The sequence below is a fragment of the Actinomadura sediminis genome, assembly GCF_042675525.1.
Taxonomy (GTDB): Bacteria; Actinomycetota; Actinomycetes; order Streptosporangiales; family Streptosporangiaceae; genus Spirillospora; species Spirillospora sediminis.
On sequence record NZ_JBHTJA010000002.1, the window covers coordinates 165115 to 222050 of the forward strand.

The window sequence follows — 56936 nt, forward strand, 5'->3', positions numbered from 1 at the left end:
TCCGCGCCAGGTCGGCGATCACCAGGCGGCCCCCCGGCCGCAGCACCCGGTACGCCTCGGCGATCGCCCGGGCGCGGGCGTCCGCGCCGAAGATCGTGTGCACCGTCAGGCTGGACACGACCAGGTCGAAGCTCGCCTCCGCGTACGGGAGCCTGCGCAGGTCGCCCCCTTGCACGTGGACGCGGTCGGCGACGCCTTCGGCGCGGGCGTTGCGCAGGGTCGCCGCCGGGGTGTTGCCGGACTGGTCCCGTCCGCGCCACAGGTCCACGCCGACCGCCCGGCCCCGCGGGAGGCGCCGGGCGGCGGCCAGCAGGACGGCGCCGCGTCCGCAGCCGAGGTCGAGCAGCCGTTCGTCGCCACGCAGGTCCAGCTCGTCCAGCACGTCCCGCCAGACCAGGAACTTGCCGCGCAGCGTGGCGTGCAGGCTCAGGGCCAGGCATCCCGCCAGCAGGGTGCCGGAGACCAGTGCGGGCAGCGCGGCGGCCGGATCGGCGGTGACCGCCATGACCAGCCCGGTCACCCAGAACCCCAGCACGACCAGGCCCATGAAGCCGAACCCGTATGGCGAATCGATCCCGTACCGCGCGCCAGGCATTCCGCCACTCTGCCACGAACCAGCCGCCGGGGGGCCGGCAACGACGCACTGGTCCACCGCCGAACGGCTCTCCGCCGAGTACCCGACTGGAAGCGAGGTCTCTGTGCCGGCGAGGTCCGGGCATGTGGCACCAGCCGTGGAGGATCGCTGAAGAAGTCCTGCGAGGGTCGTGCGGGCGTGGGCCGGGCGGCCGGGGCGATCGCTCCCGGGCCTCGGTTCAGGTGCCGTGGGTCCGGGCGAGTCCGGGGTCGTCCCCCTCTTTCTTGATTTCCGTCGCCATCTCGACGGCCAATTCCAGTGCTGTGGCCCGTACCTTGTTCTCGTCCATGCCTTCGAGGTCGCTACGATCCTCAACGTAGGAGACCACCGCGACGAGATTGTTGACTCTGAACGTGAATGTATGGCTGCCTGATATTTCGTAGTCTGTATTGGAGTCTGGGTCGCCCGCGTACGGATTCTGCCGCAGGGAATAATAAGCGCCGGGCCCTAGGCGCGGCTCATCGACGTTATCGCTGAGAAAGTTCTGGTTCTGTAGGTAGGCTGCGGCCACGTCCGGTCCCGACAGCCACTCCCACGGCTTGGGGGAGTGGAGGGTCATGATGACTCTGAGGTCCCAGATGAGTTTGTATTCGTATTCCCTGTGACTTCCATCGTCCACGACGCCCGTTTTCTTCTGCTCCTTGTACCAGTGGCAGTCGATGCCGTCCTGATCCTCGGTGGCGGCGTTGGGGAAGGCGGCGGGCCGCAACGCGCCGCAGGGTGGTTCGGCGTGGAAGTCGCCGCCGTCTTGCAGAGGGCCGCCGGGGTTGAGGCAGAAGGCGCCAAGGGCCATCGCCGGCAGGAGAACGAGCGTCGCGGCGGGCCACCGCAGGACGCCCGAGCGCTTCCTCCGTGAGCCGGAGGTGGGAAACCTCACCGTGGGCTTGGTGACCGGCCCGGCCGGGGGCGCGCCGGATGTCCGCGCGCCCGCCACGGGGGCGGGCGCCGCCCGGCGATCGACGGCTCGCAGGCGCGCGGCGACGCTCCGGGCGTTGCGGGGCCGGTCGTCCGGGTCTTTGGCCAGCAGTTCGGCGATCAGATCGTTCAACGCCGGGGGGACGTGCGGGTGCGTGTCGCGGACCGCCGGGGCAGGAGTGAACAGGACGTCGTGAAGGAGCCGACGGACGGTGTCGGCGGTGAAGGGCCGCCTGCCGGTGAGGAGTTCGTAGGCCAGGGCGCCCAGGGCGTACAGGTCGGTGCGGTGGTCGACGCCCTCGTTGCGGTCGAACTGCTCGGGCGCCATGAACGCGGGAGTGCCGATGAGGGCGCTGCCGGTCAGGTCGGTGGTCTGTTCGGTGTAACGGGCGATGCCGAAGTCCAGGATCTTGACGCGGCCGTCCTCGAGCAGCATGACGTTGGCGGGTTTGATGTCGCGATGGACGATGCCCTTGGCGTGGGCCTCGGCCAGCGCGTCGGCGATCTGCGTCAGCAGCGTGACCGCCCGCGCGGCCGGCAGGCCGTCGGAATGGCGCCGGATCACCTCGGCCAGGTCGGTGCCGTCCAGCAGTTCCATCACCAGATACAGCACGTCGCCGTCGGTGCCGGTGTCGAACACCACGGCAATACCCGGATGCTGCAGGCCGCCGGCGATCTCGGCCTCGCGGCGGAACCGCGCCACGGCTTGGCCGGGCATGCCGTTCAGCGACAGGATCTTGACCGCCACGGTGCGTTTCAGGCGCAGATCGGCTGCTCTCCAGACCTCGCCCATGCCGCCACGGCCCAGCGGCGTCTCCAAGCGATAGCGCCCTGCCAAGGTCCGCCCCTGCATTCCCGCTCCCATCCCGCCCGCACGCCTGAATGATCTCCAACGCATGCAGCGGGGTCCAGGGGACCGCTCGAATCGCCATGGCCGACCGCGCAGGGCGCCTCGGGCGGAGGTGGCCCGGCTTGGGCCGAGTATGGAGACCCGAAACCGGGCGCCGCGAGTCGGGCCAGGGGCCCGATGGATTTGGTCCGGCTGATGAGCGGCCCGTCCCTGGGGGAGCCGGCGAGGGGCCGAGGAGCGGTCTTCCGGATCGCCGTGCGCGGTTGAGCGGCTCGACCGGTATCGCCACGCTGCTCGTCGCGGTGCATCGAGTCACTCGGTGGCGGTCTGGCGGGACAGGGCGCCGGTGCGCAGGGCGAGCAGCCAGGCGGCGCCCGGTGCGGCCATGAGCGTGCCGAGCAGGACGAGCAGGACGCGGTGGCCGAGCGTCTCGATGAGGGCGCCCGTGGTGAAGGCGGACAGTGCCAGGCTGGTGGTGGCGACCGCGCTCCACAGCGACATGATCCGGCCCCGGACCTCGTCGCCCGCCGCGGATACGAGGGCGGCGACGGCGGTGGGGTTGTACACGACGTCGGCGAAGGCCGCGCAGCCCCATACCGCCAGAGCGCCCCAGGCGGCGGTGGGCAGGCCGAGCAGGGCGGTGCACACGCCCTCGCCGAGGCAGGACAGCCCCACGATCGACAGGCGAGTTCTCGGGTCGTGGGCGGCTGGGCGTCCCCGCTCACCCACCGGCTGCAGCCGGAATGCGCGATCGACGTGCCCGCCGAACCCGACCCCGCCGAGCTCATGCTGAGCTGGCTCGCCACGGTCGCCGACGGCGGCGCGTGGACCGACGTCCACCGGTGCCTGGTGCTGGGAGCGGGATGGCGCGACCGCGATCCCCGCCCGCCCCGCCGTCCCCGCTACCGCGACGAACCGGTGGACGTCGCGCGGACCGCCCTCGTCCACGACCCCGCCGACCCGTTCCCCTCGCTGCCGCACTCGGCCGACCTCGCCGCCGTCGCCGACCGGGACGACGCCGTCCGGCTGACCGTCAAGGGGCCCCTGCGCTGGCACGGCTCGGCCCGGCTGGCCGTGACCGTGCGGGCCGACCGGCCCGTCGAGCTCGTGGCCACCCTCGTGCACGAGCGCGCCGACGGCGTCCGCGTCCGCCTGGGCGACGCCACCGCCCCCGTCCCGGCGGGCGGCGGCCGGGCGGAGCTGCGGCCGCCGCCGGTCGCCGCCGAACTGCCCGCCGCCGACCGGCTGCACGTCGAGCTGACCGCCGGACGCGTCCCGCGCCACCCGGCCCCGGACGAACCCGCCCGCTACGAGATCGAGCCCGGGCCGCTGCGGCTGCCCCTCCCCACCGTCGAGGAGCCGTGATGGACCCCGAAGCGCTGGTCGACCCGCGCACCGGAGTGATCACCCAGCTTGTGCACGTCGACCCCGAGCCCTGGTGGCCGCGGGGCCTGGACGTGTACGCCACCCATGTCGCCGACGTGGCGGCGCTGATGCCCTGGCCCGCCGACCGGGTCTCCACCGGCACCGCGTTCGGCGACCCCGCACGGGCCCGCATCGGCGCCATCGGCGAGGCGGTGGAACGGTACTGCGGCAACTTCGTGCCCGCCGACCTGCGCCGTGCCGCCCATGCCGAACTGGTCGCGGCGGGGGAGAACGCGCTCGACCCCGCCGATCTCGCACTGTACTCACCGGCCCAGTACGCCGAGCCCGGCTCCCCGTTCACGCCGTTCACCCGCGACCTGCCGGTGCTGTGGACGCGCGGGGTGACGTTGCCGTCGGAAGAACCGGTGTGGGTGCCCGCCTCACTGGTGTACGTCAACTACCACCAGCCGCCGCGGCTGGCCGAGCCCGTCACGAACTTCGTCATGCTCGCGGGCATCGCCGCCGGCGCCGACGATCGGATGGCCCGCACCGCCGCCCTCGAAGAGGTCATCGAGCGCGACGCCACCGTCATCTGGTGGGCCAACCGGCTGCCCGCCGCCCCCGTGCACGTCGATCATCCGCGGCTGGCGCCCGTCCTGACGCCCGATCCCGGCAGGGGGCCGGGCTGGGCGAGGGCGACCGGGGCGTACGGACCGTGCAGGTACCGGGTCGTCGCCCTGCCGACCGTGTTCGACGTCGCCGTTCTCGGCGTCCTGCTGGAAGACCCCGAGCACGAACTCGCGGTGTTCGGGGTGGCCGCGCGCCCGGACCCGGTCGCCGCCGCCCACAAGGCGCTGGCCGAGGCGGTGACGCTGCGCCGCTACGCCTTGGGCCTGCTCGACCCGGACGGCGCCATCTGGGCGTCCGCGCGCGAGGGCATCATCCCCATCGAGTCCTTCCGGCCCTACCGAGCCGACCGCCGGTACGCCGACTCCTACCGCGCCGACTACCGGGACGTGACCGACCTGGCCTGCCACAGCCAGATCTGGCTCGACCCCCGGATGCGGCCCCACCTGGAGCCCATCACCGGCGACCACCCGCCCGTCCGCCTGGACGAACTGCCCTCGCCCGCCGGCGACCCCCATGACGTGTACCTCGGCAGGCTGGCCGCCGCCGGCCTGACCGCCCACGCGGTGGACGTGACCACCTCCGACGTGGCCGCCGCCGGATTCCGCGCCGCCCGCGTCGTCGTCCCCGGGGCCTACTCCAACGCCCCCGCCGCGTTCCCCTTCCTCGGAGGCGCGCGGCTGCGCACCGACCCCGTCCGGCTCGGCCTCTCGCGGGTTCCGATCCGCGAGGACGAGGTCAACCTCGTCCCGCTGCCGCACACATGAGCACCGCCCTCCTGGATCCGCGCTGCGGGCCGGTGCGCGCCCTCGACACCGGACGCAGCCACGGCGTGCTGCACACGGCGACCGCCGAGCTGGCCGCGACGGACGCCTTCGCCCTGCCGCTGGGCAACCCCGTCGTCGGCGGCACCTCGTGGACCGACCCCGACGAGGCCGTCCGCCGCGCCCTGGGCGAGGCGGCCGAACGCTACGCCGGTCACCTGGTGCAGGCCGAACGGCTGGTGCACTCGACCTGGCGGCGGCTCGGGACCGGCGCCATCGACCCCGAGACGCTGGCGCTGTACTCGCCCGGCCAGCACCGGCGCCCCGGATTCCCCTTCACCGGCCTGGACCGCGACACCCCGACCACCTGGGTCGTCGGTGGAACGGCCGACGGGGCCGAGCTGTTCGTCCCGGCTTCGCTGGTGTGGCTGGCGCCCGGCGAACACGCTCAGATCGACGGCCGGCCGGCGCACCTGCCGGTCGCGGCCGGGATCGCCGCCGGCGCGACACCGTCCGCCGCGCGCTCCGCGGCCCTGGCCGAAGCGGTCGAACGCCACGCACTCGCGACCGCCTGGCACGCCGGACGGTCGTTCACCACCCTGGAGCCGCTGCCGTTGCCCGCGCCCGAGGGCGCGCGGTTCCGCTGGTTCGGCGTGCCGAACCTGCTGGGCGCGCCGGTCGTGCTGTGCGCCGCCCAAGGCGGCGGCGACCGGCTGGGGGTGGGCTGCGCCCTCGTCCCTCACGCCGCCGACCCGGTGACCGCCGCCGGAACGAAGGCCGCCGCCGAAGCCCTCGTTTCGCTCGACACCCTCGACGCGGTCATCGACGGACTCCCCGAATGGTCGTCCGTGCTCAAGCCGCACCGCGCCGACAGGCGGTACGCCGACGACTACCGCCCCGACTTCTCCGACGCCACCGACCTGGCCTGCACCCTGCAACTGCTGGCCGACCCCCGCATCCTGCGGCGGATCCTCGTCCGCCTGGCCGGCGGGCGGCGCGGCGGCCGGTGGCGCCCCGCCGGCATCGACCTCGACATCGCGCTGGCCGACCACGGCCTGACCGCCGTGACCGTCGACATCACCCCGCCGGATCTGGCCCGGCTCGGCACGACCGTCGCGCGCGTCATCGTGCCCGGCCTGCGCTCCGCCGGCCCGCCCGCCTTCCCCTTCCTGGGCGACGGAGCCGAGCCGCTGCCCCCCGACCCCGAACGGTTGCCGATGCCCCATGTCTGACGTCCCGCTGTCCGCCGTCCCGCCCTGGACCGCCGACCGCCCCGGCCCCAAGGCCCTGCGGTCCGGCACGCACCGCGCCGCCGCCCTGGACGACACCTGGGCCCGCATCCGGCCGCTGCTGCCGGTGTTCGGCGTCACCCGCCTCGCCGACATCACCGGACTCGACACCATCGGCGTCCCGGTCACCACCGCCTACCGGCCCAACTCCCGCAGCCTCGCCGTCAGCCAGGGCAAAGGCGTCACACGCCGGGCCAGCCGGGTATCGGCGGCGATGGAGGCCATCGAGCACGCCCACGGCGAGCGGATCGACCTGCCGCTGCGACTGGCCCGGTACGCGGAGCTGCCGTCGCCCGTCGAGCCCTGGCGGCTGCCCCGCACCCAGGCGCAGACGGTCGACGAGCACACCCCGCTGCTGTGGCTGGAGGGACGCAGCCTCTACGACGGCGCCCCGGTGGACGTGCCCTTCGAGGCCGTCAGCATCGACTTCACCCTGCCTCGAGGGCTCACCGCCGCCGGTCTCTGCCGGGACAGCAACGGCCTCGCCGGAGGCAACACCGCGCTGGAGGCCGTGGTCCACGCCCTGTGCGAGGCCATCGAACGCGACGCCTTCGCCCTGTGGGAGCTGCGCCCACCCGGACGGCAGGCGGCGGACGCGATCGCGCCGCGCTCCTTCGGCGACCCGGACGTCGACCGGCTGCTGGACCGGTTCGAAGCCGCCGGGGTCGAGACCGCGCTGTTCGACATCACCTCCGACATCGCCGTGCCCGCGATGCTCTGCCAGATCGTCGAGGCCGACCCCGATCCGTTCCGCCCGCTGCCGCCCGCCGCGGGGCTGGGCTGCCACCCCCACCCCGCCGTGGCGGCGGCCAGGGCGCTCACCGAGGCCGCGCAGAGCAGGCTGATCGCCGTCTCCGGCGCCCGCGACGACCTGACCCGCGACGCCTACCACGGCGCGGACGACCTCGCCGCCGGCACCGCGCTCCGCGACCTGCTGCGCACGCGGGACCCGGCCGCACGCCCCTACGGCGGTCCCGGCGCGGACCACGGCACCCTCGGCGCCGATCTGGACTGGCTGCTGGACCGCCTGGCGGCCGCGGGCCTGCCCGAGGTCGTGGCCGTGGACCTGACCCGGCCCGGCGCGGGGCTGCCCGTTCTCAAGGTGCTGGTTCCGGGCCTGGAAGGCGCCGCGGCCCTGAGCGGGGCGGCCGCGGTCCCGGGCCCCCGGGCGAGGGAGACCGCCGATGTCTGAGATCGTCGTCTTCACCGGGCCGACCTGCCACGACGGTGCGGCCGCCGCGCGCCTCGCCGAACTCGGCGCGACCGTGCTGCCTCCGGTCGCCCAGGGCGACGTCGCCCGCCTCGTCGCCCTTCCCGAGAAGGACCGGCCCCGCGTCATCGGCATCATCGACGGCGTCTACGAGCGGGTGCCCGCGGTCTGGCACAAGGAGATCCTCTGGGCGCTCGCCGAAGGGATCGCCGTCGCCGGCGCGGCGAGCATGGGGGCGCTGCGCGCGGCCGAGCTCGCCCCGTTCGGCATGGTCGGCGCGGGGCGCGTCCACGCGGCCGTCCGGTCCGGTGAGCTGGTCGACGACGACGAGGTCGCCGTCGCCCACCTCGGCCCGGACGACGGCCACCGCCCCGTGTCCGACGCCATGGTCGACATCCGCGCCACCCTCGACGCCGCACTGGCCGCCGCGGTGATCGACGCCCCGGCCGCCCGGACGATCGCCGATGCCGCCAAGGCGCTGCACTACACCGAGCGCCGCTGGCCCCATCTGCTGAGCCGCGACCCCACCGGGGCGCTGGCCCGCTGGCTGCCCACCGGCCGGGTCTCGGTCAAGGCCGCCGACGCCGTCGAGCTGCTCGACCTGCTGCCCGGCCTGCCGCCGCCCACGGTCCGCTTCCATCTGGAACCGACCGAGCAGTGGCTGGCCGCACGTCCCGCTCCCGGCACCGGCCTCCTCGACCCCGGCACCTTCGAGCGCCTGATCGAGGGGCTGCACCGGGACGGCGTGTACGAGGACCTGGAACGGGCCGCGACCCTGCGGCTGGTCGCCGTGCGGCACGCGGGCGGTCTGCGTCCGCACGGCGCCGCGCTGGACGAGTGGACCGACCGGGTCCGCGCGCGGATCGGCGCCGCCGATCTGGACGGGTTCGGACCCGCCGCGCTGGCCGGGTTCGCCGCCGACCAGGCGTGCCTGGTGGCGGCCTGCGACCACGGCGACGCCGAGATTCGCGCGGCGCTCCTGGACACCCTGCGGGTGCGCGGTGAGTACGCGCGGCGGGTCGCCGAGGCCCGCCGTTCCCCGGACCGGTTCGCGGATCCGGGCGAGGAGAAAGAGGACACCCCCCGATGAAGAAGACGACCTTCCTGGCGGCGGCGGTCGCGGCCGTCCTGCCGGCGGCGGCGTGCGGTTCCGCGGACGGCACGACCGCCGCCGGAACCGAGGCGGCATCGGTCACCGTGCGCAACTGCGGTACCGACTACCGGTTCCCGGCCACTCCCCGACGGGTGGTCACCTCCAGCACCCCGGCCACCGAGGTGATGCTCGCGCTCGGGCTCCGCGACAGGCTGGCCGGCACCGTGGCCGCCACGGACGTCGTGCCCGAGTACGCCGACGACCTGCGCGGCGTCCGGGTCATCGCCGAAAGCGCGTTCCCCCCGCCGTCCAAAGAGGTCGTGTACTCGGCCGGCCCGGACATGGTGGTCAGCGGCTATCCCGACGACTACGGGCCCAAGGCCATGGGCGAGCGGGCCACCCTGCAGCGGGACGGCGTCGGCACCTACCTGCTGTCGGCGAACTGCCCCGGCCACGAGGCCGAGATCGAGGACGTGCACACGGACGTGCGCGCCCTCGGCAAGGTCTTCGGCGTCGAGAGCCGGGCCGAGGAACTCGTCCGCCGGCTGCAGGGCGAGGTGGACGCCGTCGAGCCGGTCCCGGGGAACCCCGGGGTGTTCGACTACGCGGGCGGCAAGGACAAGCCCACCACCGCCGGGTCCCGCGCACTGGTCGACGATCTGATCCGCCGCGCCGGCGGGACCAACGTCTTCCCCGAGGTCACCTCCTTCAAGCAGGTCGCCTGGGAGGAGGTCGTCAAGCGCGACCCCGACGCCATCCTCGTCGAGGACCAGGCGTTCGAGCCCGCCGACAAGGCGATCGCCTGGATGAAGTCCTACGGCCCGCTCAAGGACGTCACCGCCGTCAAGGAGAACCGCTTCATCGTCATCCCCGTCAACGACACCCAGCCGGGCGTGCGCAGCGGGCGCGCCCTCAAGACCATCACGGAGGGGCTCGCCCAGTGACGGTCAAGGCTCCCCCCGCGGGGCGGCGCGCCCGCCGCCCCGCCGGCGGGCCCCCGGCCGTCCGGCGGGCGGCCCTGCCCGCCCTGGTCGGGGGCCTGACGGTGGCCCTGGTCCTGTCGATGGTGGCCGCCGTCGGCCTCGGACCGGTGTCCATTCCCGTCGGCGACGTCGCCCAGGTGATCGGGCGCCGTTACCTCCCCGGCCTGGTGGACACCGCCCCCACGGGCCCGCAGTCGGTGATCATTCTCGACATCAGGCTTCCCCGGGTGCTGCTCGGCGCGGCCGTGGGCGCCGGCCTCGCCGCCGTGGGCACGGTGCTGCAGGCGGTGCTGCGCAACCCGCTGGCCGACCCGTACCTCATCGGCGCCAGCTCCGGCGCCTCCCTCGGGGCGGTCCTGGTCATCATCGTCGGGCTGACCCCGTTCGGGACGTTCTCCCTGCCGGTGGCGGCCTTCATCGGTGCGATGGCGGCGTTCCTCCTGGTCATGCTGCTCGCAGGCGGGCAAGGCCTGCTCGCGCCGACCCGTCTCATCCTGGCCGGGGTCGCGGTCGCCGCGTTCACCGAGGCCGTCACCCAGTACCTGGTGCTGACCTCGCCGGACAAGGAGGTCCGCTCCGCCATGTTCTGGATGCTCGGCGGCCTCGGCGGCACCCGGTGGAGCGACATCGGCGTCCCGATGGCCGTCGTCACCGCGGGCGCCCTGTGGTTCTGGACGCAGAGCGGACGGCTCAACGCCCTCGTCCTCGGCGAGGAGGGCGCCACCAGCCTCGGCCTGGAAGTGGACCGTCTCCGCCGCCGCCTGATCGTCGGCTGCGCCCTGGTCATCGGCGTCGTGGTCGCCGTCAGCGGCGGCATCGGCTTCGTCGCCCTGATGGTCCCGCACGCGGTCCGGCTGGTGGTCGGCGGCGACAACCGGCGGGTCCTTCCGCTGGCCGCCCTGACCGGCGGCCTCCTGCTCGTGTGGGTGGACGTCGGAGCCCGCATGCTCAACCGGCCCGACGAGATACCCATCGGAGTGATCACCGCCGTGCTCGGCGCACCGTTCTTCCTCTTCCTGCTGCGCCGCGCCGGCCATCGGAGGTGGCAGTGACCCCGGTAGCCGTGGAGATCGACGGTCTGAGCTGGGCTCCGGCCGGACTCGCGGACATCGCCCTGCACGTGCCGCCGGGCCAGATCGTCGGCCTCCTCGGCCCGAACGGCAGCGGCAAGTCCAGCCTGCTGCGCTGCGTCTACCGCAGCCTGCGCCCCGATGCCGGCACCGTCCGCATCGACGGCGCCGACGTGTGGCGAACCCCGGCCCGTGCCGTCGCCCGCCAGGTCGCCGTCCTCACCCAGGACGCCCCCGCCGACCTGGAGAACACGGTCGAGCAGATCGTCGCGCTCGGCCGCGTTCCCCACCAGGGCCCGTTCGGCGCGCTGTCGCCCGCCGAACGCCGTCTCGTCGCCGACGCGATGGGGCGCTGCGGCATCGCCCACCTCGCGCACCGCTCGATGACCACCCTGTCGGGCGGGGAACGCCAGCGCGTCCAGCTCGCTCGCGCGCTGGTGCAGGAACCCCGCCTGCTCGTCCTGGACGAACCCACCAACCACCTCGACCTCCGCCACCGGGTGGACCTCCTCCGGCTGGTCCGCGGGCTCGGCGTCACGGCCCTGATCGCCCTGCACGACCTGCAACTTGCCGCCGCGGCCTGCCACCGCCTGGTCGTGCTGGACCACGGCCGCATCGTCGCCGACGGCACCCCGGCCGACGTGGTGACCGTCGAGCTGCTCCGGGACGTCTACCACGTCGACGCCTCCGTCGCACCGGGCCCCGGCGGCCTGCTCACCATCGCCGTCCGCCTGCACGACCGGCACGCGGCACCGGCCGCGGACTCCGGCAGAGGGCACGAGCACGCCTCCGTCGACGGCCGACGCCAGGCCGGCGACGGACGCCCGTGACCGGCCGGGGCGCCGGGCCCGCCGACGCCCGCCGCCTACCGTGCACGCCGATTCGACACCGTCACGCCGTCATGTGGTGCGCCAGGGCGAGGTGCGGGTCGGGGCCGTCCGCCGCCGGTGCCGGGTCGGCGTGCACGAGGGCCGCGGTCAGCTTGGGGACGGCGTGCAGCAGGGCGTGTTCGGCGTCGACGGCGATGTCGTGGGCCTGCCGGACGGTGAGGTCGGCGTCGACGACGAGGGCCACCTCGGCCCGCAGCCGGTGGCCGATCCACCGCATGCGCAGTTCGCCGACCTCCCGCACGCCCCGCACCCGCCGCAGCGCGTCCTCGGCGCGGCCGAGGAGGGCGGGGTCGACGGCGTCCATGACCCGGCGGAACACCTCGCCCGCGGCGTCCCGCAGCACCAGCAGGATCGCGGCGGTGATCAGCAGGCCGACGATCGGGTCGGCGTACCGCCAGCCGATGGCGGCGCCCGCGGCGCTGAGCAGGACGGCCAGGGAGGTGAAGCCGTCGGTCCGGGCGTGCAGCCCGTCGGCGACCAGGGCCGCCGATCCGATCCGGCGGCCGACGCGGATCCGGTAGCGGGCGACCCACTCGTTGCCGAGGAACCCGACGACGGCGGCCGCGGCCACGACGCCGACGTGGTCCATGTCCCGGGGGTCGAGCAGGCGGTTCACGGCCGTCCATCCGGCGAACACGGCGGAGGCGGCGATCGTCAGCACGATGACGATGCCCGCAAGGTCCTCGGCGCGTCCGTATCCGTAGGTGAACCGGCGGGAGGCCGCGCGCCGTCCGAGGACGAACGCCACGCCCAGCGGCACGGCGGTCAAGGCGTCCGCGGCGTTGTGCACGGTGTCGCCCAGCAGCGCGACCGAGCCGGACAGCACGACGATCCCCGCCTGCGCGGCGGCCGTCACGCCCAGAACGGCCAGCGAGACCCACAGGGCGCGCATGCCCCGCGCGGACGACTCCAGCGCGCCGTCGACCTTGTCGGAGGAGTCGTGGGTGTGCGGCGTCACCGCATGCCGCAGCCGGTGCCGCCACCGCGCGAAACGGCGGCCCGGACCATGCCCCCGGTGTGCGCGGACGTCCTGCGTGTGCTCCTCGTGTCCGTGCGGATGCCGGTGCTCGTGGTGTTCGCTCATCTGAAATGCCTCCAAGAACGGACGACGCACACCGGGGGGCGTCGAGTGGACACGGGCGTGCCCTCACCCCATTATGTGCATATGAGCGCACGCATGCATCTATCACCTGCATCCGAACCGCACCTGCACCGGCCGGGCGAGGAACAGTTCGCACTCGCCGCAGAACTCCTGGCCCTCCTCGGCGACCGCACGCGCCTGGTCCTGCTGCACCGGCTGGCCGCCGGCGAGGCCGACGTGTCCACGCTGACCGAGGTGTGCGGCACCGCACGTCCCGCCGTCAGCCAGCACCTGGCGCGCCTGCGACTGGCCGGCCTGGTCACCGCCCGCAAGGAGGGCCGCCGGGTCGTCTACAGCCTCGGCGACGGCCACCTGCGCCGGTTGGTCGACGAGGCGCTCAGCGTGGCCGACCACCGACTCACCGACAGGCCCTCACACGACTGAACACCGGCTCCGTGTGCGACCGATCGTGGAGGTGCCGGACGGGACGGGAGGGCCGGCCCGCGCCGACCGGTCGCCCGCGTCGTCGAGTTATCGCAGGCCGCGCCCTCCTGGCCGCCTCGGCCGTCACCCGTCTCGAAGGCCGGCCTCGGTCGATGCGGTGGACGCGTCGGTCAGCCCGAGCCGCAGATGTTCGACGTGGTAGATGGCCTGGTCGAGCAGTTCGGCGACGTGGTCGTCGTAGAGGGCGTAGACCACGGACCGTCCCTCGCGGGTGCCGGTGACCAAGCCGAGGTTGCGCAGCAACCGCAGCTGATGGGAACAGGCCGACTGCTCCATGTCCACGGCGCGGGCGAGCTCCGTGGCCGGCAGCGGCCCTTCGCGGAGCCGGGCGAGGATCAGCAGCCGGGAGGGGGTGGCCAGCGCCTGCAGGGCGGTGGCGACCTTGACCGCCGCCGCCGCGTCCAGGGACGTGCGCGGGACGGGATTGTCGGCCGGGGCGGCTCCATGACCCATGGGCGCCAGCTTACCGGGGTGATGCATGAACACGTCTTCATGTGTTCCTGTATTGTCGGGGCGATCCGCTGACCGCACCCGCCGCCGGAGGACCTCCATGACGACCACGCTGCGCCCGTCGCCCCCGGCCATCGCCGGACGGGCGGCGGGCCCCCGGCGCCGCACGGTGGTCCACTCCCTGCCCGAGGTGCGCTGGGCCGCGGCGGCGCTGGTGCTGTTCCTGGCCGCGCTGCCGCCGTACCTGCTGGACGCCCCGGCCTGGACGTGGGCGCCCCTGTTCGCCCTGACCTACGCGACCGGCGGCTGGGAGCCCGGCCGGGCGGGCCTGCGCGCCCTGCGCGGCAAGACCCTGGACGTCGACCTGCTCATGGTGGCCGCGGCGCTCGGCGCCGCCGCCATCGGACAGGTCCTGGACGGCGCGCTGCTGATCGTCATCTTCGCCACCTCCGGCGCCCTGGAGGCCGTCGCCACCGCCCGCACCGCCGACTCGGTGCGCGGCCTGCTCGACCTCGCACCCGCCGCCGCCACCCGCCTGGACGGCGACGGCCGCGAGGAGCGGGTGGCCGCGGACGCACTCGCGGTCGGGGACGTCATCCTGGTCCGTCCGGGCGAACGCGTCGGCGCCGACGGGCGGGTGCTGGACGGCGGCGGCGAGGTGGACCAGGCGTCCATCACCGGCGAGCCGCTGCCGGTGGCCAAGCGCACCGGCGACGAGGTGTTCGCCGGAACGCTGAACGGCACCGGCGCGCTGCGGGTGCGGGTCGAGCGCGACCCGTCCGACTCGGTGATCGCCCGCATCGTGGCCCTCGTCCAGGAAGCATCGCAGACCAAGGCCCCGACCCAGCTGTTCATCGAGAAGGTCGAACAGCGGTACTCGATCGGCATGGTGGCCGCCACGATCGCGCTGTTCACGATCCCGCTGGCCTTCGGCGCGGCACTGCAGCCGACCCTCCTGCGGGCGATGACCTTCATGATCGTCGCATCGCCGTGCGCCGTCGTGCTGGCCACCATGCCGCCGCTGCTCTCGGCCATCGCCAACGCCGGACGGCACGGGGTCCTGGTCAAGTCGGCGGTCGTCATGGAACGGATCGGCCAGGTCGACGCGGTGGCGCTGGACAAGACCGGCACTCTGACCGAAGGCGTCCCCCAGGTCACCGACGTCGTCCCGCTGGACGCCTCCGGCCTCACCGGCGACGAACTGCTGGCCCTGGCGGCCGGGGCCGAGCGTCCCAGCGAGCACCCGCTGGCCCGCGCCGTCGTCGAGGCCGCCCGCGACCTGGACGTCCCGCCCGCCGAGGGTTTCCACTCGACACCCGGCACGGGTGTGCGCGCCATCGTGGCCGGGCACGAGATCGCGGTCGGCAGCCCCGCCCGCCTGCTGCCGCACACCGCGCATCCGGCCGCGGCCGTCATCGCCGGGCTCGAGGACGCGGGGCGCACCGCCGTGCTGGTCACCCGCGACGGCGTCCCGTCCGGAGTGCTGGGCATCGCGGACAGGATCCGCGCCGACGCCGCCACCACCGTCACCGCGCTGACCGGACTGACCGGCGCGACCCCGATCCTGCTCACCGGCGACAACCCCCGGGCAGCCGCCCGGCTCGCCGCCGAGGTCGGCGTCGACGAGGTCCACGCGGGCCTGCTCCCGCAGGACAAGGTCGCCGCCGTCCGGAGACTCGAAGCCGAAGGACGCAGGGTCCTGGTGGTGGGCGACGGCATCAACGACGCCCCCGCGCTGGCCGCCGCCCACACCGGGGCCGCGATGGGAGGCGCGGGGTCCGACCTCGCTCTGGAGACCGCCGACCTTATCGTGGTCCGCGACGAACTCGCCGCCGTTCCCGCGGCCGTCGACCTGTCCCGCCGCGCCCGCCGCCTGGTGAAACAGAACCTCGTCATCGCCGGGACGTTCATCACCGGCCTGGTCGTCTGGGACCTGACCGGAACCCTCCCGCTCCCGCTCGGCGTCGCCGGCCACGAAGGCTCCACCATCATCGTCGCCCTCAACGGCCTGCGCCTCCTGCGCTCCGCCGCATGGAGACCCGCCGGCCGAGGCGAGGACGGCCGAGTGCGTTGACGCCCGCTAAGTACCGAGGCACTTACGTGCACGGTCTGTGATCCGGGGCGGGTCGCCTCGGACGCGGCGCCGCGAGGTCCTTGGGGGTCCGAAGCACGGGCCGATTCGAGGCCGGGTGTTTCAGCGCCTGGTCTCGTACCTGGTCAGGAGTACACCGTCGGGGAACGCCCGGGTCTCCATCAGGGTCAGGTTCACCCAGTTGTCCAGCGCCGTGAAGAACGGCGTGCCGCCGCCCACCAAGACCGGTGCGGTGAGCAGCACGTATTCGTCGATCAGCCCGGCCCGCATCGCCGCTGCGGCAAGTGTGGCGCCGCCGATGTCCATGGGGCCGCCGTCCTCGGTCTTGAGCCGGGTGATCTCGGCGACCGCGTCGCCGGTGACCAGGCGGGTGTTCCAGTCGACCGTGCTGATCGTCGAGGAGAACACCGCCTTCGGCATGTCCCGCCAGCGGCGGGCGAACTCCATCTCCGCCGGTGTGGCGCCGGGCTCCTGGTCGGCGGTCGGCCAGTGCGAGCTCATCGTCTCCCACAATCTGCGCCCGTACAGCGCAAGGCCGGTCGCCGCAACCCGGTCGGACCACCACTGGAACAGCTCGTCGCTCGGCACGCTCCAGCCGAGGTCGTCGCCGGGCGCGGCGATGTAGCCGTCCAGGCTCAGGTTCATGGCGAAGGTCAGGGTCCGCAAGGCGTCAGCCTCCTGTGATCGGTACTTGGCGTACAGACCAGCACGGCGCAGAAGAATCATCGGTCAGGCCGCACCGGGCACACGTACTGATCGCGATGCTCGCGCTCGCGGGTCTCGCCATCGCGATTCCTCCGCTCGATGACGTCGGGGCGAGGCGGTGCGGTCGTCGCGGAACGCGCGGGGTCGGCGATTGCCTCGTTCACGTCTTGTTCACATCTATCACTGTGATGTTCGCAAAACAAGTCGTTATATTTGCGATCGATCTGTCATACGATCAGCGCTGGCCGGCCGCCGCCACCCTCCCGTCCCCGACGGAGGGGGCCCCTTGCTCCACCCCCGAAGTGCAGGAGGTCCGAATGTCTTCGCATCCCACGCCGTTGTCCCGGCGCAGGTTCCTCGGATGGGGCGGGGCCGGTGCGGCCACCGTCCTGCTCGGCACCGGCGCGCTGGGCGCGACCGCCGCGCACGCCTACACGCTGCGCAAGTCGGGACTGTTCACGCTGGGCGTCGCGTCCGGCGACCCGTCACCGGACGGCTTTGTGCTCTGGACGCGGCTGGCGCCCGAACCCTTCGCCGCCGACGGCAAGGCCGGGATGCCCGACCGCCGGATCAAGGTGGAGTACGAGGTGGCGAGGGACGAGCGGTTCAGGCAGATCGCACGGCGCGGTGAGGCCGTGGCCTCGCCCGAGCTCGGGCACTCGGTGCACCCGGAGATCTCCGGGCTCGCCCCCGGCCGCGAGTACTACTACCGCTTCCGGGCCGCCGGAGAGGTCTCACCGGTCGGCCGCACCCGCACCATGCCCGCCGCCAGGTCGCTGCCGGACGAGCTGACGTTCGGCGTCGCGTCCTGCCAGGCGTGGCAGGACGGGTACTTCACGGCCTTCGACCACATGGCCGACGAGGACTTCGACCTGATCGTCCACCTCGGCGACTACCTCTACGAGTACGAGGTCACCGGCAACAACCGGCGCGGGGTGAGCGTGCCGCCGCAGTTCGGCACGGAGACCTTCGATCTGGCCCGGTACCGCCTCCAGTACTCGCTGTACAAGGCCGAGGAGCCGCTGCAGAGGGCGCACGCGCAGTGCCCGTGGATCCACACGCTGGACGACCACGAGGTCGTGAACGACTGGGCCGACGACACGGTCATCATGGGCCGGGACCCCCACCCCGACCCGGCCGAGTTCGCCGCCCGCAAGGCCGCGGCCTTCCAGGCGTTCTACGAGAACCTGCCGCTGCGCCGCGCCCAGCTGCCGGCGGGGCCGGACATCCGGCTGCACCGCCGGCTGTCCTACGGCAGGCTCGCCGAGTTCACGATGATCGACACGCGCAGCCACCGCGACATCCAGGCCTGCTCGTACGGCAACGGGACCGGCCGCACCAGCTCCTGTGACGAGCGGTTCGACGCCTCCCGCACGATCCTGGGCGCGGAGCAGCGCCGCTGGCTGCTGGACGGCTTCGCCCGGTCGCGGGCCCGCTGGCAGATCCTCGGCAACCAGGTGCCGATGACCGAGACCGACTGGGCGCCGGGGCCGGCCAAGGAGGTGTGGGTCGACCCGTGGGACGGGTACGTCGCCGACCGCGACAAGGTGCTGTCCGCCGCGCACGAGCACGGCGTGCGGAACCTGGTCGTGCTCAGCGGCGACCGCCACCAGAACTACGCCGTCGACCTCAAGCGCGACTTCGACGAGCCGGGTTCGCCGACCGTCGCCACCGAGTTCGTCACGACGTCCGTCACCAGCGGCGGCGACGGCGCCGACATGGACGACCTCGGCCGCACCTTCCTGGCCGCGAACCCGCACATGCGGTTCTTCAACGCCCAGCGCGGCTACATCAGGGTCAACGTCGGCCGGGACCGCTGGCGCAGCGACTTCCGCGTGCTGCCGTACGTCACCAGGCCGGGCGCGCCGGTGTCCACCCGGGCGTCCTTCGTCGTCGAGGACCGCAACCCGGGGGTGCAGCCGGCCTGACCGGGCGCGACGGCGCACGGCGAGCGTTCATGGAGGTGGGGGGCCGGCGGCCCCCCACCTCGCGGGCGTCCCCGATCGCGACGGCGGGGTCAGACCTCGCGGAAGGGGATGCCGAGGAGGTTCGCCGCGGCGCGGTAGTCGCCGGCGCGGTGCCCCACGGACAGCGACCAGTGGTGCCCGATGCCGGTGGCCGACCAGTCGTCGACCCATTCCCCCGGGTCGCGGCCGAAGTCCACGCGGCTCGTGGTGTTGCCGATCTCGAGCAGCGGCCCCGGCACGACATCACCTTGACCGGCGATGAACGCGAGGGTCCCGTCGCGGTCCTGGCCCACTCCCAGCAGTGTGACGGGGCCGTGCCGCACGTCGAACTCGACGGACACCCCCCACCCCCGCTTGCCGTGGTACACGCCCAGCCCGCGCAGCAGCGGGTCGCGGCCGGCCACGGCGAGGTGGGCGGGGCCGTCGTGGCCCATCTCGACGACTCCGTCCTCGAAGTTGAGGGCCTGGATCTCGCAGAACGACCCGCCCGCGCCGACGGCCTGGGTGACGAGCTGGGCGACGGACGTGCGCAGCTCGTACTCGCCGGTCGCCGGCAGCCCCCGCGCCGTCAGCAGCGACGCGCCGAGGATCATCCCGGCGCCGAGGCGCTCGTGCAGCTCGCCGTCCAGCCCCCGGTGGTAATAGGCCAGGCTGTCGAGTTCGAAGTCCTCGACCAGCCGGTCGAGGCCGACCGAGACGCGGGCGCCCCAGGCGAAGTCGTCGTCGTCCACGCTCGGGTCGAGGGTGAAGACCTGCCGTGCGAGGTCCATCCTGGCGGCGGTCTCGGCGTCGGTGACCTTCTCCACCCGATGGCGCAGGTCGTCGAACTCCAGCACCTCGACGTGGCTGCCGAACGTGGCGGGCAGCAGGGTCAGGTCGGTGGAGACGTCGAGCATGCCCGGGTAAAGGTGGCCCATGAGCCCGTGGCGGGCGTGCCGCAGCGTCGCGCGGATCTTCGCGGCCTGGATCCACTGCTCGATGCGTCTCCACGCCGACTCCTGGGCGAGGTGGCCGGACACCGAACGGAACGGGATGCCGGCCCGGCGGAACACGTTGCCGACCTCGGGGACGGCGCACTGCCCGCAGTAGGCGAGCCAGTCGCCGGTCCCGAACGTCGCGTGGTCCATCTTCTCGGTCGGCTGCAGGTCGATGACCAGGACCGGGGTGTTCGACCGCTGGGCGATCGGGAGCACCATCGAGCTGGTGAGGTAGGTCGTGAGGAACATGACGATCAGGTCGCAGTCGGCCCGCCGCAACCGCTCGGCGGCGGCCGCGCCCTCCTGGGCGTCGGAGACGAAGCCGACGTCGGTGACCTCGGCGTCCATGTCCCGGAACCGTTCCGAGACCTGGCGCGCGGATTCCCGCAGTCGGGGCAGGAGGCCGGGGAACTGGGGCCAGTACGTGCCCAGCCCGCCGGCCACCAGGCCGATGCGGGCCTTGCGGCGGACGACGGGCGGCAGCAGGGCGCGGTCGGTGATCGCCTCGCTCATCGGGCTTCTCCTCGGTCGGTGCGCTTCGCGCGCTCGTGAAGGGACGGGGCGGAGGACGTCCGGAGACGACGACGGCCCCCGCGGGGGTCAGGCTCGCCGGAGATCCGGGCTGCCGTTCTCGGTGACGAAGGACGTGCGGGCGCTGATGGGGGCGCCGGGACGAGTGACGTACGGAAGGACCCGGAGATCGGTGCGGAACGCGGCGTCGTCCAGAGTGCAGCGCATGTAGCCGTCCCAGAAGTCCATGACGAACGCGCGGCCGTCGCCCGGGACGGTGTCGACCTGCGTCGCGGGGATCTGCTGGGGGATGACGTTCCAGGTGGCGCGGGAGTCGGAGAACCCCTCGGGGCCTGACCGCGGCGGACGACCTCGCGGAAGCGCTCGTCGGCGGCGACCTCCCATCCGACCCGGACCTTACGGGCGGGCACGCCGCCGGAACCGTCTAGGGCCGGCGGCCGGGGGGCGAGTCCCGTCCAGAGCACGACGCCGCCGGGCCGGGGGTCGCCGGCGGCGGCGCCGAGGCCGAGGGCGCCTCCGGAGAGAAGGAGGCCGCGGCGCCCGATGATCGGGCCGTGCGGCGCTGGGGCTCTGGTCATGAGGCGCTCCTCCTGGAGACGTGCACGGGGGCGGGGCTTCAGCGGGGCGGCGGGGAGAGGTCCTCGATCGTGCGAAGGACCACCGGCCCCAGCAGTCCGCTGGTCCGCTGGCCTTCGAAGACGAAATGGGTGGGGCCGGCGTCGTCCAGGTACGGGGCGAGGGTTCCGTAGACGACGATGTCGATCTCGTTGCGGCCCTCGCGCAGCGCGGTGCTCAGATCGAAGACGTACGGGGCGCAGATCCGGACGCCCGCCGAGGCCCCGTTCACCGTCACCTCGGCGGTGCCCCGGACGCGGCCGAGGTCGAGTTCGGCCGGTCCGGGGGCGGCGTCCAGGTCGAGGGCGCGGCGGTAGCGGACGCCGCCGCTGTAGCCGGCCAGACCCCTGTCCTCCCAGTCGCCCGGCTCGATCGTGCCGGGGCCGACCTCGAACCGGACGGGGTCGGCTAGGGCGGCGCCCTCCTGGTACCCCGGGGCCGTGCGCAGGCGCATCTCCACGGTCCCGGCCGGCCGCCGGTCGCCGGGCAGCTCGAGCTCGACGGCGTCGCCGGTCCCGGCCGGCCGCAGCGCGATGCCGTCCAGCGCGATGCCGTCCAGCACGATGCCGGTGACCTCGGCCCGGGGAGTGAACCGCATCCGGGTCGCGCCCGGTGGCACCGTGCAGCGCAGCCACTCGATGCGCGGACCCGAGCCCGGGACGGCGAAGACGGTGGGCAGGACGCTGCCGTCGTCCTCTCGGTCGTCCAGCCAGCCGGCGCCGGGCAGGGGGTGCGGGCGGCGGCGCAGGTGCAGGGCCGCCGGGTCGCCGTGCTGGGCCCGCCTGGCGACGACCCGCACCGGGGCGCCCGCACGGGTCGCCCGCCAGCCGGCGCCGGACACGACCGGGCCGTCCACCAGGACGCTCGCGGGCGTCCGGTCCTCGGTGAGGACGACGGTGAGCCGCGAGCCGCTCCCCTCGGGGAGCGTGTAGCGGCCCACCCGGGGAGTGTCCTGCTCGGCGTACGGGTCGAAGCCGCCCTGGCGGCCGATCTCCGCGCCGTCGACCAGGATCCGGCACGCGGCGGCGGACGCCACCTGCACGACGCCCGCGGGTCCGGCCGGCAGCCGCGCGGTGAAGGCGACCTCCGCGCCGGGACGCGGGTCGCCGGCCGCGGCCATCCATTCGGGACGCACGCAGGCGGCGGGGTCGGCGGTGACGGACAGGTGGCCGCGCAGCCGAAGGTCCTCCTCCGGGGCGAACCGCACCTCCAGCGTGTGCTCGCCCGCCGGGAGCCGGGCCTCGGACACCGCCAGGTATCCGCGGTCGTTCAGCGCGACGGCCTCTCCGTCCAGGACGGCGGATTTCGCGGCCGGGGCCCCGATCACCAGATGGCCGCCCGGGGACGGCACGGTCATGCGCGTCCGCAGAACCACCGGCCGTCCCGCCCGGACCCGGCCGAAGTCGAGGAACTCCTCGGGCACGTGCCCCTTGGGGCCGAGGACCGCCCGGTGGACCGGGTCCTTGTGGATGCCCCTGGTGTCGGAGTAGACGACCGGCCGCCGGCCGTGGTCGGTGCCGGTCCAGACGGCGTGCGGGCCGAACGTCGCGTGGACCGGCCTCCAGTTCTCGGCGGACGGTTCCTCGCCGACCTGGTGCGACAGCCGCCAGGTCTCCAGCACCGGCGTCTCACCGCGAGGCCGGGCGAAGTCCCCCCAGGTGTTGTCGAGCGTCGGCACCAGTTCCATGTCCCAGCGGGAGTCCAGGACGATCTCGCGGTCGGGGCGCTCGGACGGCGCCCGCGGGGGGCCGTCCTCGTCACCGGGGAAGATCAGCAGAGCGGCGGGGGCGTCGTCGAACGGGACGACCACGTCGACCCACGACGGCCCCTGGACCGTGGGAAGGGGCCGCGGCTCGCCGCCGAAGGGGCCGGCCAGGAAGGCCGCTCCCGTGACGCCGTTGACCCGCACCCGCATGTCCCGGTGGTACCGGCCGGGGTCGAAGTCGTAGGCGACGTCCAGCCAGCCCAGGTCGATGCCGCGTTCGTCGGGGCGGCCCACCGACACGCGGCTGGCCATCGACGCGCTGGCCGTCACGAACACGACCGTCGCGCCGTCCACCTCGCGCACCAGGGCGGGGACGGGGGCCTCCACCCGTCGCGCGTCGCGCAGGACGGGCGCGAGGGAGTCGGCGCCGGCGACGGTCTCGGCCAGGGACGCCAGGCGGGCCACGGCCGCGTCCGCCTCGGGGTCGCCGACGCCGAGCCGGGGCGGCGGGCCGATCGCGACGACTCGTCCACCGGCCTCGATCAGGGCGAGGAGACGGCGTGCGGTGTCGCCTTCCAGGACCGTGCACGCCGGCAGCAGGACCGTCCCGTAGGACTCGCCGGCCACCGCGAGCCGCCCGCCGCCGGCCACGGCGCGCTGGACGGAGTCGTCGTCCACGACGTCGGCGTCGATCCCCAACCGGTCCAGGGCGCCCGGAACCATCTGGAACCATGCCATGTCGCCCACCAGTGCCCGGTAGGTGTCCTGGGCCTCGGCGGCGAAGGAGTCGACACCGTCCAGCCGCGACCCCGCCTGGGCGGTCGCCGTGGGGAACAGGACGGCGACGTCGCACACGTGCCGCCCCAGGGACAACGCCGCGCACAGGCGGGTGACGGCCTCGGCGAAGACGCGGTGATGCCGCCAGTAGGGCTGGCGCCAGTCCGTGGAGGGCGGCGCCCACTCCCACCAGCCGGCCTTGGTGGTGTAGTAGGACGCGTGCGGGTTGTAGAGGGTGGCGCCCGCGCGCAACCACGGCAGGAGCCAGTCGAAGGTCTCCTCCAGAGTCCCGCCCCACCCGCTGGAGTGGAACGACTCGATCCACACCCGGTCGCGCCCGTACAGATGGGCCAGGGAGGAGTGCACGCGCGCATCGCCGTGATGGTCGGATCCGGGGGCTCCGAACCAGCGATGCGTGCGGGCATAGTCGGCGTACAGCCGGACGCCGTCCACGGGACGCCCGGCACGCGCGGGATCCTGCTGGTCGCAGCCGTGCAGGAGCCCGTGCCGCCGGTGCCATTCGGCCAATGGGCGGAAGAACGCCTCCTCGGCGAGTTCGCCCCGGGTCAGGTGGAAGTCGCGCCGGACCCGCTGGTCCGCCTCGTCCCCGCCCTTCCACAGGGACGGCAGGTGCGGGGCGAGGTCGTAGCCGCGGCGGGCGGCGAACGCCTCGGCGAACCCCCGGGTCCAGGTGGGGATCGACGGCAGCTCGTCCTGGAAGGAGCCGACGATCGCGGTGCCGAGCCGATGCCCCAGCCGCCGCTCGTACTCGCCGTGGACGCGGTCCAGCAGAGCGGCGCACGCCTCCGCGGAGAGGTAGTCGAACCCGCGCGTGGAGACACCGCCGTCCCGGTCGAGCCACTGCCCGGCGTACACGGGCACGTCCCGGACCAGGCGGGCCTGCAGATCGGCGCCCGAGAACCCGAGCTGGTCGTAGAACCAGAGCGAGACGCCCAGCTCCAGGGCGTCCTCGCAGACGCCGTCGAGCAGTTCCCACCAGGTGTCGCTGAAGAAGGCCGGCTCGTCGGCGTCCGCCCCGAACATCGGCCCGGATGGCGCCAGGTTCAGGATCACGAGGTTGTACACGCCGCCGGAGGCGAACCGCTCGAGCTGGTCGCGCAGGCGCCGCCGGTCCAGCCGCTCGCCGCTCCACCACCAGATCGGCGCGGGGGAGTGGGTGCGCGGCGGCGCGTCGAGGACGGTCCGCAGCCGCGGCGGGATCGCGGGGCTCATCCTTTCAGCCCGCTGGCGAAGCCCTTGATGACGTACTTCTGCAGCACCAGGAACACCGCCAGGATCGGCAGCGAGGCCAGCACGAGCCCCGCGAACACCAGCCCGTTGTCGGAGACGTACTGGCCGACGAACGCGAAGATCCGCACCGGCACCGTCTCGCGCGTGGAGCCGCCCAGGTAGAGCAGCGGCGTCAGCAGGTCGTTCCAGATGAACACCGCGTTGAGGATCAGCACCGTGCCGGTGACCGGCCGCAGCAGCGGGAACACGACCTGGGTGAACGCGCGGAAGTGCCCGGCGCCGTCGATCAGCGCCGCGTTGGCGTAGTCGGCCGGCAGAGCCCGGACGAACCCCGTGTAAAGGAAGATCGTGAAGGGGAGCTGGATGCCGGTGTAGAAGATGATGATCCCGGGATAGGTGCCGAGCAGCCCGGCCGAGTCCACCATCTTGAACAGCGGGATCATCCCGAGCTGGAACGGCAGCACGATGCCCAGCAGGAACAGCATGTACATCCCGTAGCCCAGCCGGGTCACCCGCCTCGACAGGTGGTAGGCGGCCAGCGAGCCGATCGCGATCAGCGCGATCAGGCTGACCACCGTGATGACCGTGCTGTTCATCAGCGCGGGGCCGATCTCGGCGCGCGTCCAGGCGTCGGCGTAGTTGTCCAGGTCGGGACTGGTCGGCGGCGCCAGCGGCGACTCGGCGATCTGCCGCGGATCCTTGAACGACATCGTGATCAGCGCGTACACCGGGAACAGGAAGGCCACGGCGGCGGCGATCATCACGAGCTCCAGGCCGAAGGTGCGCAGCCCGTACCGGGGGTTCATGCCGTGTCCTTTCCGAGGACGGCCGCCCAGGCCGTCCGGACGGGGCCGCCGCTCATGCCGAGACCTCCCGGCCGCGCAGGTAGTAGATCTGCACCATCGACACCGCGGCGACGAACAGGGCGAGCACCAGGGCGATCGCGGTGCTGTAGCCGTAGTTGCCGAACACGAACGCCTGCTTGTACAGCACCGTGGACAGCGTCTCGCTGGCGTACCCCGGGCCGCCGTTCGTCGCGGCGTACACCTGGTCGAACAGCTTCAGGCCGCCGATGGTCGACAGCATCAGGTTGATGGTGACGGCGGGCGCCAGCAGCGGCCAGGTGACGTGCCGGAACCGCTGCCACCGCCCCGCGCCGTCGATCATCGCCGCCTCGTGCAGCTCCTCCGGGACGCCCTCCAGCCCGGCCAGGAAGATCACCATCGAGTAGCCGGCGAACTGCCAGATCACCATGCCGGCCACCGACCACAGCGCCAGGCCGGGATCGCCGAGCCAGTCCTGCCGGAGCCCGCCGAGGCCGACCGCGCCGAGGATTCCGTTGACGCCGGCCTCGGGCGCGGGGTTGTAGATGTACTTCCACAGGAACGCCACCATCACCGGGCTGACCACGGCCGGGGCGAAGAAGATCACCCGCAGCGCGGACCGCGACTTGATCCTGGTGTGCACCCCGAGCGCGAGCAGCAGCCCGATGCCGTTCTGCACGAACACGATCGCCACGGTCAGCAGCAGCGTGTTGGTCAGGGAACCGCGCGCCGCCTCGTCGTCGAACAACCGGAAGAAGTTGTCCAGGCCGATGAAGTCGCGCTCGCCCAGGCCGTTCCAGTCGGTGAAGGCGTACACCGTGCCCGCGGCGGCCGGGTACAGCACCACGAGCGCGTACACGGCCAGGGCGGGGGCGGCGAACCACCACGGCGGGCTCAGGAACCCGCCGCCGCGCCGCCGGCCCCGAGCGGGCGGGCGCTTCGCGGGGACGGTCTCCTTCGCGGCCGGGGCGGAACCGAGGGTGGAGGTCACGACTCAGGACTTCTTCCGGTAGGTCTCGTCCAGCTTGGCCAGCGCCTCGGGGACGGTGGTGCGCCCGCCGAGCAGTTCCTGGACGGCGGCGAAGTGCGCGGGCTGGACCTCGGCGTTGGGCCAGGCCTGGTCCATGAACGGCACGGCCTTGCCGCCGTCGACGAACGGCAGGAACGACTCCAGCGCCGGGTCGACCCTGGAGGTGGCGTCCCGGGTCAGCGGGACGCACGCCACGGCCTCGGCCCAGGCGTTCATGTTCTTCTGCTCGCCGAGGAACTCGATGAACGCCTTGGCCTCGTCGAGGTTCTTGCCCCGCGCGCTGACGCCCAGCCCGACCACGACGCCGGCGGGGATCCAGCACTCCTTCTCCTCGTCGGCGCCCGGCACCGGGAACATGCCCAGGGCGTCCGGGCCGGCGGCCTGCTTGCGGAAGTCCGGCAGCACCGCCGACACCTGGATCGCCATCGCGGCCTCGCCGGTGGCGACCATCGCCGTCTGCTGCTCGAAGGTGGTGCCGTTGGGGTTGTCGTTGAAGAACCCGCGCTTCTGCAGCTCCAGGTACATCTCGAACGCCTGCGCCCAGCCGGAGCCCGCGAAACCGGCCGACCCCGCCTTCATCTGCTCGTCGAAACGCGGGTTCTTCGCGTAGACCGTGGACGGCACCAGCGCGTACGTGATCAGCTGCGTGACCCACGGGGTCTGCGCCCCCAGGGCGATCGGGATCTTGCCCTTGGCCTTGATCTTCTCGCAGACGTCCAGGAACTCGCTCCACGTCGCGGGCGGCTCGACCCCGGCGTCCTCGAACACCTTCTTGTTGTAGACGGCGCCGATGACGCTGGATCCGGCGGAGTAGACGTAGGTCTTGCCGTCGTTCTGGAAGGCGGGCTTGAGCGTCGCCGGGATGCGCTCGGCCCATGCCTGGTCGCTGAGGTCGGCCAGCAGCCCGGCCTGCGAGATCTGCACCATGCTCATCGCCGACCCGTTGCCCGGGAAGACGACGTGGACGTCCGGGGCGTTGCCCGCGCCGAGCCGGGTGCGCACCGAGGTCTGCACCTGGTCGGTGGGCGCGAACGATGTGTTGAACTCGCTCTTGGTGTAGGCCTTGACGAGCGGCTCCAGGGCCTTCTGCTGGTCGGCGACGCCGACGAGCTGGAGCGTTCCGGCGCCGCCGCCGGAGCCCGAGGTGCCGCCGCAGGCCGCGAGCGCGCCCATGGCGGCGACCCCGCCGCTCAGCCCGAGAAAGCCGCGGCGGGTGAGAGAAGCTGTCCGAAGCGACGATGTCATGAGTCCTCCTCGCACCCCGCGGCCCTGTGCCGCGAGGGATCCGGCGGCCCGCGCGGGCCGCCACCGGTGCCGCGGCCGGGGCCGCGGCGGCCGTTCCCGCCGAGTCCGCTAGGGGACGGTGCTCGGCGGTTCGTCCGCGGTGAAGCGGTAGTCCCCCGAGGTCACCCGGCACAGGAGCGTTCCAGGCGCGGTGCCCAGGACCGTGACCCCGGCGGCGTCGGCCACCGGCGTCCCGCTCTCGCGCACGCTCGCGGGGTCGCCGGTGGGCACGTGGACGGTCGCGGCCGCGCCGGGCGGCACGCCCACCTCCAGCCGCAGTTCGCCGCCCGCCCGGCTCCAGGTCGTGCGGACGGTGCCGCGGACCGACTCGTACGCGGCGCGGGCCCACTCCAGCCCGCCGGGACGGGGCCGGATCAGCAGCTCCCGGTAGCCGGTGGAGCCCGGCGCCTGGGCCAGCCCGGCGACGCCCTGGTAGAGCCATTCGCCGATCGAACCCAGCGCGTAGTGATTGAACGAGTTCATGGCGGGCGCCTGGAATCCGCGCTCCGGCGTGTAGCCGTCCCAGCGCTCCCAGACGGTGGTGGCGCCGTGCCGCAGCGGGTACAGCCAGGACGGCGGGTCGGTGCGGCGCAGCAGCGCGTGCGCGAGGTCGGGACGGCCGATGCCGTCCAGCACGGGGGCCAGCAGGCCGACGCCGAGGAAACCCGTGCGGGGGCCGGGGCCGGCGGCCTCCACCAGCGCGACCAGGCGCTCGGCGGCTTTCGGCACCAGCTCTTCGGGCAGCAGGTCGAATGCCAGGGCCAGCAGGTAGCCGGTCTGCGTGTCGCCTTCGATCTCGCCGTCGGGGGAGACGAAGCGTTCGTTGAACGTCTTGCGGATGCGCGCGGCGAGGGTCTGGTACTTCGTCGCGGCGCCGTCTCTTCCGAGTACGCGCGCCGCGCGGGCCGTGAGGTCGGTGCTGCGGGCGAAGTAGGCACTGGCCACCACCTCGCGCGGTGTGGGAGCGGGTGCGAGCCAGTCGGCGAAGTGGGGGCCCACGCCGTTCCGCCACACCAGGTCGGGGTTGTGGCGGTGGACGAAATCGACCCAGGCGCACATCGCGTCGAGGTTGCGCTCCAGGAACCGCTCGTCCCCGTACGTCCGGTACAGGTGCCAAGGGACCAGGACGCCCGCATCGCCCCAGCCCGGCGCGCCCTGGTCCGCCACTCCGGCCAGCCGCGGCGCCACGTTGGTGAAGCAGCCGTCGGGCGACTGGGCGCCGCGCACCTCCCGCAGCCAGCCCTCGAAGAACGCGGCGACATCGGCGTTCAGGCAGGCGGTCGGCAGGAACACCTGCGCGTCGGCGAGCCAGCCCAGCCGCTCGTCCCGCTGGGGGCAGTCCGTCGGGACGCTGACGAAGTTGGAACGCTGCCCCCACGCGATGTTGGCGTGCAGCCGCTGGACGTCGGGATCGGAGCAGGCGAAATCGCCCGTCCAGGGAGTGTCGTTGTGCAGGACGACGCCGGTGACGTCGGCGGTCCGCAGCTCGGCGGGCCCGGTCACCTCGGCGTAGCGGAAGCCGTGGTAGGTGAAGCGCGGCTCGAAGACGACCTCGCCGCCGCTCCCGTCCCCGATGAGGACGTCGGTCGCCTCCGCGGTGCGCAGGTTGTCGGTGTAGAGGGCGCCGTCCTCGTCCAGGACCTCGCCGTGCCGGATCACGACGCGGGCGCCGCGGGCCGGGGCGCGGACGGTGAGCCGCACCCGGCCGGCGAAGTTCTGCCCGAAGTCGACCAGATGGCGGTCGTCGCCGACCCGGGTGACGGTGCGGGGCGCCAGTTCCCGGACGGCGCGGACCGGCGGCGCGACCGACGCGGTGAGCGGTTCGTGGTCGGTGCCGGTGACCACCGCGGGCAACCAGTCGTCACCGGCGAAGCCCGGACGGTCCCAGCCGGGGGTCTCGCGGCGCAGGTCGAGGCACTCGCCCTTCAGCAGGTCGGCGTACCTCAGGGGCGAGCGGCGGGCCGACCACGTCGCGTCCGTGCCGATGACCTCGCGGCGGCCGTCGGCGTGGTCCACGTGCAGCTCGGCCAGGAGCTGCGGGAAGCTCCCGTAGTGAGCGCCGAGGCGGCGCGGATCGAATCCGACGAAACCGCTCCACCAGCCGTCCGCGAGGGTCGCGGCCAGGACGTTCTCGCCCGTCCCGATCAGTCCGGTGACGTCGTAGGTCTGGTAGTCGATGCGGTCGCGGTAGTCGGTCCAGCCGGGCGCGAGCTCGTGGTCGCCGACGCGCCGGCCGTTGATCCGCATCTCGTACAGGCCGCGCGCGGTGACGTAGATGCGGGCGCGGACGGGCGGCGCGTCCGGCGCGTCGAAGGGGCGGCGCAGCCGGACGGCGGGGGAGAGGCCGTGGTCGGCGAGCGCCAGTTCGCCTTCCTCGGGCGCGTCCACGACGTCGAGGGCGGCCGGGTCGTGGGCGATCCAGGACGCCCGCCAGTCCGCCGCGCCGAACCGGCCGGTCTCGAACCAGGAGGACGCCTCGGCTCCCGCGCCGTCCGCGCCCGTCACGGTCACCTGCCAGCGGTACCGCGTGCGCCGCTCCAGCGGAGCACCCGCGTAGCGGACGGCCGTGGCGGCCGGGTCGGCCATCTCGCCGCTCTCCCACACGGTCGTGCCGTGCTCGTCCCGGACGAGCACGCGGCACGACGCGGGCGCGTCGCCCCGGCGGCCGGAGGCGAGCCGCCACGACAGCAGCGGGGAGCGCTCGTCGATCCCCAGCGGCTCGGCCAGGTGCTCGCAGCGGAGGCCGTACGGAGCCAGCGCCTCGTGGGAATGGCCGGTCATGACGCCGTCCTCGATCCTGCATCAAGTTCTTGGTATTTAACATCAAGAAGTGTGAGGTTGAGCGTAGAGATGCGGCTGATAGGTGTCAAGACATCACTTACGCACCGTTCCGCGCGCGTGCCCCGGTGGCTCGGGCGGTGACGCCCGCGACCGCTCCCGGCGTATCGAGGTCGCATCGCCGGTCAGGTTCACACTGGTCAAGGCGGACGGTCACGGTCGTGCGCCCGGGCCTGCATCCGGTGTGCGCGGACGCCGACCCGGAGTGGTACATAGTTGTGCGATAACAACAAGGCCACGTGTTAGGACGGGTCGGCCGCACGGGCGAGAGCCCGGACGCCGGTGGCTCCCGGATGACGAAACGGAGACCGGCGACGGCGGTGGGCCGGGCGCGCCGTCGCGGCGCCTACCTGGTGACGGCCACCTCGTAGGCGACCTTGTGCTCGTCCAGCTCGCGCAGCGCCTCGGGGTCCGCGCCGTCGTCGACGATGACGCGGTCGAACACCGACAGCGGCGCGACCCGATGCAGCGCGACGCGTCCGAGCTTGGAATGGTCGATCAGCAGGACGTTGCGCTGCGCGGACTCCAGCATCGCCCGTTTGACCGACACGATGTGCTGCTCCTGGTGGTAGGTGAACCCGGAGGAGACGGCCGAGGTCGACACGAAGCAGAGGTCGACGTTCAGCGCGCCGATGGCGTCCACGCAGGAGACGCCGAGGAAGGAGTCGTGCAGCGCGTCGTACTCGCCGCCCAGCGCCACCAGCCTGACGTCGCGCTCGCGGGCCAGCAGGTTGGTGGTCTCCAGGAAGTTCGTGATCACCGTCAGGGGGGTGACGCCGCCGAGCCTGCGGGCCAGCGCCAGCGTGGTGGTGGAGTCGTCGAGCATGACCGACATGCCCGGCTCCACCAGCGCGGCGGCCTTGGCGGCGATCGCGTTCTTGGCCGCCTGCATGGACTTCATCCGGTAGGCGACGTTGCTCTCGAACACCCCCGACGGCTGCGCGGTCACGCCGCCCCGGTACTTGCGGACGATGCCCTGCCGCTCCAGCTCGTCCAGGTCCCGGTGCACCGTCATCAGGCTCACGCCGAAGCGCTCGGCCAGCTCGCCCGCGCCGGCCGAGCCCACCGACAGCACGTGGTCGGCGATGGCCTGCCGCCGCGCCTCGGGCCCGCGGCGACCGCTGTTGTCCTTGGTCATGCTGCGATCCTCTCGTGGCCGCGCGCTCCAGGACGGGGGGCCGGGGCACCGAACGGGAGATACGCAGCGCGATGTTAACAAACCTCACGCCGGCGTCGGCGGGCCGCTAACAGTCACAAGGGGCGGGCCGGCCGGCCCGGTACCGCCGTGGCCACCGAGTCTCGCGGGCCGTGTTTCGAGCTCGGTATGGTGATTTGATGTTATAACTCCTCATCTAATGATGATGAATTGAGGGAGTCATGCCGTGCGAGGGTGTTCGTTCGAACCGGCTCGCGTCAGGACGGCGGGGGAGCGGTCGCCCCGCCGAGGCGCCCGCGCACGCACGGAAGCGGGGGTGACGCGGGGATGAGCTCCACCCTCTACCTGGTCCGGCACGGCGACACCGAGTGGCAGGCGGAGAACCGCTACGCGGGAGTGAGCGACATCGCGCTCACCGGCACCGGCCGCGACCAGGCCGAACGCCTCGGACGCTGGGCCGCGGGGGAACGCGTGGACGCGGTCTGGGCATCGCCGCTGAAGCGGTCGCGCGCGACGGCCGCGCCCGCCGCGACCGCGTTGAACCGTCCGATGCTGATCGACGGCGACCTGGCCGAACTGGACTTCGGCTCGGCCGAGGGCCGCACCCTCGCCGAGTTGCCGCCGGCGGACGCGGAGGCGTTTCTCGCCGACCCGGTGCGGGGAGTGTTTCCGGGTGCCGAGGACCCGCGCAAGGCCGTCGAACGGGGAACGGCGGCACTACGGCGCGCCGCGTCCCGTCACAGGGGCGAGAACGTGCTGGTGGTCGCGCACGACACGCTGCTGCGGCTGACGTTGTGCGGGCTGCTCGGGATCGATCCCTCGCAGTACCGGACCGTGTTCCCGGAGGTCCGCGGCTGCACCGTCACCGAACTGAGGGTGACGGCGCAGTGCGCCGCTCTCATGAGCTACAACGCCCCCATCCCCTGATGGCCTCCGGCGAGGTCCCGGCACCGCGTACCGGTCGGCTGGGCCGGGAGTCCGCCCGCTCCCGGCCCAGGGACTCCGGCGTCTCCGCTTGCGGCGCGGCCTGCGACTTCCAGCTTCACCAGCCGGATGCGCTCTTCCGATGTGGTCAGCGGGAGAGGTGGGGTTCGAGGAGGGCGGCCACTTCGGGGGCGGCCTGTTCGGGGATCCAGTGGCCCACACCGCGGAGGGTGTGGAAGGTGTAGGGGCCGGTGACGTGGTCGCGGGTCAGGGCGGCGCCTTCGGGGCCGAGGGCGGGGTCGGCGTCGCCGGCGATGAACAGCGTGGGGACGGTGACCGGTGCGAGGCGCCCCGGGGGGTTGAAGGGCATGGCCCGGTACCAGTTGAGCGCCGGGGTGAGGGCGCCCGACGTCATCAGGAACGTGACGTCCCTCAGGGTGTTGGCCTCGGGCCGGCCTGCGGCGAACCTCGTGGCGATGCCGAAGTCGCGTGAGCGGTAGAGGCGGCGCAGGGCCAGTTCTGGGATCCAGGGGAGCTGGAAGAAGTACATGTACCAGGACATGAGGAACTGGCGGCTGGTGAAGAGGGAGCGTATGAACGCCGCGGGGTGGGGGGCGGACAGGGCCGTCAGCGTGGACAGGACGTTCGGGTGGGCGGCGGCCAGTGCCCAGGCGACCGCCGCGCCCCAGTCGTGGCCGATGACGTGGACCCTGCGAGCGTCGGGGGCGGCCGTCGCGATGAGGGCAAGGACGTCGTTCACCAGCTCGGACATGCGGTAGGCGTACCTGCCGCGAGGGCGGGCTCCCGGCGAGTATCCGCGCTGGTCGGGGGCGAGGGTGCGGTAACCCTCGGCGTGCAGGTGGGGGGCCAGGGCCTCCCAGGAACTCGAGGTCTGGGGGAAGCCGTGGAGGAGGACCGCGATGTCGCCGTCCGGGGGGCCCTGGTCGACGACGTTGAAGATCAGGCCGTTGCGCCCGAAGGAGGCGAGGCGCTTCATGGGCGGGCCTGCGCCCACTGGCCGTGGAAGGTGTAACCGAGGCTTTCGGGGACGGGAAGGGTGCAGACGGGGCCGTCCGCGACGGCCAGGGCGTTGTAGACGACGATGTTCGTGGTTCCCGCGGCGATGTCGTTCACGTAGACGATGAGCCAGCCCTCGCCGCTGGTCTTCTCGGGGTCGCGGGGAACGAAGAGCGGCTCGCCGACCAGCCGGCCCGGCCCGTGGTCGTGTGCGTCGGCCTCGCCGGTCTCGGTGTCGTAGCGCGCGACCGCCGTGAACGCGATGCCGGTGGTGGAGTGGGTCGCGGCGGCGCCGTAGACGTGCCGGTGGCCCGCGGTGGACAGCCGGGCGTCGATGGTCGGCCACTCGAGCGGCAGGGTGTTGAGCTGGTGGGCCTCGACCTTGCCGGACGTTCCGACGCGGTAGCGCCAGAGGCGGCCGACGGGGAGGCAGGACGGGTCGGTCAGATGGCCGATGCTGGAGATGGCCTCGTGCATGACGGTCCAGGACCGGAAGCGGACCAGGTCGAAGACGATGTCGGGGCCGTCGTCGTAGGCGCCGGCGAAGTGCCACTGGAACCACGGTTCGGTCTCGACGACGCGGAACGGGCCACCTGCGCGGGGGACGAGCAGGATGCGGGTGGGCTGGTCGCCGTGCCAGCGCATCGACTGGAAGGTCGGGAGGCGGCCGGACATCATCGCGGCCATGTCGAGGATGACGGGGCCGAGGCAGAACACGAGGTGGGTGGCGGTCATCGCGAAGTCGTGGACCATGAAGCGGCGGGGGATGCGGATCGAACGCACATGTTCGGTCGGCCCGCCGCGCTTGCTGCGGTAGATCTCCAGCCTGGGGCGCGGGGCGTAGACGCAGCCGAAGTTCCAGAGAGCGGCGGCGGAGGGGTCCCAGCACGGGTGGGCCGAATAGGGCGTGTAGGGCGGTCCGAAGCGGCCGGACGGCTTGAGCCCGCCGTCGAGGTCGCAGCGGCCGAGGGTCTCGAGCGTGGCCGGGTCCAGCTCCCAGGGCATGTCCGCTTCCCAGAGCGCCAGCAGCCTGTCGTCGATCATCGTCACCGATGTGTTGGCCTGCGCGGCGGGCGGGCGGAGCATGTTGCGGAGCCGCCCGCCCAGGGCGTTGGCCCCGCCCAGGCGGGGCGGCGGTCCCTCGTCGCCGCGGGCGTCGAGGGACGCCCGGTAGGAGGGGGTGCGCACATAGCGGGAGCGGACCCGCACCGGCCTGCCGGGCGCGAAGGTGACGGCGCTGACCAGGCCGTCTCCGTCGATGACGTAGTCGGACAGATGGTTGCCCGCGCCGTTGCGGTAGAGGGTCCCTGCCAGGCCGTCGGGCAGTCTTCCCTGGCTCGGGTGGAGCTCGGCGTCGATCTCCCGGGCCCGACCACCGCGTCGCAAGTCCATGTGCACTCCGATGTAAGCATCGATTACGTTGATGTAATCGCTGATTACATCTATCCCCTCTCCGCCTGTCAAGGTGTGGTACGACTGGCCGCATGAAGACGACGGGACGGCCCTATCACCATGGGTCCCTGCCGGAGAAGCTGGTCGAGCATGCCGTCGAGCTGCTGGACGAGGGCGGCGCCGAAGCGGTGACCGTCCGGGAGGTGGCGCGCAGGGCGGGAGTCTCGCCCGCGGCGCCGTTCAGGCATTTCCCCGACCGGGCGGCCCTCATGGCGGCCGTGGCGGAGGCCGTCATGGTGGACTTCGGCGTGGTCCAGTTGGCCGCGGTGCGCTCGGCCGAAGCCCTGCCGTTCCGGGCCCTGGGCACCGCTTTCGTCCACTACGCCCTGGCCCATCCGCACCGTTTCGCGCTCCTGCGGACGGTCCTCTTCGCCGCGGACCGTTCCCCTGCCATCGAGGAGGGGCACCGCGCGTTCACGAACGCCATCACCGACATGATCGTCGCGGGCCAGCGGCGCGGCGAACTCCGGCGGGCCGACCCCGAATTGATCAGGATCGCCGCCCAGGCACTGGTCTACGGACTCTCCCAGATGTTCGTCGACGACTACCTCGACGCCTCCCGAGCCGAGACCCTGATCAACGAGGTCGTCGACCTGTTCGGCCTGGGCGTCCTCGCCTCGGGCCGGTCGGTCGACGCCTGACTGGGCGGCGCGCCGTCTCCAGGCCGTTGCGGGTCCTGCGGACGGTGTCTCGGCGCCGGTCGCCGAAGCGGGTCTCGCGCCTCGCGGGATGCGCCCCCCGGATACGGGAACCGACCGGCATCGGGCGAGAAGTCACGCCGGCGCCCGACCGGGCGGCCGTCTGACGCGGCTTTCCGTCCCGGTTCCGGTCGATCCGCCGGCCAGGCTTGCCATTTATATAACAGCGTTCTACAGTCGCATTACGTCGATCTACAACTCGGGGGCATCGTTCCACTGGAGGTTGTGATGACCAGGACGGCACCCGGATCTCGCGGAGGTCCGCACCGTGCGCCGCCGTCGGCGCGCGGTGACGCGGTGGTGATCGGGAGCGGCATGGGCGGCCAGCTCGCGGCGCGGGTACTGCTGGATCACTTCGATCGGGTCACCCTGGTCGACCGGGACCGTTTCCCGGAGTCGCCGGCGCACCGGCCCGGGGCGCCGCAGTCGTACCACGCGCACGGCCTGCTGCTGCGCGGCCGGGAGATCATCGAGGAGCTGTTCCCGGGGATCGAGGAGGACCTGAGAGCCGCCGGGGCGACCGTCGAACGCGGCCGCGTGCCGTTCCAGGTGGTGTCGCCGTTCGGGCCGCTGCCGCTCACGCCCATCGACGACGAGTTCGTGGTCTACAGCCGGTTCCTGCTGGAGTGGCAGATCCGGGAGCGGTTGGCCGCGCACTCCCGGCTGCGGCTGCTGGGGGGCACGGAAGTGGTGGGCCTGGACACCGGCGGCCCGGCGGGTCGGCCGGGGTCCGGGCGGGTCACCGGCGTGCGGGTGCGTCATCGCGGCGCGCACGTCGGCGCCGCCTTCGTGCTCGCCGCGGACCTGGTGGTCGACGCGAGCGGGCGCCGCTCCAAGGCGCCGGACTGGTTGCGCGAGCTGGGCTGCGGAGAGGTGGTCGAGGAGACCATCACCTCCGGCATCGGCTACGCGTCGCGCTTCTACGCCAAACCCGAGGGGTTCCCCGGCGAATGGTCCGGGATCGTGGTCAACGGCCGGGCCCCGGACAACCCCCGAAGCGGGCTGGTGCTGGGTATCGAGAAGGATCAGTGGCACGTCACCCTCGGCGGGTTCGCCGGCGCCGCCCCGCCCACCGACGAGGCGGGGTTCCTGCAGTGGGCCCGCGACCTGCCTGATCCGACGATCTACGAGTGCATCCGGATCGCCCGCCCGCTGACCCCGATCCGGGGCCATCGCACGCCGACCAACCGGCTGCGCCGCTTCGAGCGGCTGACCAGGTGGCCGCCCGGTTTCGTGGCCACCGCCGACGCGGTGTGCGCGTTCAACCCGATCTACGGCCAGGGCATGACCGTGGCCGCCACCGACGCGCTGGTCCTGGGCGAGTGCCTGCGAGACTACGCCGACCCGCCGCGCCGCGGCGTCCGGCCGCGCCCGGCCCGGACCCGGCCGGGCTTCGAGCGGGAGTTCCAGCGCCGGCTGGCCAAGAACGTCGCGACCGCGTGGATGGTGGCCGGCGGCGAGGACCTGCGCTGGCCGGACATCGCCCTGCGCGGGGCGCGACCACGGCGCGGCGGGGAAGCCGCGCGGCGCTGGATCGACCTGGTGCTGCGCGCGGCCGTGGCCGACCCGTACCTCTCCGGGAGGTACTTCGACCTGATCATGATGATGGCGTCGCCGGCCACGATGTTCGGCCCCCGGGTGCTGGCGCACGTCGCCCGGGCGGCGATCGCGGGAAGGCTGGGCGTCCCCGGTCGGGAATTCGGCCTGACGGACGCCTCGCTGGCGGCCGTCCGCGCCCTTCCCGACGCGCACCCCGAGGCCGGCGGCGGGCCGGCGGCGCCGGGGCGGCGCGGAGCCGTCACGTGACATCGCCGCCATGGCCGCCCTCGCCGGGGCCGGCGACACGTCCGCGAGCGACGTATGTCGGCGGCGTGGTTGCATGGCCGCATGCCATCACCGCCGCCGCCCGCCCCGTTCCGGACACCGACCCGCCGCCCCCGGGGGCAGATGTGAGCCGGGGACGGACGTCGGCGCTGGTGGTCCGCGAGGCGCTGCTGCGGGCGGCCCGTGAGCTGCTCGACGAGCGCGGCCCCTCGGGGCTGGCGATCCGCGACATCGCCGCGCGCGCCGGGGTGGCCCCGATGGGGGTGTACAACCGGTTCGGCTCCAAGGACGGCATCCTCAACGCGCTGCTCGAACAGGGCTTCGCCGAGCTCGCGGCCGCGGTCACCGTCCGGCCCGTCGCCGCCGACCCCCTCGGCGCGATCACCGCCGGAATGGGCAACTACCGCGCGTTCGCGCTGGCCAACCGCGCGATGTACCAGTTGATGTTCGACCTGCCGATCGCGGGGTTCGAACCGTCCCCGGAGGTCCGCATGATGGCGCTCGCGGCGTTCGAGCGACTGATCGACGCGGTCCAGCTGGGCATCGCGACCGGGCACCTGCGGCCCGGAGATCCCGATGAGATCGCCCAACGGATCTGGGCGGGCTGCCACGGCGCGACCAGTCTGGAGCTGCGCGGTATCGCGTTCATCACCGACCACGACGCCCACTACGACGCGCTCGTCCGGACCCTGTTGCGCGGACTCGCCGCCGACCCCGACCCCGAGAGCGAGTGAGCCGATGATCACGATCAGCCGAGCCGGGCTGGAGTTCGACGTCATCGAGAGCGGGCCCGCCGGCGGTGAGCCGGTGGTGCTGCTGCACGGGTTCCCGCAGCACGCCGACAGCTGGGACGCGCTGACCCCGCTGCTCACCGCGCACGGCTACCGCGTCCTGGCGATGGACCAGCGCGGCTACAGCCCGAAGGCCAGCCCGCGCGGACGCCTCGCCTACCGCATCGAGGAACTCGTCGCCGACGTCGTCGCCCTGATCGACGCCCGGGCCGCCGGTGGCCCGGTCCATGTGGTCGGCCACGACTGGGGCGCGGCGGTGGCCTGGGCACTGACCGCCGCCCACCCCGAGCGGGTGGCCAGCCTGACGGCCCTGTCGGTGCCGCACCCGTTCGCGTTCCTGACGGCGATGTTCACCAGCGTGCAGGGACTGAAGTCCTGGTACATGTACTTCTTCCAGTTGCCGTGGCTGCCCGAACGGCTGCTGCTCGTCAACCCGGTCCGGACGCTGGTCCGGTCCGGTCTGTCCCCGGAGCAGGCCCGGCGGGACGCGGCCCGGTTCACCGGCCCGGAGACACTGCGCACCGCGATCAACTGGTACCGGGCCATGCCGCTGGTCGACCCGCGCGCCGCCCGCGCGCCGGTGCGCCGTCCGACGTTGTTCGTGTGGTCCGATGGCGACGTGGCCATCTCCCGGCGGGCGGCGCAGCGCTGCGCTCGCCACGTCCAGGCCCCCTACACCTTCGTGACGTTGGCCGGAGTGAGCCACTGGATCCCCGACCAGGCCCCCGGCGAGCTCGCCGAGCTGTTGGTGCCGCACCTGCGGCTCTGGCCCGCCACCGCCCCCGGCTGACGAGCGGGCGTCCGGCCGGCCGAAGATGTCGGCGGACGTTCGGTTGACCGGGCACCGGACCCGTCCGATGAACCCGGTGTACGTCATCGGGCCCTGGACGGCCGAGGCGGCATCGGCCGGCGACCCGGCGCATGGCAGACCTCTACCGGCGAGAGGCGTGGGGCGTCTCCCCGATAACCCGCCCGGGGCGGGCGGCGCCGCACTCGTCGATCCCGCTGGATCGACGAGTGCGGCGCGCGCCGGAGTGGTCAGGCCGTCCGTCCGGACCGTCGGCGCCGGACGGGGCGATCAGCGTCCCAGCAGCCGCCATGTCTGGTTCGCGGGGCCGGTCCGGTCGGCGGGGTTGCAGGGCCACTGATGGATCAGCGCCCGCGGCGCGGTGGAGATCCCGCTGACATCGACGCACTTGCCGCTGTGCCGGGCGACGAGCTGGTAGTCGTGGGAATCGCTCCCAGAGGAGGTGACCTTACGGAGCGTGAACCGCTGGTTGGCGCCGCCGTTGCAGGTCCACTGCTGCACCGCGGCGCCGTCCGCGGTGGACAGCCCGTTGACGTCCAGGCACTTGCCCGACTGCCGGTTGACGGCGGTGTAGGTGTCGGGGATCCCGGCGACGGGCTGGAAGTTCCACAGTTCACGAGATGGGGCGCATCGCGATCGACCTCCTGCTGGAGCGGATGAGGACGCCCGAGCTGCCGGCCCAGCACCGGCTCCTGACGCCTGGGATCGTCCTGCGCGCGAGCACCGGGCCCGCACCCGTCCCCGGCGATTGACCACCGCCCGTCCGCCACCGCCCGTCCGCCATCGCCGTCCGCCTCCGCGGGGGGCATGGGCGCGGCCACCGGTCTCCCGGACGCCGTACGCCGCCGGGGCGGACGGCGTCCCGGTCCGCTACTTCGGCAGTGCGGCCAGCGCCTTGTCCGCGTGGACGTTCATGTTGATCTCGCTGTGGACCGCCGCGAGCACACGCCGGTCACCGCCGATGACGAACGTCGCCCGTTTCGCGGGCAGCCCGGGGATGCGCCGCGCGATCCCGTAGGCGCGGGCGATGGCCCCGCCGTCGTCGGAGAGCAAGGGGTAACCGAGCCGGTGCCGGTCGTCGAACTGCTTCTGTTTACGGACGTCGTCGCCGCTGATGCCCAGGATCGCCGCTCCGCGCCCGGCGAACTCGGCGACGATGTCGCGGAAGTGGCATGCCTCGCGGGTGCATCCCGGGCTGAGGGCGGCCGGGTAGAAGAACAGCACCACCGGCCCGGTGCTCAGCAGGTCGCTCAGCCGCACGCGTTCGCCGTGCTGGTCCGGCAGTTCGAAATCGGGTGCGGTTTCGCCCGTCTGCAACATCGGATGTCCTCCTGCGTTCGGTCGTCGGTCTGGACGAGAACGAGTTCGGCGGCGACGTTGCCCTGCGTCGCGCGGCTGTAGGGCGTCCCCGGTGCGCGACCGCCGGTAGGGCCTGCGCCTGGTCGTCGGGCACGTCCGGCGGTTCGGCCTCGATCCGGACGGTGAGGGACGCCGACCGGGCCGGGCCGATATCTCGTATATTTAACGTACCGCCACGGTACATTAATTCTCGGGGATGGTGAAGTGAGCCCAGCAGGACGGCCGCGCGGACGCCGGCGCGACCCGTCGATCGACGCGCGGGTCCTCCGGGCGGCGGTGGACGAACTCGCCGAACGGGGGATCGCGGGGTTCTCCACCAACAGCGTGGCCGCACGGGCCGGGGTCGACAAGCGCGGCATCTACGCCCGCTGGCCCGACCGCGACCGGCTCGTCCTCGACGCGCTGGGCACCCTCGCCGCCGGGCTGACGGTGCCCGGGACGGGCGCGCTGCGCACCGACCTGCTCGCGATCGTCCCCGCGGTGGCCGCGGTGTTCACCAGTCCGCGCCTGGAGATTCTGCAGCGGTGCGTCCAGGAGGCGCAGGACCACCCCGCCATCTACGCCGGGTTCCGCCGCGACTTCGTCGACCACTGCATGGCCGTCGTGGAGGACGTGTTCCGCTCGGCCCGGCGTCGCGGCGAGATCCCCGGCACGGTCGATCCCGAACTCGCCTGCGAGGCATTCCTGGGCGTCATCCTGACCCGGGTCAGCTTCTCGGGCGAGGCGTCCGTCCTCGACCCCGGCCGGCAGCACGCCGTCGTCGACTTCTTCGTCACCACGCTGGAGCCCGGAGAACCCGCACCGACCTGACGTCCCGACGCCGCCGCGGACGGGCTGTGCCACGGCCTCGGCTCCGCTCGTTCATGCCCGGCAGGCGGGGAGGGGGCGCACCCTGGGGCAGCGCGTTGATGTCTCAGAGCGAGACGGTCCCGCGATGCGGAGGGGCGTTGCGCTCGTCACTTCCGGGTCAGTTCGCCTGCTTGCAGGGCGACCGCGTCCACCAGGGCGGGATCGCGGGCCAGCGCTGGGTCGAGCCGGTGCAGGATGTCGCAGGCCGCGTCCCGGAGGGAACCGGACGCGGGGCGGGCGGTGTCCGCGCGCAGGTACAGCAGCCATGCCGCGACGATGCGGGCCGCGGCGACGGGTGGCGCCCCGCTTCGGCGTGCGCTGTGGACGGACGGAACGACGCGGTCGAGGAGTTTGTCGGCGCCGTTCTCCGCGATCTTGGCGAGGGCGTGGGCGATCCGCGGATTGGAGAAGCGTTCGACGAGCGCGGTGCGGTAGGCGGCCAGGCCGGGATCGGGGTCCAGTCCGGCGGACGCCTCGTCCCACCACTCGGTGAGCCACGTCCGGCAGAGCGGGTCGGTCATGGCCTCGGCGACGGTGGTGTGGCCGCGGAGCGAGCCGGCGTAGGCGAGGAGCGAGTGGCCGCCGTTGAGCAGCCGGAGCTTGCGGCGCTCGTAGGGGGTGATGTCGGGGACGAAGCGGGCGCCGGCGGCTTCCCAGTGCGGACGCCCCGCGGGGAAGTCTCCGCACAGCGCCCATTCGGCGAACGGCTCCGCCACGACGGGGGCGGCGTCGGTCCTGCCGGTGGCGGCGGCCACCGCCGCCGCGGTCTCGTCCGCCGGCCAGGGCGTGATGCGGTCCGCGACGGTGTCCACGTAGGAGGCGTGCGCCGCCGCCGGCGCCCAGGCCGGGCCGATCGCTTCGGCGAGTTCCCGGACGATCCGGGCGATCGTCCGGCCGTTGCCGGGGAGGTTGTCGCACGGCACGATCGCCACCGGTCCGCCGCCGGCCCGTCGCCGTGCGGCCAGCCCGGCCAGCAGCCTGGCCGCCGCGGTGCGGACGGGGGCGTGCGGGGAGGCGCGGAGCGCCGCGATGTCGGCGCGGACGTCCGGGAGGCCGGTGTCGAGGCCGCCGCCGGGCGTCCGGGTGTACCCGGCTTCGGTCACCGTCAGCGTGACGACCGCCAGGCGGGGTTCGCGCCAGTACTCCAGCCAGGCCGTGCGGTCGCCGCCGGGGTGCGCCGCCGAGACGGAGCCGACCCGCTCGAAGCGGTCGCCGCCGGGGCCGCGCACGACCAGCGTGTACATCCCGTCCTGGGCGTTCAGGCGGTCCGCGGTCCGCGTGCTGCGGCCGGTGAACGCGGCGATGCCCCACCGCGGGGCGTCCGGCGCGTTCTCGGTGTACCAGGCCTGGTGGGCTCGGAAGAAGCCGCCGAGGCCGAGGTGGAGCATCCGCACCGGGGCGGGCGGGCGGCCGTCGCGGGCCCGGGTCAGCGGCGGGATCACAGTTTGAACGCCCGGCGCGGATTGACGGCGACCAGTTCCGCGGCCGCCTCGAAGGCCTCCTCCTCGGTCAGCCGGTGCTCGGCCACCAGCTCGGCGAGGAACCCGCTGTCCAGGCGGCGGGACATGTCGTGCCGGGCGGGGATGGAGCAGAAGGCGCGGGTGTCGTCGACGAATCCGGTGGTGCGGGAGAGCCCCGCGGTCTCGGTGACGGACCGCTGGAACCGGCGGATCGCGTCGGGCGCGTCGAGGAACCACCAGGGCGCCCCCGCGTACACCGACGGGTAGAAGCCGGCCAGCGGCGCGATCTCGCGGGAGAACGCCGTCTCGTCGATGGTGAACAGGACGAGCTGGAAGCCGTCCGCGGTTCCGTACCGCTCCAGCAGCGGCCGGAGCGCGTCGGTGAACTCGGCGCGCAGGGGGATGTCGTGGCCGGTGTCGGGGCCGTAGCGGTGCAGGGTCGGCGGGTGGTGGTTGCGGCGCACCGCCGGGTGCAGCGTCATCACGAGACCGTCCTCGCACGACATGCGGGCCATCTCCAGCAGCATGTGCCGCCGGAACGCGAGCGTCTCCGCCTCCGTCGCGTCACCGGCGAGGGCGGCGCGGTAGATGCGGTCGGCGTCGCGGGACGGCAGCGGGTCCGTGCGGGCGTCCGCGTGGCTGTGGTCGGCGGACGTCGCGCCGTGCTCGACGAAGTGGCGGCGCCGCGCCTCCAGAGCTCGGATGTACCCGTCATAGTCGGACGTATCGGTGTCGGCGGCCTCGCCCAGCCGCATGACCGCCTTGGCCCAGCCGGCCCGCTCCGGCTCCAGGTAGCGGTCGGGACGGAAGGTCGGGACGACCCGCGCCCGCCAGGCGGGGTCCTCGGCGAGGGCACGGTGGGCGGCGAGATCGTCGCACGGGTCGTCGGTCGTGGCGAGCACGTCGATGCCGAAGCGGCCGAACAGTGCGCGCGGCCGGAAGGACGGTTCCGCGAGCCGCTCGGCGATCCGGTCGTAGATCCGGTCCGCGGTGTCGGGGGCGGGACGGTCCTCGACGCCGAAGACCTCGCCCAGCTCGGTCTCCAGCCAGTACCGGACGGGTGTTCCGCGGAAGACCGGCCAGTGCTCGCACAGCCGCCGCCACGCCGTGCGGGCCGCGGTCTCGGAGAGCGGGCCGCGTCCCACGCCGAGGTCGTGCAGCGGGACGCCCGCGGCGTGCAGCAGCCGGGTGACGTAGTGGTCCGGCGAGATCAGCAGGCTCGCCGGGTCGCCGAACGGTTCGTCCTCGGCCAGCAGCCGCGCGTCGACGTGCCCGTGCGGCGACAGGATCGCGAGTCCCCGGACGGAGTCGTAGAGCCGCCGCGCCAGGGCGCGCACGCCGGGATCGGCGGGCAGCAGCCGGTCGGGATGCAGATGGATCGGCATGTGCCGAATGGTCGTCGGCGTCCGCTGCGCCGGGCAATCGGTTGCCACGTGTTGCCGCGCGCGGTTGCCCGCGGGACGGCGGGCGTGATCCGCTGGCGCCATGATGCACCGGATCGGCGGCCCGCACGGCGTCCTCTCCGGCGAGCAGGCGGCTGGCTTCGTCGCCGCGCGGCTCGCGGCGGAGGATCTCGACGGCCGCAGCGTGTGCCTGGTGGTGCCCGACGGCACCCGGAGCTGCCCGCTCCCGATGCTCGTGCGCGCCGTCCACGCCGCGCTGCACGGCCGCGTGTCCCGGCTGACCGTTCTCGTCGCGCTGGGGACGCACGCGCCGATGAGCGACGAGGAACTGGCCGCGCACGTTCCCGCGCTCCCCGGCATGACCGTGCTCAACCACGCGTGGTGGGAGCCGTCGACGTTCGTGTCGCTCGGTGTGATCGGCGCCGCGCGGGTCGGCGAGCTGTCCGGGGGGCTGCTGCACCACGAGGTGGACGTGCGGATCAACCGGGCCGTCGTGGAGCACGATGTCGCGCTCGTCGTCGGGCCGGTGTTCCCGCACGAGGTGGTGGGCTTCTCCGGCGGCAACAAGTACTTCTTCCCGGGCGTCGCGCACGCCGACGTGATCGACCTGTCGCACTGGCTGGGCGCCCTGATCACCAGCGCGGACATCATCGGCACGCGCGGTGTCACGCCCGTCCGCGCGCTGATCGACGAGGCGGCCGCGCTGATCCCGCGCCGCAGGCTCGCGCTGTGCGCGGTGGTCGGGTCCGGTTCGGGGGAGCTGCACTCGCTGGCGTTCGGCCCGCCGGAGGAGGCGTGGGCGGCGGCGGCCGAGGTGTCGGCCGACGTCCATGTCCGTTACCTGGACGCGCCGGTCCGGCGGGTGCTGTCGGTGATGCCCGACAAGTACGGCGACATGTGGACGGCCGCGAAGGGCTTCTACAAGGTCGAGCCGGTCGTCGCCGACGGCGGCCAGGTCGTCGTGTACGCGCCGCACGTCCGGACGATCTCGGCGATGCACCCCGAGATCGAGGAGATCGGCTACCACTGCCGCGACTACTTCACGAAGCAGTGGGACCGCTTCCGGCATGTCCACTGGGGCGTCCTCGCCCACTCCACCCATCTGCGCGGCGCGGGGACCTACGACGCGGAGCACGGCGAGCGCTTCCGGGTCACCGTCACGCTGGCGACGGGCGTCCCCGAGGACGTCGTGCGCCGCGCGAACCTCGACCACCTCGACCCGGCCGCCGTCGACGTCGACGCGTTCGCCGCCGACCCGGACACGCTCGTCGTGCCGCAGGCGGGCGAGGTGCTGTACCGGCTGCGCGGCTGAGCCGGTGCGGACCGCGTGGATCGACGCGTCGGCCGGCGTCGCGGGGGACATGCTGCTGGCCGCCCTGCTCGACGCGGGCGCCGCCACGTCGTCCGTCCGGGCCGCGGTCGACGCGGTGGTCCCGGGCGAGGTCCGGCTGGTGCGCGAGGAGGTGACGCGGGCGGGGATGCGGGCGGCGCGCGTCCGGGTGGTCCCGGGCGAGGACGGCCGCCCCCACCGGACGGGCTCGATGTGGCGCGGCTGCTCGCCCGGGCCGGCCTTCCGGCACCGGTGCGTGAGGACGCGCTGGCGGTGTTCGGGCGGCTCGCCGCGGCGGAGGCGCGCGTGCACGGCGTCGCCGTCGACGACGTCGCCTTCCACGAGGTCGGCGCGTGGGACTCCATCGCGGACGTCGTCGGAGTCTGCGCGGCCCTCCACGACCTGTCGGTGGCCGACGTCGCCGCGGGCCCGGTCGCCGTCGGCGCGGGGCGCGCCGCGACCGCGCACGGCGACATGCCGGTGCCCGTCCCCGCCGTCGCCGAACTGGCGGCCGGGCGGAGCGTCCTCGCCGGCGGCGACGGCGAACTGGCGACGCCCACCGGCATGGCGCTCCTGGCCGTGCTCGCCCGCGAGGAGCGCGGCCTGCCGCCCATGCGGCTGGAAGCGACGGGCGTCGGCGCCGGTTCCCGCGACACCCCCAGACGGCCCAACGTCGTGCGCGTCCTTCTCGGCGCCGCCGAGGAGGGGCCGGGGGACGGGCCGGGGGTCGGGGCGGCCGAGGCGGTCGTCCTGGAGGCCAACGTCGACGACCTCGACCCCCGCGTGTGGCCCGGCGTCCTGGCGTCCCTGCTGGAGGCGGGCGCGTCCGACGCGTGGCTCGTCCCCGTGCTGATGAAGAAGGGCCGCCCGGCGCACGCGCTGTGCGTGCTGAGCCCGCCCGGACGGGCGGACCGGCTGCGGACGGAGATGTTCCGGCTGACCAGCACGCTCGGCGTCCGGGAGCGGACCGTCCGCAAGACAATGCTGCGGCGCGGCTGGGCGCGCGTGGACGTCCTCGGCGCGCGGCTGCCGATCAAGGTGGGGCACCGGGACGGCCGCATCGTGCAGGCGGCGCCCGAGTTCGAGGACGCCGCCCGCCTCGCCGCCGAACGCGGCGTCCCGGTCCGCGCGGTCCTGGACGCCGCCGTCGCCGCCGCGCACGCCGCCGGGCTCGCGCACGGCGAACCGGCGCCGCCCGGCCTGGAGGCGGGCCCGCCCACATGACCCGACGCGGCCGGTTCAGGGCGGCCGGTTCAGGGCGGCCGGTTCAGGGCGGCCGGTTCAGGGCGGCGCCGCGATCTGCGCGGCCAGGTGCCCGGCGCCGTACCCGTTGTCGATGTTGACCACCGCGACGCCCGGGGCGCACGCGTTGAGCATCGACAGCAGCGGCGCCAGCCCGCCGAACGCCGCGCCGTACCCCACCGACGTCGGCACCGCGACGACGGGCGCGGCCACCAGGCCCGCGACCACGCTCGCCAGCGCCCCGTCCATGCCCGCCGCCACGACGATCGCGCGGGCCGCGCGGAGCGTGTCGAGGAGGCCGAGGACGCGGTGCAGCCCCGCGACGCCGACGTCCACGGCCAGCTCGCACGAACGCCCGAGGTGACGCGCGGTCAGCTCGGCCTCGCGCGCCACCGGCAGGTCGGACGTGCCCGCGGCCAGCACCACGACCCGCCCGCCGGACGGCTCCGGCGGCTCGGGCGGCCACGCCAGCAGCCGCGCGCCGGGCTCGTGGCGCGCGTCGGGCAGCTCGGTGGTCACCGCCCGCGCGTGCTCCGGCCCGGCGCGCGTGAACAGCGCGGCGCCGCCCCCGGTCCCGCGTTCGCGCAGCCGCGCGGCGATGGCGCGCACCTGCTCCGGGGTCTTGCCCTCGCAGTACACCGCCTCCGGGTAGCCGCGGCGCGCCGCCCGGTCGTGGTCGAGCCGGGCGAACGACTCCGGCGGGCGCCACTCGTCAGCCATGCCGCGCCTCCACCAGCGGCAGCGTGAACGCGCCCGACTGGATGCCGGCCAGGTCGACCGCGACCATGCGGAACCCCGCCCGCCGCACCGCCGTCAGGACGTCCGCGCGCAGCTCGCCCGCCAGCCGCGCGATGTCGCCGACCGGAACCTCGACGCGGGCGACCTCGCCGTGATGCCGGACCCGGCAGTCGCGCAGCCCCAGCCGCCGCAGCGCCCGCTCGGCCTCCTCCACCTGCGCCAGCTTCCCGGGGGTGACCTCCGTGAAGTGCGGGATCCGGGACGCCAGGCACGGCGCGGCCGGCTTGTCCGCCGACGGCAGGCCGAACGCGGCGGCGATCCGGCGGACCGCCGCCTTGCCGAGGCCCGCGTCGGCGAGCGGGCGCAGCACCCGGTGCTCCTCCGCGGCCCGGGAACCGGGACGGTCCGGGCGGCGTGCGTCGTCGGCGTTCTCCCCGTAGGCGACGGCGGTGACGCCGTGCTCCGCCGCGACCTCCGTCGAGATCCGCGCGAACAGCTCGTCCTTGCAGTGGAAGCACCGGTCGGGGCCGTTGGCGCGGTAGGCGGGCGCGTCGCCCTCGCGGGTCTCGACCTCCACCACGGCCGCGCCGACGTGCGCGGCGACCTCGTGCGCCGCGCCGCGCTCGTCCGCCGCGAGGCTGGGCGAGACGCCGAGCACGGCCAGCACCCGGTCCGCGCCCAGCTCCCGGACGGCGATCGCGAGCAGCACCGAGGAGTCCACGCCGCCGGAGAACGCCACGGCGAGCCGTCCGGACGTTCGCAGCAGCGCGCCCGCGCGGTCGGCGTCCCGCGCGTCCTCCCCGGTCAGCATGGGCGGCATCGCGGTCACCTCGGTTTCCGGCCGTTCAGGCCCGTCCAGCGTGCCCGGAGGGCGTGCGCGGCGCTCTTCGGCCGCCGGTCGCGGGTGAACACGCCCTTCTTGTTGCCGTCCACGCGGTGGATGCCGTTGGACGTGGCGAAGTCGGCGAAGTTCCAGACGTGCTCGCCGACGAACGCCTCGAACCGGTCGAACACCCGGTGGTTCATCTCGAAGTAGGCCCGCTGGTACTCCTCCGTCCAGGGGACGTCCCACACCGAGTGCAGGCCCGGCAGGGTGTCGGCGCCGTACTCGCCCATCATGACGGGCTTGCCGAACTTCTCCACCCAGCCGCGCAGGTCGTGCTCGAGGTACTGCTCGGCCGCCTCGAGGTCGCCGTTGGCGATGTACCAGCCGTAGTAGCGGTTGACGGTCACGACGTCGAAGAGGTCGGCGATGAGGTCGTTGTCGCCGGTCGCGCCCAGCCAAGCGGTGTGGGTGATCGGGCGGGTAGGGTCGAGCTCACGGGTCAGCTCCACCAGCGGCTCGAAGTACTCGCGCGCCCCCTCCTCGGCGGACGAGGACTCGTTGGCCAGGCACCACATCACGACGCTCGGGTGGTTCTTGTCGCGGGCGATGAGTTCCCGCAGGTGGCGGGCGTGGGCGTCCCGCGTGGCCGCGCCGAAGTTCTCCGGCGCCCAGGTGGGATCGTGCGGGCGCCCGGTGAGCCCGCCCTGGACGGCCAGGTTGAGCCCGACGGCCGCGGTCTCGTCGATGACGACGATGCCGTGCCGGTCGGCGAACTCCAGCACCTCTTCCGCGTACGGGTAGTGGGAGGTGCGGAAGGAGTTCGCGCCGATCCACTCCAGGAGCTGGAAGTCGTGCACGAGATGGGCGTTGTCGTGCCCCTTGCCGCGCACGGGGGCGTCCTCGTGCTTGCCGAACCCGGTGAAGTAGAACGGCTCACCGTTGATCAGGAACTCGGTGCCGCGCACCTCGACCGTGCGGACGCCGAACGGCTCCCGGTAGACGTCGAGGACGCCGCCCCCGTCCTCGTCGAGCACCTCTATGACCAGCTCGTACAGGTACCCGGCGCCCGGCCGCCACGGCGTCGCGCCGTCGATCCGCAGCGCCCCGGTCGCGCCGGCGGCCGCCGCGACCTCCGCGCCGTCCGCGTCGAGCGCCCGCACGCGGACGGGCGCGGACGAGTTCGTCTCGACGGAGTATCCGACCGTGCCGGTCGTGCCGTCGAGGCCGGTCGTGATCGTGACGTCCGTGACGTGCACCGGCGGCACGCTGTGCAGCCAGATCGAACGCGCCAGCCCGGCGTAGTTGTAGAAGTCGTGCTTGTACTGCTGCTCGCGGCGGCCGCTCCGCGCGACGGTGACCGTGCCGGGCGGGATCGTCACGTTCGACAGCTCGTTGTTCACGCCGATCGTCAGGCGGAACTCGTCGCCGGCGCGCACATGCCCGGTGATGTCGGCCTCGAACGGCGTGTAGCCGCCGACATGCTCGGCGACGAGCACGCCGTCGACGTAGACGCGCCCCTCGTGGGTGGCCGCGTCGACCCGCAGCAGGACGCGCTCGTCCGTCCAGCCGCGCGGCACGCGGGCCGTCCGCTGGTACCAGACCCAACCCACATGGTCGCGGATCGCGGGGTCGGTGAACAGGTCGTTGTAGCTCGCCGGGACGGCCGCCTCCAGCCGCGTGTCGAGGGGGCCCTTCCACGGTTCGGGTCTGGCGGCGCCGTCGAGGGCGAACCGCCAGAGGCCGTCCAGGTTCACCTGCTCGCGGGTGGGAGTGGAACGTGGCTTCAGCATCGGGCTGTTCCTATCGCCTGCCGGCCGTTGCGGATTCGAGAGGGAAGGACGCGGTGATGAACTCGGTCCCGCCGTGCGGCTCACCCACGCGCGCCCCTGCCGAGCCCGTGTCGTTCCAGCAGCCGCTCCAGTGTCCCGGCGCTCACGCCGCGGGCGTGGTACTTGACGAACTTCCGGATCGGCATCGAGGACATCATCCTGAACTCGGGCGTCCGCATCCCCTGACGTACCGTCTCCTCGCTCCGGCCCGCCGCCAGCTCCCGGACGACGTCCGGGCCCACGGCGGGATGGGTGAGCCAGTCGGCGAGCGGCGAGTCGAGCGACAGCGGAAGATCGCGCAGATCGCCGGTGAGCGTCACCGCGGACTCCGCGACGACGGTCGAGGCGTTCTCCCCGATCTGGACCGTGTACGCGCCCGGAGCGACGGCCCACGCGCCGAGGACGACGTCGTAGTACGCGAACGCCCTGCGGTCCAGGGCGAACTCCACGGTCGTCGACTCCCCGGGCCGGAGCTCGACCTTCGTGAACGCCCGCAGCTCCCGGAGGGGCCGCCGGACGGGACCCGCGCCGGTGGCCACGTACACCTGCACGACGTGCTTGCCCGTGCGGGCACCGGTGTTGGCCACGGTGACCGAGACTTCCGCCGTGTCCGGGCCCGTCGGGACGGCGCGCAGGTCACGCGTCTCGAACGCGGTGTAGGAGAGCCCGTGCCCGAACGGGTACCTGACCGGCACCTCGGCCGTCTCGAAGTACCGGTAGCCCACGAGGACGCCCTCGCCGTACCTGACGTGGCCCTGCTCGCCCGGGAAGTTCAGGAAGCTCGGGTGGTCCTGGAGCCGCAGCGGGACGGTCTCCGCGAGGCGTCCGGACGGGTTCACCACCCCGAACAGGATGTCGGCGAGCGCTCGCCCGCCGCCCTGCCCGAGCAGCCATCCCTCGACGATCGCGTCCACCTCGTCGTGCCAGCCCTCGAGGGAGACGACGGCGCCGTTCGACAGGACGACCACGGTGCGGCGGGCGGCCGCCGCGGTCGCGCGGATCAGCTCGACCTGCTCGTCCGGCAGGGACAGCGACTCCCGGTCGGTCCCCTCCCATTCCGCGGCCTCGGGCAGCCCGGCGAAGACGACCGCGACGTCGGCCGCCCGCGCGGCCCGGACCGCCTCGTCCCGCAGCGCCGCCGGATCCCCGCCGCCGTCCGTCGAGAAACCGGGCGCGTAGGCGACCGTCGCGTTCCGCGCGGCGGCGAGCGTCCGCATGGCGTCCAGGGCCGCGTCGACGCGGGTCGCCCGGACGTTCCCGCTGCCGCCGCCCTGGAAGCGGGGCGCCGCCGCGAACTCGCCGATCACCGCGACGGTCCGGACGCCGTCGAGCGGGAGGACGTTCCGCTCGTTGCGGAGCAGCACCGCGGAGTCCGCGGCGAGCTCGACGGCCAGTTCGTGGTGCGCGTCCAGATCCGCGTCGCCCGTCGCGGGAGCGGCCCGCCGGGTGAGCGCGGCCACCCGCGCGGCGGCCCGGTCGACGACCGCGGGATCCAGCGCACCCGACCGGACGGCGGCGACGATCTCGGCGTCGCCGTCCTCGTCCGGGCCGGGCATGGACAGGTCGAGCCCGGCGGTCAGCGCCGCCACCCGGTCGCCGACGGCGCCCCAGTCGGAGATCACCGCGCCCGTGAACCCCCACTCGTCCCGCAGCACCTCGGTGAGCAGCCAGTGGTTCTCGCAGGCGTGCACGCCGTTGATCCGGTTGTAGGAGGCCATCACGGTCGCCGGGCGGGCCTCCCGCACCACGCGTTCGAAGGCGGCGAGGTAGATCTCCCGCAGGGTGCGCTCGTCCACGTCCGCGCTGACGTTCTTGCGGTCGGTCTCCTGGTTGTTGGCGGCGAAGTGCTTCACCGACGCGCCCGGGCCCTGCTCCTGCAGCGCCCGGACGTGCGCGGCGGCCAGGACGCCCGCGAGCAGCGGATCCTCGGAGTAGTACTCGAAGTTCCGGCCGCACAGCGGCGACCGCTTGATATTGACGCCCGGGCCGAGCGACACGGCCGCGCCGAAGGCGCGCGCCTCCCGCCCGACCGCCGCGCCGACGCGCGCCGTGACGCCCGCGTCCCAGCTCGACGCGACGGCCACGGCGGGCGGGAAGCACGTGGCGGGCAGCGCGCGGCGCGGGTCGATGTGCTCGGTGGAGTCGCCGGGACGGCGGAGCCCGTTCGGCCCGTCGAGCAGCGTGATGGCGGGCAGCGCCGCCTCGTCGATCGCCTCGGTGTGGGTGTAGCTCCGGCCGGACAGCAACGCGACCTTGCGCTCCAAGGGCAGCTCGCCCGGCGTGGGGGGTGACACAGTCGTGCGTCCTTTCTCGAGCCCGTTCACGGGTCCTCCCGGCGTGGTCGACGCGCGGCTGATGGGAATGGTCGGCGGCGCGGCGCGGGCGCGGCAACGGGTTGCCATGGGTTGTCCCGGCCCGCCTCCCGCACGCGCCAGAGGATGATCGAGCCGCCCAGGAGGGCGAGGAGCGCGGACGCCCCGTACAGCGCGGCGTAGTTCGCGCCGGTGCCGCCGCCGACGGCGAGCAGCGCCGGCGCGGCGAGCGGCGCCAGCGCGCCGGGGACCTTCTGGGAGAACGCGTTGATCGCCATGTGCCGGCCCGCCGCGGTCTCCCGGTCCGGCAGCACGTCCAGGACGATGGCCTGGTCGACCGCCGTGAACAGCGCGATGCCCAGGGTCGTCAGCGCGGACCCGGCGAGCAGGGCCGGGAGGGTGCCGGCGAACGCCAGGACGAGACCGCCCGCGGCGAAGATGGCGGCGCCGGCGAAGACGAACGGGCGGCGGCGTCCCAGCCGGTCCGACAGGAACCCGCCGCCGATCGCCGCCGCCGTCGTCGTGACGATGCTGATCCCGCCGGTGATCGCGACGATGCCGGCGACGTCGGCGAGCGGCATCTCGAGGCGCTGCGCGATGAGGAACGTGAGGTACGTCGTGCTCGACGTTTGGCCGAAGAAGAACGCGAAACGGCCCAGCCAGTTCCATGCGAAGTCCGGGTGCGCACGGGGCGAGAACAGGTAGGAGCGGAGCAGCCCGGCCGCGCCGAGCCGGTCGGGGACGGCGCGCGTCCGCCGGTCGGGCTCACGGGCGAAGAGCAGGAACGGCACGAGCAGGACGGCCCCGGCCGCACCCGGCAGCAGGAACACCAGCAGCCCGCTGCCGCTGACGGTGCCCACCATGAGGACGCCCGCCACCGGCGCGACCTGCATCGTGAACCCCGTGAGCCCGGCGACCTTCCCGCGCAGGCGGTGCGGTACCCGGTCGGCCTGCACGTTCCCCAGCGCGCCCAGCGCCGTGCCCCACCCGAGGCTCGCCAGCCCCCAGCCGAGTCCCAGCACGACGACGTTCGGCGCCGCCGCCATCACCAGGACGGCGACCATGCCGAGCGCCGCGCCGCCGATCAGGTACGGGGTGCGGCGGCCCAGACGCGACCGGGTGCCGTCGCTGAGCGTCCCCACGAGCGGGCCGGAGGCCAGCGCGAGCACCGAGCCGAACCCGAGGATGTACCCGAGGGTCTCCTCCCGTCCCGGCGCGAGCCGGTCGACGCGCAGCGCCAGCGAGTAGGCCATCGGCACGATGAGCGCCATCGACAGGCCGAAGTGCGCCGTCGCCAGCAGCGCGACGAACCCGCGCCCGATCGTGCCGCCGCCCGTGTCGCCGCCCTCCCCGCGGGCCCCGGGGGATGCGGGGTCCGGCCTCACGGACGTCCGCGCCCGGCGACCTCCCCGAGCCGGGCGAGGCTCGGCTTGGGGCGCCGCTCGAACGTCTCCCGGTCGACCGCGATGAGCCCGAACGTCGGCTCCCAGTGCCCCCACTCGAAGTTGTCGAGCGCGCTCCAGTGGATGTATCCGCGCACGTCCACGCCGTCGTCGATCGCGTCGAACAGGTGCCGGAGCGCCTCCGAGGTGTAGGCGATGCGGCGCTCGTCGTCGGCGGTCGCGATCCCGTTCTCGGTGACGACGATGGGCACGCCGCCCGTCACCTCCCAGGTGTGCCGGACGGCGATGCCCAGCGCGTCCGGCCGGTAGGCGTTGCCGGTCAGCGTGGTGTCCGGGCCCTGGGGGTGGGGCACGATGCCGTTCTCGTCCACGGCCTGGCCGGAGTACGACTGCACGCCGACGAAATCGTCGTCGCGCGCCGCCTCCAGGTACAGGTCCTCGCGGACGTACCGGATCTCCCGGAGCCTGGCCTCGTTCCCCGGGGTCGCGGTGAGCGCCTGGTTGGCGACCGTCCAGCCGACCTTCGCGTCGGTGCGCTCCGCCAGGACGGCGCGGGCGGCGTGGTGCGCGGCGGCCAGCCGCCGCCCGATCTCCGGGTCCGGGTCGGGCAGGACGGGACGCGCGGCGCCCTCGACGGTCGGGCTCATCCACTTCTTCGCGGCGCCCGCCCCGGCGCCCGCCCCGGCGGCCGCCTGCGCGGCCCGGCGCATCCCGACCATGAGCGCGAGCATGTTCGGCTCGTTGATCGTGCAGACCCATTCGACGCCGTCGAGGATGTCGCACGCCGCCCGGACGTACGCCTCGAACCGCTCGATCCCGGCGTCGCCCGTCCAGCCGCCCTCCTCGGCGAACCAGCGCGGGTGCGTGAAGTGGTGCAGGGTGACGACGGGCTTCAGCCCGAGGCCGAGCGCGGTGTCGATCATCCGGCGGTAGTGCGCCAGTTCGGCGCGGGAGAACCGGCCCGGACTCGGCTCGATGCGCGCCCACTCGATGCCGAACCGGTAGGCGTTCAGGCCCGCGTCGGCGAGCAGCCGCATGTCCTCGGCGTACCGGTGGTAGCTGTCGCACGCGTCCCCGCTGCGCTCCATCCCCGGGACGCGTTCCTCGCGCACCCACCAGTCGCTGTTGACGTTGTTGCCCTCCACCTGGTGCGGCGCCGTGGCGGCGCCCCAGAGGAAGCCGGGAACAGGGCGGGTCATGCGCGGGCTCCTTGTCCGGTCGCGGTGTCCTGGAGGCGTCGCCGTTCCGCGCGCCGCCGTGCCTGCTCGTCCGGGTCCGCGACGGGCGCGGCCAGCAGGAGCCGGCGGGTGTAGGGGTGCTCGGGCTCCGAGGTGACCGCGCCCGCCGGCCCGGTCTCGACGATGTCGCCCCGGTACACCACGCTCACCCGGTGGCTCACGTGCCGGACGACCGCGAGGTCGTGCGACACGAACAGGTAGGCGACGCCGGTGCGCCGCTGGATGTCGACGAACAGGTCGAGCACCCGCGCCTGCGTCGACAGGTCCAGCGCCGACACGGGCTCGTCGCAGACGATGAGGCGCGGCTCCGGGGCGAGGGCGCGGGCGATCGCGACGCGCTGGCGCTGCCCGCCGCTGAATTCGCGGGGGAGCCGCTCCGGGGCGTTCGCCGGCAGCCCGACCTGGTCCAGCAGCGCGCGCACCCGGGCCCGCGCGTCCCGGGGGGAGACGCCCTGCACCACCAGCGGTTCGCTGAGGATGTCGCCCACCGTCAGGGCCGGGTTCAGCGAGCCGTACGGGTCCTGGAACACCACCTGCAGGTCGCGGGCGAGCGCCCGGCGCTCCCGCGCCGACGCGTGCGTGACGTCCCGGCCCTGGAACCGGACGCGGCCGCCGCTCGGCTTCACGAGGCCGAGGACGGCGCGTCCGATCGTCGTCTTCCCGGACCCGGACTCGCCGACGACGCCGAGCGTCTCGCCTTCGCCGACCGTCAGGGACACGCCGTGCAGCACCTCCACCGGGCGCGCCCGGAAGCCGCGTCCGGGGTAGGCGACGCGCAGCCCGGCCACGTCGAGGAGCGGCGCCGTCATCGCGCATCCTCTCCGACGGCCTCTCCGACGGTATCTCCGGGCGGGCGCGCCGCGGGTCCGGCGGCCTCGCCGGGCGCCGGGCCGGGCCGGCCGGCGTCGCCGCCCGGGATGGAGTCGAGCAGCATCCGCGTGTAGGCGTGCCGCGGGTCGCCGAAGAGTTCGGCGGTCGTCCCGGTCTCGACGATCTCGCCGTGCCGCATCACCGCGACCCGGTCGCAGATGTCGGCGACCACCCCGAAGTCGTGGGTGACCAGCAGTACGGCCATGTTCAGCTCCTTCTCCAGGTCGCGCAGCAGGTCGAGGATCTCCGCCTGCACGGTCACGTCCAGGGCGGTCGTCGGCTCGTCCGCGATCAGCAGGATCGGGCGGCTCGCGACCGCGCCCGCGATCAGGACGCGCTGCGCCATCCCGCCCGAGATCTGGTGCGGGTACGACCGGAACGTCCGCTCCGGGTCCGGGATGCCGACCCGCTTCAGCAGCGCGAGCACCCGCGCGCGGGCGTCCCGCCGCGAGATCCGGGACGTCGCCGCCGCGCGGACGCCCTCGACGAGCTGGGCGCCGACGGTGAACGACGGGTCGAGGTTCGACATCGGCTCCTGCGGGACGTACGCGATCGACCGGCCGCGGACGCCGCGCAGCTCGCCCTCGCCGAGGTCCAGCAGCTCCCGTCCGTCCAGCCGGATCGAGCCGCGGGTGACGACGGCCTCCGCGGGCAGCACGCCGAGCACCGCGAACGCCGTCTGGGTCTTCCCCGAGCCCGACTCGCCGACCAGCCCGAGCGTCTCCCCGGAGGACAGGCTCAGCGTGACCCCGGAGACGACCTCCTCCAGTTCGCCCGACAGCGCGGGGTAGGCGATCGCGAGGTCCTCGACCGCCAGCAGCGCCGGCGTCGCGGGGGCGCCGTCCGCGGGCGCCGCCGCCCGGCGCCCCGCTCTGACGATCTTGGACGCCTTCGGCTGCGCGCCCTGGAGCGTGTCGCGCAGGGCGTTGCCGAACAGCACCAGCGCGGCGTTGATGATCCCGAGCAGCGCGCTCGGCCAGACGAACTGCAGCGGCTCCTCGTACAGGTTCAGGAAGCCCTCGGAGATCATCGCCCCGAAGCTCGGGGCGGCGCTCGACCCGACGCCGAGGAACGCCAGCCCGGACT

At 73.7% G+C, this 56936-nt stretch carries 48 protein-coding genes and 2 pseudogenes (2 of these 50 only partly in view); 21 read left to right on the forward strand and 29 right to left on the reverse strand.

Translation table 11 applies throughout. From position 1 onward, the window contains the following. The 3 genes from ACFQ11_RS02525 to ACFQ11_RS02535 all read right to left on the reverse strand — a co-directional run. Positions 1-595 carry the 5' portion of a class I SAM-dependent methyltransferase gene (locus ACFQ11_RS02525; protein WP_378296077.1) on the reverse strand. Its footprint begins 140 nt before the window's first position, so only the first 595 of its 735 coding nucleotides appear in the window; the start codon lies at positions 593-595; the stop codon falls past the left edge of the window. 217 nt (positions 596-812) lie between these two features. Continuing rightward, positions 813-2369, reverse strand: coding sequence for a serine/threonine-protein kinase (locus ACFQ11_RS02530; RefSeq protein ID WP_378296079.1), 1557 nt, complete (start codon positions 2367-2369; stop codon positions 813-815). A gap of 342 nt (positions 2370-2711) precedes the next feature. Beyond that, the gene (locus ACFQ11_RS02535) at positions 2712-3074 is read right to left on the reverse strand and encodes an MFS transporter (RefSeq protein ID WP_378296080.1); all 363 of its coding nucleotides are present in this window, start codon (positions 3072-3074) and stop codon (positions 2712-2714) included. 24 nt (positions 3075-3098) lie between these two features. On the opposite strand from ACFQ11_RS02535, the gene ACFQ11_RS02540 reads away from it, so the two are divergent. From ACFQ11_RS02540 to ACFQ11_RS02575, 8 genes are read left to right on the forward strand one after another with little or no spacing between them, the layout of a single operon-like run. Beyond that, positions 3099-3764 carry a hypothetical protein gene (locus tag ACFQ11_RS02540; RefSeq protein ID WP_378296081.1) on the forward strand — a complete coding sequence of 222 codons (666 nt, stop codon included), beginning with the start codon at positions 3099-3101 and terminating at the stop codon, positions 3762-3764. Beyond that, a complete protein-coding gene (locus tag ACFQ11_RS02545) occupies positions 3764-5158 on the forward strand; it encodes a YcaO-like family protein (RefSeq protein WP_378296083.1) in 1395 nt (464 codons plus the stop codon). Before ACFQ11_RS02540 ends, ACFQ11_RS02545 begins: the two co-directional genes overlap by 1 nt. Further along, positions 5155-6387 carry a YcaO-like family protein gene (locus tag ACFQ11_RS02550; RefSeq protein ID WP_378296084.1) on the forward strand — a complete coding sequence of 411 codons (1233 nt, stop codon included), beginning with the start codon at positions 5155-5157 and terminating at the stop codon, positions 6385-6387. Before ACFQ11_RS02545 ends, ACFQ11_RS02550 begins: the two co-directional genes overlap by 4 nt. Further along, the gene (locus ACFQ11_RS02555; RefSeq protein ID WP_378296085.1) at positions 6380-7636 is read left to right on the forward strand and encodes a YcaO-like family protein; all 1257 of its coding nucleotides are present in this window, start codon (positions 6380-6382) and stop codon (positions 7634-7636) included. The genes ACFQ11_RS02550 and ACFQ11_RS02555 overlap by 8 nt, the downstream gene beginning before the upstream one ends. Further along, on the forward strand, positions 7629-8744 hold the full coding sequence (locus ACFQ11_RS02560) for a TfuA-like protein (RefSeq protein ID WP_378296086.1): 1116 nt from the start codon (positions 7629-7631) through the stop codon (positions 8742-8744). The genes ACFQ11_RS02555 and ACFQ11_RS02560 overlap by 8 nt, the downstream gene beginning before the upstream one ends. Continuing rightward, positions 8741-9691: an ABC transporter substrate-binding protein gene (locus ACFQ11_RS02565; protein WP_378296087.1), complete on the forward strand. Its 951-nt coding sequence runs from the start codon at positions 8741-8743 to the stop codon at positions 9689-9691. The genes ACFQ11_RS02560 and ACFQ11_RS02565 overlap by 4 nt, the downstream gene beginning before the upstream one ends. Beyond that, positions 9688-10782: a FecCD family ABC transporter permease gene (locus ACFQ11_RS02570; protein ID WP_378296089.1), complete on the forward strand. Its 1095-nt coding sequence runs from the start codon at positions 9688-9690 to the stop codon at positions 10780-10782. The genes ACFQ11_RS02565 and ACFQ11_RS02570 overlap by 4 nt, the downstream gene beginning before the upstream one ends. Then, positions 10779-11630, forward strand: a complete 852-nt coding sequence (locus ACFQ11_RS02575) for an ABC transporter ATP-binding protein (protein WP_378296090.1) — start codon at positions 10779-10781, stop codon at positions 11628-11630. Before ACFQ11_RS02570 ends, ACFQ11_RS02575 begins: the two co-directional genes overlap by 4 nt. Positions 11631-11691: 61 nt before the next feature. Here ACFQ11_RS02575 and ACFQ11_RS02580 read toward each other — a convergent pair whose 3' ends face one another. Next, entirely contained in the window at positions 11692-12774 is a 1083-nt protein-coding gene (locus ACFQ11_RS02580) for a cation diffusion facilitator family transporter (protein WP_378296091.1), read from the reverse strand. A gap of 81 nt (positions 12775-12855) precedes the next feature. Between ACFQ11_RS02580 and ACFQ11_RS02585 the strand changes: the two genes are divergently transcribed. Beyond that, positions 12856-13215, forward strand: a complete 360-nt coding sequence (locus ACFQ11_RS02585; RefSeq protein ID WP_378296092.1) for an ArsR/SmtB family transcription factor — start codon at positions 12856-12858, stop codon at positions 13213-13215. A 123-nt stretch (positions 13216-13338) separates the two neighbouring features. On the opposite strand, the gene ACFQ11_RS02590 is transcribed toward ACFQ11_RS02585, so the two are convergent. Further along, positions 13339-13728 carry an ArsR/SmtB family transcription factor gene (locus ACFQ11_RS02590; protein WP_378296093.1) on the reverse strand — a complete coding sequence of 130 codons (390 nt, stop codon included), beginning with the start codon at positions 13726-13728 and terminating at the stop codon, positions 13339-13341. Between the two features lie 97 nt (positions 13729-13825). Here ACFQ11_RS02590 and ACFQ11_RS02595 point away from each other — a divergent pair, with 97 nt between their 5' ends. Then, positions 13826-15799, forward strand: coding sequence for a heavy metal translocating P-type ATPase (locus ACFQ11_RS02595; RefSeq protein ID WP_378296094.1), 1974 nt, complete (start codon positions 13826-13828; stop codon positions 15797-15799). A 120-nt stretch (positions 15800-15919) separates the two neighbouring features. Here ACFQ11_RS02595 and ACFQ11_RS02600 read toward each other — a convergent pair whose 3' ends face one another. Beyond that, positions 15920-16483 (reverse strand): dihydrofolate reductase family protein, encoded by a 564-nt coding sequence (locus ACFQ11_RS02600; protein WP_378296095.1) that lies wholly within the window; start codon positions 16481-16483, stop codon positions 15920-15922. 356 nt (positions 16484-16839) lie between these two features. On the opposite strand from ACFQ11_RS02600, the gene ACFQ11_RS02605 reads away from it, so the two are divergent. After that, a complete protein-coding gene (locus ACFQ11_RS02605) occupies positions 16840-18450 on the forward strand; it encodes an alkaline phosphatase D family protein (protein ID WP_378296097.1) in 1611 nt (536 codons plus the stop codon). Between the two features lie 89 nt (positions 18451-18539). Here the strand turns inward: ACFQ11_RS02605 and ACFQ11_RS02610 are convergent, their stop codons facing one another. The 9 genes and pseudogenes from ACFQ11_RS02610 to ACFQ11_RS02650 form a co-directional block, all read right to left on the reverse strand. Further along, positions 18540-19979, reverse strand: a complete 1440-nt coding sequence (locus tag ACFQ11_RS02610; RefSeq protein ID WP_378296098.1) for an arabinose isomerase — start codon at positions 19977-19979, stop codon at positions 18540-18542. 87 nt (positions 19980-20066) lie between these two features. After that, positions 20067-20381, reverse strand: a complete 315-nt coding sequence (locus ACFQ11_RS02615; RefSeq protein WP_378296177.1) for a hypothetical protein — start codon at positions 20379-20381, stop codon at positions 20067-20069. Positions 20382-20386: 5 nt separating this feature from the next. After that, positions 20387-20575 (reverse strand): annotated as a pseudogene (locus tag ACFQ11_RS02620) (hypothetical protein); the annotation flags it as partial. A 38-nt stretch (positions 20576-20613) separates the two neighbouring features. After that, entirely contained in the window at positions 20614-24327 is a 3714-nt protein-coding gene (locus ACFQ11_RS02625; RefSeq protein ID WP_378296099.1) for a glycosyl hydrolase, read from the reverse strand. After that, entirely contained in the window at positions 24324-25151 is an 828-nt protein-coding gene (locus tag ACFQ11_RS02630) for a carbohydrate ABC transporter permease (RefSeq protein WP_378296100.1), read from the reverse strand. The genes ACFQ11_RS02625 and ACFQ11_RS02630 overlap by 4 nt, the downstream gene beginning before the upstream one ends. A 52-nt stretch (positions 25152-25203) precedes the next feature. After that, positions 25204-26160, reverse strand: coding sequence for a carbohydrate ABC transporter permease (locus ACFQ11_RS02635; RefSeq protein ID WP_378296102.1), 957 nt, complete (start codon positions 26158-26160; stop codon positions 25204-25206). A gap of 3 nt (positions 26161-26163) precedes the next feature. Next, on the reverse strand, positions 26164-27444 hold the full coding sequence (locus ACFQ11_RS02640) for an ABC transporter substrate-binding protein (RefSeq protein WP_378296103.1): 1281 nt from the start codon (positions 27442-27444) through the stop codon (positions 26164-26166). 108 nt (positions 27445-27552) lie between these two features. Next, positions 27553-30264 carry an alpha-L-rhamnosidase gene (locus ACFQ11_RS02645; protein WP_378296104.1) on the reverse strand — a complete coding sequence of 904 codons (2712 nt, stop codon included), beginning with the start codon at positions 30262-30264 and terminating at the stop codon, positions 27553-27555. Between the two features lie 403 nt (positions 30265-30667). Then, positions 30668-31459 carry a DeoR/GlpR family DNA-binding transcription regulator gene (locus tag ACFQ11_RS02650; protein ID WP_378296106.1) on the reverse strand — a complete coding sequence of 264 codons (792 nt, stop codon included), beginning with the start codon at positions 31457-31459 and terminating at the stop codon, positions 30668-30670. A 345-nt stretch (positions 31460-31804) separates the two neighbouring features. On the opposite strand from ACFQ11_RS02650, the gene ACFQ11_RS02655 reads away from it, so the two are divergent. Beyond that, entirely contained in the window at positions 31805-32404 is a 600-nt protein-coding gene (locus ACFQ11_RS02655) for a histidine phosphatase family protein (protein ID WP_378296107.1), read from the forward strand. A gap of 145 nt (positions 32405-32549) precedes the next feature. Here ACFQ11_RS02655 and ACFQ11_RS02660 read toward each other — a convergent pair whose 3' ends face one another. Both ACFQ11_RS02660 and ACFQ11_RS02665 read right to left on the reverse strand, forming a co-directional pair. After that, the gene (locus ACFQ11_RS02660; protein WP_378296108.1) at positions 32550-33398 is read right to left on the reverse strand and encodes an alpha/beta fold hydrolase; all 849 of its coding nucleotides are present in this window, start codon (positions 33396-33398) and stop codon (positions 32550-32552) included. Beyond that, positions 33395-34810 carry a carotenoid oxygenase family protein gene (locus ACFQ11_RS02665; RefSeq protein ID WP_378296109.1) on the reverse strand — a complete coding sequence of 472 codons (1416 nt, stop codon included), beginning with the start codon at positions 34808-34810 and terminating at the stop codon, positions 33395-33397. The genes ACFQ11_RS02660 and ACFQ11_RS02665 overlap by 4 nt, the downstream gene beginning before the upstream one ends. Before the next feature lie 92 nt (positions 34811-34902). On the opposite strand from ACFQ11_RS02665, the gene ACFQ11_RS02670 reads away from it, so the two are divergent. From ACFQ11_RS02670 to ACFQ11_RS02685, 4 genes are all read left to right on the forward strand, one after another. Continuing rightward, positions 34903-35511 carry a TetR/AcrR family transcriptional regulator gene (locus ACFQ11_RS02670; protein WP_378296110.1) on the forward strand — a complete coding sequence of 203 codons (609 nt, stop codon included), beginning with the start codon at positions 34903-34905 and terminating at the stop codon, positions 35509-35511. Positions 35512-35865: 354 nt separating this feature from the next. Then, positions 35866-37374 (forward strand): FAD-dependent oxidoreductase, encoded by a 1509-nt coding sequence (locus ACFQ11_RS02675; protein WP_378296111.1) that lies wholly within the window; start codon positions 35866-35868, stop codon positions 37372-37374. 143 nt (positions 37375-37517) lie between these two features. After that, complete coding sequence (locus ACFQ11_RS02680) at positions 37518-38126, forward strand: TetR/AcrR family transcriptional regulator (RefSeq protein ID WP_378296112.1); 609 nt, start codon at positions 37518-37520, stop codon at positions 38124-38126. Between the two features lie 4 nt (positions 38127-38130). Then, positions 38131-38973, forward strand: coding sequence for an alpha/beta fold hydrolase (locus ACFQ11_RS02685; protein ID WP_378296113.1), 843 nt, complete (start codon positions 38131-38133; stop codon positions 38971-38973). Positions 38974-39261: 288 nt separating this feature from the next. On the opposite strand, the gene ACFQ11_RS02690 is transcribed toward ACFQ11_RS02685, so the two are convergent. Beyond that, positions 39262-39603 (reverse strand): RICIN domain-containing protein, encoded by a 342-nt coding sequence (locus ACFQ11_RS02690; RefSeq protein ID WP_378296173.1) that lies wholly within the window; start codon positions 39601-39603, stop codon positions 39262-39264. 8 nt (positions 39604-39611) lie between these two features. Between ACFQ11_RS02690 and ACFQ11_RS02695 the strand changes: the two genes are divergently transcribed. Continuing rightward, entirely contained in the window at positions 39612-39743 is a 132-nt protein-coding gene (locus ACFQ11_RS02695; RefSeq protein ID WP_378296115.1) for a hypothetical protein, read from the forward strand. 118 nt (positions 39744-39861) lie between these two features. Here the strand turns inward: ACFQ11_RS02695 and ACFQ11_RS02700 are convergent, their stop codons facing one another. After that, complete coding sequence (locus ACFQ11_RS02700) at positions 39862-40311, reverse strand: peroxiredoxin (protein ID WP_378296116.1); 450 nt, start codon at positions 40309-40311, stop codon at positions 39862-39864. 243 nt (positions 40312-40554) lie between these two features. Here ACFQ11_RS02700 and ACFQ11_RS02705 point away from each other — a divergent pair, with 243 nt between their 5' ends. After that, entirely contained in the window at positions 40555-41160 is a 606-nt protein-coding gene (locus ACFQ11_RS02705; protein ID WP_378296117.1) for a TetR/AcrR family transcriptional regulator, read from the forward strand. Between the two features lie 146 nt (positions 41161-41306). Here ACFQ11_RS02705 and ACFQ11_RS02710 read toward each other — a convergent pair whose 3' ends face one another. Then, the gene (locus ACFQ11_RS02710) at positions 41307-42641 is read right to left on the reverse strand and encodes a mannitol dehydrogenase family protein (RefSeq protein ID WP_378296118.1); all 1335 of its coding nucleotides are present in this window, start codon (positions 42639-42641) and stop codon (positions 41307-41309) included. Then, positions 42638-44044 carry a glucuronate isomerase gene (uxaC, locus tag ACFQ11_RS02715; RefSeq protein ID WP_378296119.1) on the reverse strand — a complete coding sequence of 469 codons (1407 nt, stop codon included), beginning with the start codon at positions 44042-44044 and terminating at the stop codon, positions 42638-42640. The genes ACFQ11_RS02710 and uxaC overlap by 4 nt, the downstream gene beginning before the upstream one ends. 100 nt (positions 44045-44144) lie before the next feature. Here uxaC and ACFQ11_RS02720 point away from each other — a divergent pair, with 100 nt between their 5' ends. From ACFQ11_RS02720 to larC (ACFQ11_RS02730), 3 genes and pseudogenes are all read left to right on the forward strand, one after another. Beyond that, complete coding sequence (locus ACFQ11_RS02720; RefSeq protein WP_378296121.1) at positions 44145-45374, forward strand: lactate racemase domain-containing protein; 1230 nt, start codon at positions 44145-44147, stop codon at positions 45372-45374. A 4-nt stretch (positions 45375-45378) separates the two neighbouring features. Further along, a pseudogene (gene larC, locus ACFQ11_RS02725) lies at positions 45379-45585 on the forward strand (nickel insertion protein); the annotation flags it as partial. A gap of 20 nt (positions 45586-45605) precedes the next feature. Further along, positions 45606-46616 carry a nickel pincer cofactor biosynthesis protein LarC gene (gene larC / locus ACFQ11_RS02730; RefSeq protein WP_378296122.1) on the forward strand — a complete coding sequence of 337 codons (1011 nt, stop codon included), beginning with the start codon at positions 45606-45608 and terminating at the stop codon, positions 46614-46616. A gap of 57 nt (positions 46617-46673) precedes the next feature. Here larC (ACFQ11_RS02730) and larB read toward each other — a convergent pair whose 3' ends face one another. The 8 genes from larB to ACFQ11_RS02770 all read right to left on the reverse strand — a co-directional run. Next, a complete protein-coding gene (gene larB / locus ACFQ11_RS02735; protein ID WP_378296123.1) occupies positions 46674-47354 on the reverse strand; it encodes a nickel pincer cofactor biosynthesis protein LarB in 681 nt (226 codons plus the stop codon). After that, complete coding sequence (larE, locus tag ACFQ11_RS02740; RefSeq protein ID WP_378296124.1) at positions 47347-48192, reverse strand: ATP-dependent sacrificial sulfur transferase LarE; 846 nt, start codon at positions 48190-48192, stop codon at positions 47347-47349. The genes larB and larE overlap by 8 nt, the downstream gene beginning before the upstream one ends. A gap of 5 nt (positions 48193-48197) precedes the next feature. Then, entirely contained in the window at positions 48198-49988 is a 1791-nt protein-coding gene (uidA, locus tag ACFQ11_RS02745; protein ID WP_378296126.1) for a beta-glucuronidase, read from the reverse strand. An 80-nt stretch (positions 49989-50068) separates the two neighbouring features. Next, positions 50069-52321 (reverse strand): glycoside hydrolase family 3 C-terminal domain-containing protein, encoded by a 2253-nt coding sequence (locus ACFQ11_RS02750; RefSeq protein ID WP_378296128.1) that lies wholly within the window; start codon positions 52319-52321, stop codon positions 50069-50071. A 26-nt stretch (positions 52322-52347) separates the two neighbouring features. Next, positions 52348-53724: an MFS transporter gene (locus ACFQ11_RS02755; RefSeq protein WP_378296129.1), complete on the reverse strand. Its 1377-nt coding sequence runs from the start codon at positions 53722-53724 to the stop codon at positions 52348-52350. After that, entirely contained in the window at positions 53721-54941 is a 1221-nt protein-coding gene (locus tag ACFQ11_RS02760) for a family 1 glycosylhydrolase (protein WP_378296131.1), read from the reverse strand. The genes ACFQ11_RS02755 and ACFQ11_RS02760 overlap by 4 nt, the downstream gene beginning before the upstream one ends. Further along, positions 54938-55789, reverse strand: coding sequence for an ATP-binding cassette domain-containing protein (locus ACFQ11_RS02765; RefSeq protein WP_378296132.1), 852 nt, complete (start codon positions 55787-55789; stop codon positions 54938-54940). The genes ACFQ11_RS02760 and ACFQ11_RS02765 overlap by 4 nt, the downstream gene beginning before the upstream one ends. Then, positions 55786-56936, reverse strand: partial view of an ATP-binding cassette domain-containing protein gene (locus ACFQ11_RS02770; RefSeq protein WP_378296133.1) — the 3' portion only. The gene runs 730 nt beyond the window's last position; the window shows 1151 of its 1881 coding nt (coding positions 731-1881); the start codon falls outside the window, past its right edge; its stop codon occupies positions 55786-55788. Before ACFQ11_RS02770 ends, ACFQ11_RS02765 begins: the two co-directional genes overlap by 4 nt.

Excerpts from the sequence above, each read along its gene's own strand:
- ACFQ11_RS02765 (WP_378296132.1), bottom strand. The coding sequence starts at position 55,789 with ATGACGGCGCCGCTCCTCGACGTGGCCGGGCTGCGCGTCGCCTACCCC.
- ACFQ11_RS02700 (WP_378296116.1), bottom strand. The coding sequence starts at position 40,311 with ATGTTGCAGACGGGCGAAACCGCACCCGATTTCGAACTGCCGGACCAG.
- ACFQ11_RS02545 (WP_378296083.1), top strand. The coding sequence starts at position 3,764 with ATGGACCCCGAAGCGCTGGTCGACCCGCGCACCGGAGTGATCACCCAG.
- ACFQ11_RS02615 (WP_378296177.1), bottom strand. The coding sequence starts at position 20,381 with ATGGGAGGTCGCCGCCGACGAGCGCTTCCGCGAGGTCGTCCGCCGCGG.
- ACFQ11_RS02585 (WP_378296092.1), top strand. The coding sequence starts at position 12,856 with ATGAGCGCACGCATGCATCTATCACCTGCATCCGAACCGCACCTGCAC.
- ACFQ11_RS02760 (WP_378296131.1), bottom strand. The coding sequence starts at position 54,941 with ATGACCCGCCCTGTTCCCGGCTTCCTCTGGGGCGCCGCCACGGCGCCG.
- ACFQ11_RS02605 (WP_378296097.1), top strand. The coding sequence starts at position 16,840 with ATGTCTTCGCATCCCACGCCGTTGTCCCGGCGCAGGTTCCTCGGATGG.
- ACFQ11_RS02610 (WP_378296098.1), bottom strand. The coding sequence starts at position 19,979 with ATGAGCGAGGCGATCACCGACCGCGCCCTGCTGCCGCCCGTCGTCCGC.
- ACFQ11_RS02590 (WP_378296093.1), bottom strand. The coding sequence starts at position 13,728 with ATGGGTCATGGAGCCGCCCCGGCCGACAATCCCGTCCCGCGCACGTCC.
- ACFQ11_RS02645 (WP_378296104.1), bottom strand. The coding sequence starts at position 30,264 with ATGACCGGCCATTCCCACGAGGCGCTGGCTCCGTACGGCCTCCGCTGC.
- uidA (WP_378296126.1), bottom strand. The coding sequence starts at position 49,988 with ATGCTGAAGCCACGTTCCACTCCCACCCGCGAGCAGGTGAACCTGGAC.
- larE (WP_378296124.1), bottom strand. The coding sequence starts at position 48,192 with ATGCCGCCCATGCTGACCGGGGAGGACGCGCGGGACGCCGACCGCGCG.
- ACFQ11_RS02650 (WP_378296106.1), bottom strand. The coding sequence starts at position 31,459 with ATGACCAAGGACAACAGCGGTCGCCGCGGGCCCGAGGCGCGGCGGCAG.
- ACFQ11_RS02660 (WP_378296108.1), bottom strand. The coding sequence starts at position 33,398 with ATGAAGCGCCTCGCCTCCTTCGGGCGCAACGGCCTGATCTTCAACGTC.
- ACFQ11_RS02550 (WP_378296084.1), top strand. The coding sequence starts at position 5,155 with ATGAGCACCGCCCTCCTGGATCCGCGCTGCGGGCCGGTGCGCGCCCTC.
- ACFQ11_RS02625 (WP_378296099.1), bottom strand. The coding sequence starts at position 24,327 with ATGAGCCCCGCGATCCCGCCGCGGCTGCGGACCGTCCTCGACGCGCCG.
- ACFQ11_RS02720 (WP_378296121.1), top strand. The coding sequence starts at position 44,145 with ATGATGCACCGGATCGGCGGCCCGCACGGCGTCCTCTCCGGCGAGCAG.
- ACFQ11_RS02685 (WP_378296113.1), top strand. The coding sequence starts at position 38,131 with ATGATCACGATCAGCCGAGCCGGGCTGGAGTTCGACGTCATCGAGAGC.
- ACFQ11_RS02560 (WP_378296086.1), top strand. The coding sequence starts at position 7,629 with ATGTCTGAGATCGTCGTCTTCACCGGGCCGACCTGCCACGACGGTGCG.
- ACFQ11_RS02595 (WP_378296094.1), top strand. The coding sequence starts at position 13,826 with ATGACGACCACGCTGCGCCCGTCGCCCCCGGCCATCGCCGGACGGGCG.
- ACFQ11_RS02695 (WP_378296115.1), top strand. The coding sequence starts at position 39,612 with ATGGGGCGCATCGCGATCGACCTCCTGCTGGAGCGGATGAGGACGCCC.
- ACFQ11_RS02665 (WP_378296109.1), bottom strand. The coding sequence starts at position 34,810 with ATGGACTTGCGACGCGGTGGTCGGGCCCGGGAGATCGACGCCGAGCTC.
- ACFQ11_RS02555 (WP_378296085.1), top strand. The coding sequence starts at position 6,380 with ATGTCTGACGTCCCGCTGTCCGCCGTCCCGCCCTGGACCGCCGACCGC.
- ACFQ11_RS02630 (WP_378296100.1), bottom strand. The coding sequence starts at position 25,151 with ATGAACCCCCGGTACGGGCTGCGCACCTTCGGCCTGGAGCTCGTGATG.
- ACFQ11_RS02655 (WP_378296107.1), top strand. The coding sequence starts at position 31,805 with ATGAGCTCCACCCTCTACCTGGTCCGGCACGGCGACACCGAGTGGCAG.
- ACFQ11_RS02580 (WP_378296091.1), bottom strand. The coding sequence starts at position 12,774 with ATGAGCGAACACCACGAGCACCGGCATCCGCACGGACACGAGGAGCAC.
- larB (WP_378296123.1), bottom strand. The coding sequence starts at position 47,354 with ATGGCTGACGAGTGGCGCCCGCCGGAGTCGTTCGCCCGGCTCGACCAC.
- ACFQ11_RS02640 (WP_378296103.1), bottom strand. The coding sequence starts at position 27,444 with ATGACATCGTCGCTTCGGACAGCTTCTCTCACCCGCCGCGGCTTTCTC.
- uxaC (WP_378296119.1), bottom strand. The coding sequence starts at position 44,044 with ATGCCGATCCATCTGCATCCCGACCGGCTGCTGCCCGCCGATCCCGGC.
- ACFQ11_RS02670 (WP_378296110.1), top strand. The coding sequence starts at position 34,903 with ATGAAGACGACGGGACGGCCCTATCACCATGGGTCCCTGCCGGAGAAG.
- ACFQ11_RS02565 (WP_378296087.1), top strand. The coding sequence starts at position 8,741 with ATGAAGAAGACGACCTTCCTGGCGGCGGCGGTCGCGGCCGTCCTGCCG.